This is a genomic window from Psychrobacter sp. CLB018, assembly GCF_041222815.1.
Classification (GTDB): Bacteria; Pseudomonadota; Gammaproteobacteria; order Pseudomonadales; family Moraxellaceae; genus Psychrobacter; species Psychrobacter faecalis.
In genome coordinates this window covers 2,306,859-2,364,529 of sequence record NZ_CP166085.1, presented here as the reverse complement: position 1 = coordinate 2,364,529, position 57,671 = coordinate 2,306,859, and the positions used below count along the sequence as shown (strand labels likewise).

At 43.3% G+C, this 57,671-nt stretch carries 51 protein-coding genes and 3 tRNA genes (2 of these 54 cut by a window edge); 24 read left to right on the top strand and 30 right to left on the bottom strand.

Annotation, left to right across the window (positions count from 1 at the left end; all coding sequences use genetic code 11):
* Positions 1–1,198, top strand: partial view of an argininosuccinate synthase gene (locus AB8P72_RS09985; RefSeq protein WP_068407105.1) — the 3' portion only. The gene continues 41 nt to the left of window position 1, outside the view; 1,198 of the gene's 1,239 nt are visible here — the last part of the coding sequence; its start codon lies off the left edge, out of view; the stop codon is at positions 1,196–1,198.
* Between the two features lie 132 nt (positions 1,199–1,330).
* On the opposite strand, the gene AB8P72_RS09980 is transcribed toward AB8P72_RS09985, so the two are convergent.
* Positions 1,331–2,608: a hypothetical protein gene (locus AB8P72_RS09980; protein WP_193032166.1), complete on the bottom strand. Its 1,278-nt coding sequence runs from the start codon at positions 2,606–2,608 to the stop codon at positions 1,331–1,333.
* Between the two features lie 155 nt (positions 2,609–2,763).
* Here AB8P72_RS09980 and AB8P72_RS09975 point away from each other — a divergent pair, with 155 nt between their 5' ends.
* Positions 2,764–3,303, top strand: coding sequence for a L,D-transpeptidase (locus AB8P72_RS09975; RefSeq protein WP_193032164.1), 540 nt, complete (start codon positions 2,764–2,766; stop codon positions 3,301–3,303).
* A 252-nt stretch (positions 3,304–3,555) separates the two neighbouring features.
* On the opposite strand, the gene AB8P72_RS09970 is transcribed toward AB8P72_RS09975, so the two are convergent.
* Both AB8P72_RS09970 and AB8P72_RS09965 read right to left on the bottom strand, forming a co-directional pair.
* Positions 3,556–5,250: a CYTH and CHAD domain-containing protein gene (locus AB8P72_RS09970; protein WP_198328938.1), complete on the bottom strand. Its 1,695-nt coding sequence runs from the start codon at positions 5,248–5,250 to the stop codon at positions 3,556–3,558.
* A 284-nt stretch (positions 5,251–5,534) separates the two neighbouring features.
* A complete protein-coding gene (locus tag AB8P72_RS09965; RefSeq protein WP_068407094.1) occupies positions 5,535–7,121 on the bottom strand; it encodes an isocitrate lyase in 1,587 nt (528 codons plus the stop codon).
* A gap of 746 nt (positions 7,122–7,867) precedes the next feature.
* Between AB8P72_RS09965 and AB8P72_RS09960 the strand changes: the two genes are divergently transcribed.
* Both AB8P72_RS09960 and AB8P72_RS09955 read left to right on the top strand, forming a co-directional pair.
* Positions 7,868–8,857: a LysR family transcriptional regulator gene (locus AB8P72_RS09960; protein ID WP_068407091.1), complete on the top strand. Its 990-nt coding sequence runs from the start codon at positions 7,868–7,870 to the stop codon at positions 8,855–8,857.
* Between the two features lie 372 nt (positions 8,858–9,229).
* A complete protein-coding gene (locus AB8P72_RS09955; RefSeq protein WP_068407089.1) occupies positions 9,230–10,618 on the top strand; it encodes an NAD-dependent succinate-semialdehyde dehydrogenase in 1,389 nt (462 codons plus the stop codon).
* 141 nt (positions 10,619–10,759) lie between these two features.
* On the opposite strand, the gene purN is transcribed toward AB8P72_RS09955, so the two are convergent.
* Complete coding sequence (gene purN, locus AB8P72_RS09950; RefSeq protein ID WP_305935535.1) at positions 10,760–11,437, bottom strand: phosphoribosylglycinamide formyltransferase; 678 nt, start codon at positions 11,435–11,437, stop codon at positions 10,760–10,762.
* A gap of 23 nt (positions 11,438–11,460) precedes the next feature.
* Complete coding sequence (purM, locus tag AB8P72_RS09945) at positions 11,461–12,510, bottom strand: phosphoribosylformylglycinamidine cyclo-ligase (RefSeq protein ID WP_068407086.1); 1,050 nt, start codon at positions 12,508–12,510, stop codon at positions 11,461–11,463.
* A gap of 373 nt (positions 12,511–12,883) precedes the next feature.
* Here purM and AB8P72_RS09940 point away from each other — a divergent pair, with 373 nt between their 5' ends.
* From AB8P72_RS09940 to AB8P72_RS09930, 3 genes are all read left to right on the top strand, one after another.
* Positions 12,884–13,990: an AI-2E family transporter gene (locus AB8P72_RS09940; RefSeq protein ID WP_068407083.1), complete on the top strand. Its 1,107-nt coding sequence runs from the start codon at positions 12,884–12,886 to the stop codon at positions 13,988–13,990.
* Positions 13,991–14,207: 217 nt separating this feature from the next.
* Positions 14,208–15,011: a DnaA regulatory inactivator Hda gene (hda, locus tag AB8P72_RS09935; RefSeq protein WP_068407080.1), complete on the top strand. Its 804-nt coding sequence runs from the start codon at positions 14,208–14,210 to the stop codon at positions 15,009–15,011.
* Between the two features lie 95 nt (positions 15,012–15,106).
* Positions 15,107–15,805 (top strand): DUF2057 family protein, encoded by a 699-nt coding sequence (locus tag AB8P72_RS09930; RefSeq protein ID WP_369957703.1) that lies wholly within the window; start codon positions 15,107–15,109, stop codon positions 15,803–15,805.
* A 159-nt stretch (positions 15,806–15,964) separates the two neighbouring features.
* On the opposite strand, the gene AB8P72_RS09925 is transcribed toward AB8P72_RS09930, so the two are convergent.
* Both AB8P72_RS09925 and AB8P72_RS09920 read right to left on the bottom strand, forming a co-directional pair.
* Entirely contained in the window at positions 15,965–16,453 is a 489-nt protein-coding gene (locus AB8P72_RS09925; protein ID WP_102077250.1) for a Dps family protein, read from the bottom strand.
* A 380-nt stretch (positions 16,454–16,833) separates the two neighbouring features.
* Positions 16,834–17,499 (bottom strand): YcxB family protein, encoded by a 666-nt coding sequence (locus AB8P72_RS09920; protein WP_068407072.1) that lies wholly within the window; start codon positions 17,497–17,499, stop codon positions 16,834–16,836.
* 533 nt (positions 17,500–18,032) lie between these two features.
* On the opposite strand from AB8P72_RS09920, the gene serS reads away from it, so the two are divergent.
* From serS to AB8P72_RS09895, 5 genes are all read left to right on the top strand, one after another.
* On the top strand, positions 18,033–19,319 hold the full coding sequence (serS, locus tag AB8P72_RS09915) for a serine--tRNA ligase (protein ID WP_238060778.1): 1,287 nt from the start codon (positions 18,033–18,035) through the stop codon (positions 19,317–19,319).
* Between the two features lie 279 nt (positions 19,320–19,598).
* Entirely contained in the window at positions 19,599–21,596 is a 1,998-nt protein-coding gene (tkt, locus tag AB8P72_RS09910) for a transketolase (protein WP_369957702.1), read from the top strand.
* A gap of 437 nt (positions 21,597–22,033) precedes the next feature.
* Positions 22,034–22,519, top strand: coding sequence for a winged helix-turn-helix domain-containing protein (locus AB8P72_RS09905; RefSeq protein ID WP_201541240.1), 486 nt, complete (start codon positions 22,034–22,036; stop codon positions 22,517–22,519).
* Between the two features lie 29 nt (positions 22,520–22,548).
* Positions 22,549–23,070: an IS630 family transposase gene (locus AB8P72_RS09900; RefSeq protein ID WP_369957700.1), complete on the top strand. Its 522-nt coding sequence runs from the start codon at positions 22,549–22,551 to the stop codon at positions 23,068–23,070.
* A complete protein-coding gene (locus tag AB8P72_RS09895) occupies positions 23,055–23,366 on the top strand; it encodes a hypothetical protein (protein ID WP_369957699.1) in 312 nt (103 codons plus the stop codon). Before AB8P72_RS09900 ends, AB8P72_RS09895 begins: the two co-directional genes overlap by 16 nt.
* 161 nt (positions 23,367–23,527) lie before the next feature.
* Here the strand turns inward: AB8P72_RS09895 and AB8P72_RS09890 are convergent, their stop codons facing one another.
* Complete coding sequence (locus AB8P72_RS09890) at positions 23,528–24,133, bottom strand: YceI family protein (RefSeq protein ID WP_201541243.1); 606 nt, start codon at positions 24,131–24,133, stop codon at positions 23,528–23,530.
* Positions 24,134–24,445: 312 nt separating this feature from the next.
* On the opposite strand from AB8P72_RS09890, the gene AB8P72_RS09885 reads away from it, so the two are divergent.
* Both AB8P72_RS09885 and AB8P72_RS09880 read left to right on the top strand, forming a co-directional pair.
* Positions 24,446–25,540 carry an RNA-guided endonuclease InsQ/TnpB family protein gene (locus AB8P72_RS09885; protein ID WP_369957698.1) on the top strand — a complete coding sequence of 365 codons (1,095 nt, stop codon included), beginning with the start codon at positions 24,446–24,448 and terminating at the stop codon, positions 25,538–25,540.
* Between the two features lie 30 nt (positions 25,541–25,570).
* Entirely contained in the window at positions 25,571–26,602 is a 1,032-nt protein-coding gene (locus tag AB8P72_RS09880; RefSeq protein ID WP_369957697.1) for an NERD domain-containing protein, read from the top strand.
* A 26-nt stretch (positions 26,603–26,628) separates the two neighbouring features.
* Here the strand turns inward: AB8P72_RS09880 and AB8P72_RS09875 are convergent, their stop codons facing one another.
* The 10 genes from AB8P72_RS09875 to AB8P72_RS09830 form a co-directional block, all read right to left on the bottom strand.
* Positions 26,629–27,684, bottom strand: a complete 1,056-nt coding sequence (locus AB8P72_RS09875) for a DUF4424 family protein (RefSeq protein ID WP_306495238.1) — start codon at positions 27,682–27,684, stop codon at positions 26,629–26,631.
* A complete protein-coding gene (locus AB8P72_RS09870) occupies positions 27,590–28,561 on the bottom strand; it encodes a peptide ABC transporter ATP-binding protein (protein ID WP_193031278.1) in 972 nt (323 codons plus the stop codon). The genes AB8P72_RS09875 and AB8P72_RS09870 overlap by 95 nt, the downstream gene beginning before the upstream one ends.
* Positions 28,558–29,640, bottom strand: coding sequence for an ABC transporter ATP-binding protein (locus tag AB8P72_RS09865; RefSeq protein WP_238060416.1), 1,083 nt, complete (start codon positions 29,638–29,640; stop codon positions 28,558–28,560). The genes AB8P72_RS09870 and AB8P72_RS09865 overlap by 4 nt, the downstream gene beginning before the upstream one ends.
* Positions 29,641–30,555: an ABC transporter permease gene (locus AB8P72_RS09860; protein WP_193031280.1), complete on the bottom strand. Its 915-nt coding sequence runs from the start codon at positions 30,553–30,555 to the stop codon at positions 29,641–29,643.
* 139 nt (positions 30,556–30,694) lie between these two features.
* On the bottom strand, positions 30,695–31,711 hold the full coding sequence (locus tag AB8P72_RS09855) for an ABC transporter permease (RefSeq protein ID WP_193031282.1): 1,017 nt from the start codon (positions 31,709–31,711) through the stop codon (positions 30,695–30,697).
* Between the two features lie 200 nt (positions 31,712–31,911).
* Positions 31,912–33,552 (bottom strand): ABC transporter substrate-binding protein, encoded by a 1,641-nt coding sequence (locus AB8P72_RS09850; RefSeq protein ID WP_198328892.1) that lies wholly within the window; start codon positions 33,550–33,552, stop codon positions 31,912–31,914.
* Between the two features lie 357 nt (positions 33,553–33,909).
* Entirely contained in the window at positions 33,910–35,556 is a 1,647-nt protein-coding gene (locus AB8P72_RS09845; RefSeq protein WP_193031287.1) for a GMC family oxidoreductase, read from the bottom strand.
* 216 nt (positions 35,557–35,772) lie between these two features.
* Positions 35,773–36,099 (bottom strand): DUF779 domain-containing protein, encoded by a 327-nt coding sequence (locus tag AB8P72_RS09840; protein ID WP_193031289.1) that lies wholly within the window; start codon positions 36,097–36,099, stop codon positions 35,773–35,775.
* A 184-nt stretch (positions 36,100–36,283) separates the two neighbouring features.
* Positions 36,284–37,312 carry an alcohol dehydrogenase AdhP gene (gene adhP / locus AB8P72_RS09835; RefSeq protein WP_238060835.1) on the bottom strand — a complete coding sequence of 343 codons (1,029 nt, stop codon included), beginning with the start codon at positions 37,310–37,312 and terminating at the stop codon, positions 36,284–36,286.
* A 111-nt stretch (positions 37,313–37,423) separates the two neighbouring features.
* Positions 37,424–38,950 (bottom strand): aldehyde dehydrogenase family protein, encoded by a 1,527-nt coding sequence (locus AB8P72_RS09830; RefSeq protein WP_193031291.1) that lies wholly within the window; start codon positions 38,948–38,950, stop codon positions 37,424–37,426.
* Positions 38,951–39,272: 322 nt separating this feature from the next.
* On the opposite strand from AB8P72_RS09830, the gene AB8P72_RS09825 reads away from it, so the two are divergent.
* The 3 genes from AB8P72_RS09825 to AB8P72_RS09815 all read left to right on the top strand — a co-directional run bounded on the left by AB8P72_RS09825 (position 39,273) and on the right by AB8P72_RS09815 (position 42,691).
* Entirely contained in the window at positions 39,273–41,195 is a 1,923-nt protein-coding gene (locus tag AB8P72_RS09825; protein ID WP_193031293.1) for an AAA family ATPase, read from the top strand.
* 118 nt (positions 41,196–41,313) lie between these two features.
* Positions 41,314–42,447, top strand: coding sequence for a type I glyceraldehyde-3-phosphate dehydrogenase (locus tag AB8P72_RS09820; protein ID WP_102076869.1), 1,134 nt, complete (start codon positions 41,314–41,316; stop codon positions 42,445–42,447).
* Positions 42,448–42,600: 153 nt separating this feature from the next.
* A tRNA-Ser gene (locus AB8P72_RS09815) sits at positions 42,601–42,691 on the top strand.
* A 234-nt stretch (positions 42,692–42,925) separates the two neighbouring features.
* Here the strand turns inward: AB8P72_RS09815 and AB8P72_RS09810 are convergent.
* The 3 genes from AB8P72_RS09810 to AB8P72_RS09800 form a co-directional block, all read right to left on the bottom strand.
* The gene (locus AB8P72_RS09810; RefSeq protein ID WP_226928858.1) at positions 42,926–43,681 is read right to left on the bottom strand and encodes a hypothetical protein; all 756 of its coding nucleotides are present in this window, start codon (positions 43,679–43,681) and stop codon (positions 42,926–42,928) included.
* 235 nt (positions 43,682–43,916) lie between these two features.
* Positions 43,917–44,246: a CopG family transcriptional regulator gene (locus AB8P72_RS09805; protein ID WP_068408103.1), complete on the bottom strand. Its 330-nt coding sequence runs from the start codon at positions 44,244–44,246 to the stop codon at positions 43,917–43,919.
* A gap of 207 nt (positions 44,247–44,453) precedes the next feature.
* Positions 44,454–44,529 (bottom strand) — tRNA-Asn (locus AB8P72_RS09800).
* Between the two features lie 473 nt (positions 44,530–45,002).
* On the opposite strand from AB8P72_RS09800, the gene AB8P72_RS09795 reads away from it, so the two are divergent.
* From AB8P72_RS09795 to AB8P72_RS09785, 3 genes are all read left to right on the top strand, one after another.
* Entirely contained in the window at positions 45,003–45,347 is a 345-nt protein-coding gene (locus AB8P72_RS09795) for a multidrug efflux SMR transporter (RefSeq protein ID WP_082894398.1), read from the top strand.
* 51 nt (positions 45,348–45,398) lie between these two features.
* The gene (locus AB8P72_RS09790) at positions 45,399–45,905 is read left to right on the top strand and encodes a M48 family metallopeptidase (RefSeq protein ID WP_102076867.1); all 507 of its coding nucleotides are present in this window, start codon (positions 45,399–45,401) and stop codon (positions 45,903–45,905) included.
* 85 nt (positions 45,906–45,990) lie between these two features.
* On the top strand, positions 45,991–46,935 hold the full coding sequence (locus tag AB8P72_RS09785; protein WP_102076868.1) for a DMT family transporter: 945 nt from the start codon (positions 45,991–45,993) through the stop codon (positions 46,933–46,935).
* A gap of 73 nt (positions 46,936–47,008) precedes the next feature.
* On the opposite strand, the gene AB8P72_RS09780 is transcribed toward AB8P72_RS09785, so the two are convergent.
* Positions 47,009–47,761, bottom strand: coding sequence for a type 1 glutamine amidotransferase (locus tag AB8P72_RS09780; protein WP_068408356.1), 753 nt, complete (start codon positions 47,759–47,761; stop codon positions 47,009–47,011).
* Between the two features lie 211 nt (positions 47,762–47,972).
* Between AB8P72_RS09780 and AB8P72_RS09775 the strand changes: the two genes are divergently transcribed.
* Positions 47,973–48,049 (top strand) — tRNA-Val (locus AB8P72_RS09775).
* Positions 48,050–48,409: 360 nt separating this feature from the next.
* On the opposite strand, the gene AB8P72_RS09770 is transcribed toward AB8P72_RS09775, so the two are convergent.
* On the bottom strand, positions 48,410–48,655 hold the full coding sequence (locus tag AB8P72_RS09770) for a helix-turn-helix transcriptional regulator (protein WP_102076934.1): 246 nt from the start codon (positions 48,653–48,655) through the stop codon (positions 48,410–48,412).
* Positions 48,656–48,771: 116 nt separating this feature from the next.
* On the opposite strand from AB8P72_RS09770, the gene AB8P72_RS09765 reads away from it, so the two are divergent.
* Positions 48,772–48,981 carry a hypothetical protein gene (locus tag AB8P72_RS09765; protein WP_102076933.1) on the top strand — a complete coding sequence of 70 codons (210 nt, stop codon included), beginning with the start codon at positions 48,772–48,774 and terminating at the stop codon, positions 48,979–48,981.
* Between the two features lie 65 nt (positions 48,982–49,046).
* Here AB8P72_RS09765 and AB8P72_RS09760 read toward each other — a convergent pair whose 3' ends face one another.
* From AB8P72_RS09760 to AB8P72_RS09740, 5 genes are all read right to left on the bottom strand, one after another.
* Positions 49,047–49,448 carry a DUF4172 domain-containing protein gene (locus tag AB8P72_RS09760; protein WP_238060309.1) on the bottom strand — a complete coding sequence of 134 codons (402 nt, stop codon included), beginning with the start codon at positions 49,446–49,448 and terminating at the stop codon, positions 49,047–49,049.
* A gap of 144 nt (positions 49,449–49,592) precedes the next feature.
* Positions 49,593–51,095 carry a tripartite tricarboxylate transporter permease gene (locus tag AB8P72_RS09755; RefSeq protein ID WP_238060310.1) on the bottom strand — a complete coding sequence of 501 codons (1,503 nt, stop codon included), beginning with the start codon at positions 51,093–51,095 and terminating at the stop codon, positions 49,593–49,595.
* A gap of 5 nt (positions 51,096–51,100) precedes the next feature.
* A complete protein-coding gene (locus AB8P72_RS09750; protein ID WP_068406033.1) occupies positions 51,101–51,556 on the bottom strand; it encodes a tripartite tricarboxylate transporter TctB family protein in 456 nt (151 codons plus the stop codon).
* Positions 51,557–51,673: 117 nt separating this feature from the next.
* The gene (locus tag AB8P72_RS09745; RefSeq protein WP_193031295.1) at positions 51,674–52,711 is read right to left on the bottom strand and encodes a tripartite tricarboxylate transporter substrate binding protein; all 1,038 of its coding nucleotides are present in this window, start codon (positions 52,709–52,711) and stop codon (positions 51,674–51,676) included.
* Positions 52,712–53,011: 300 nt separating this feature from the next.
* On the bottom strand, positions 53,012–54,301 hold the full coding sequence (locus tag AB8P72_RS09740) for an SLC13 family permease (protein ID WP_193031297.1): 1,290 nt from the start codon (positions 54,299–54,301) through the stop codon (positions 53,012–53,014).
* Positions 54,302–54,598: 297 nt separating this feature from the next.
* On the opposite strand from AB8P72_RS09740, the gene AB8P72_RS09735 reads away from it, so the two are divergent.
* The gene (locus AB8P72_RS09735; protein WP_238060313.1) at positions 54,599–55,324 is read left to right on the top strand and encodes a GntR family transcriptional regulator; all 726 of its coding nucleotides are present in this window, start codon (positions 54,599–54,601) and stop codon (positions 55,322–55,324) included.
* 37 nt (positions 55,325–55,361) lie between these two features.
* Here the strand turns inward: AB8P72_RS09735 and AB8P72_RS09730 are convergent, their stop codons facing one another.
* Positions 55,362–56,135, bottom strand: coding sequence for a sulfite exporter TauE/SafE family protein (locus AB8P72_RS09730; protein ID WP_238060311.1), 774 nt, complete (start codon positions 56,133–56,135; stop codon positions 55,362–55,364).
* 425 nt (positions 56,136–56,560) lie between these two features.
* Here AB8P72_RS09730 and AB8P72_RS09725 point away from each other — a divergent pair, with 425 nt between their 5' ends.
* Complete coding sequence (locus AB8P72_RS09725) at positions 56,561–57,538, top strand: glutathione S-transferase family protein (protein WP_238060312.1); 978 nt, start codon at positions 56,561–56,563, stop codon at positions 57,536–57,538.
* Between the two features lie 94 nt (positions 57,539–57,632).
* Here the strand turns inward: AB8P72_RS09725 and hemB are convergent, their stop codons facing one another.
* On the bottom strand, positions 57,633–57,671 hold the end of the coding sequence (gene hemB / locus AB8P72_RS09720; protein WP_102076928.1) for a porphobilinogen synthase. It continues 969 nt past the right edge of the window; the window shows 39 of its 1,008 coding nt (coding positions 970–1,008); its start codon lies off the right edge, out of view; it ends in the stop codon at positions 57,633–57,635.

Sequence of the window (57,671 nt, the reverse complement as noted above, 5' to 3'; positions counted from 1 at the left end):
GGCCTATTCCGGCGGTCTTGACACCTCAATCATCGCCAGATGGCTACAAGAAACCTATGATGCAGAAGTGATTACGTTCACCGCTGACATCGGTCAAGGTGAAGAAGTTGAGCCGGCGCGTGCCAAAGCTGAAGCGATGGGTATCAAGCATATCCATATCGAAGACTTACGTGAAGAGTTTGCCCGCGATTATGTGTTCCCGATGTTCCGCGCCAATGCCATTTACGAAGGCGAGTATCTGCTCGGGACTTCTATCGCGCGTCCTTTGATTGCCAAGCGTTTGGTTGAAATTGCTAAAGAGCATAACGCTGATGCTATCAGTCATGGTGCGACTGGTAAAGGTAATGACCAAGTACGTTTTGAGCTTGGTGCCGTTGCTTTATCACCTGACGTGGTCACCATTGCGCCGTGGCGTGAGTGGGATTTATCAAGCCGTGAAAGCTTGATGAAATATGCCGAAGAACATAATATCGCTATCGATTATGCCGGCAATAAGAAAAAATCTCCGTACTCAATGGATGCCAACTTACTGCATATCTCTTATGAAGGCGGCATCTTAGAAGACCCATACGCCGAAGCAGAAGACGATATGTGGCGCTGGTCAGTCAGTCCAGAAGAAGCACCTGACGAAGCGCAATATCTAGAATTAGAATACAAACAAGGTGATATCGTTGCCATCGATGGCGAAGCGCTTAAGCCTTATGAAGTAATGATTAAGCTGAATGAGATTGGCGGTAAGCACGGTATTGGCCGTTTGGATATCGTCGAAAACCGTTATGTCGGTATGAAATCACGCGGCTGCTATGAAACCCCAGCCGGTACCATTATGTTAAAAGCCCACCGCGGTATCGAATCATTAACCCTTGACCGTGAAGCGGCGCATTTAAAAGATGAGCTGATGCCACGTTACGCTAAAATTATCTATAACGGCTATTGGTTTAGCCCTGAGCGTATGATGTTACAAGCCTTGATTGACAAATCACAAGAATATGTCAACGGTACCGTACGCGTCAAATTATACAAAGGTGCGGTTAGCGTCGTCGGCCGTAAGTCAGATGATTCATTGTTTGATGAAAAAATCGCCACTTTTGAAGATGATGCCGGTGCTTATGATCAAAAAGATGCCGAAGGTTTCATCCGTTTAAATGGTCTACGTTTGGCGATTGAAGCCAGCCGTGGTCGTGATTTATCGAAGTAAGCATATCTTTTTAGATTGTTCTAAATAAAGTATGAATAAAAAAAGGCGCTAATAAGTTAGCGCCTTTTTTTTGTTTTTTCAAGGGTTGTTCGACTATTTTCGTCTACTTCAAAATTTATCTATGAATTATTCTTATTGAGCCGCTTCTTTGGTTTCTTTAGCACCATCTTCATCGTCTTCCATCATAACAATTGCCACATCTTGCTGTTGACGCTCCTTGATAAGATCTTGCTCGATGACTTCTTCTGTGGCCAATTTGATACCGTCAGATTTTTGGCTTTGATATTTGAGCGCTGCTAGCCCGCCAAGTACGCCAATAACCGCAATAATGATTAGGATAACCGGATTTTTCCAAAGCGGTATAGGCGCGTCGTATTCAATCGGCTTTTCGCTGGTGGTGGTCGGCGTATTGTCGTTATTGCCGCCAATTAGACCTAAGCTTACCAAAGGCGGTTTGGGTGCGCTGGCAGGCTCCGAGGTGATGCGTAGGCGGTTACGCTGCAAATATATTTCTGAAATTTTCGCCAGTTGCAACAGCCAACGCTGGTGTGGCAAGCTTATGGCCGACATTTCGGCAAACACCAATAAGTCATTATGTTTGCCTTGCTGAGCATTCGCAGGTGAGCGCCCAATGACCTTTAAATAATTGCCCGTCGCTAGCTGCATGTCTTGGACAGGCTCATGGTTTTCAGGTTTAAATGTCGTCAACTCGTGCCAATAAGGATCAAAAGCGGGCGGGGTATCAGCGAGCTGCGCTGTGCTTAATAAAGTGCGTTCTGTGGTGTTTTTTACTTCTGTCTTTAAGTCAGGTTGTAAAGCAGCTTCTGTAGAAGTGGTTGTTGCTTCATTTTCATTAGATTCAGCCAGTTTGGCAGACGTTGGCTTATTGGCCACAAAACGCTCGACGGATAAAAACTGCGGCTGCAAGGCGAACCATTTGTCCAGCTCCTCATTATCAAGCTGGCTATATTCTGCTAAAATCGCCAGTTCACGTAAGACAATCACGCATAAAGAGGTGAGTAGTATTTGCACTTGCGGTGATGTTGCGTCAATCTGCTCAGCAATGTAATCGCTGGCTTTAATCACGCGCGCATTCTCATGAAAAATCGCATCGGCCACCTCTTGGCGATAATATAAAGTCGCATTGATGGTCGAAAAATTCATTGAATTATATCGGCGTAGTTCTTTGACGGCGGTACGAGTAAACAGTTTTTTACTCACTGCTTGGCCATCGTTATGCTGCTGATAAGCAAGTAAGGCGCTGATAATCGCTTGCAAACTCGCATCCATCGCCAAACGCGCTTGCGGTAATGACAGCTTAGCGGCGTCTGCCAATAATGACACCATCGGCTTGGTATCTTGATAGAGAAAATCATACATCGACACACGTGTCGGTGAAATAGTCGTCATAATCTGCTAGCATCAAAAAGTGTGCCCCTATATTACGGTGCCAAAAGCCTTGATACAATCCCTTAATAATAGAAAAACGCAAACATTTTGCTCGCCATTTATTCTCAACGCAGTCGATAATAACTACTGTAGATTTATGAGCACTGGAAAACCTTATGACAAATAATGAAGAATTTAAAGAAAATTTTAACGAAAAATCTGATGTGCGACTGGTTATTAACATTGCTCAGCAAACGTTAACGCTATATAAGCACAATAAACAAATGACTCAATATACGGTATCGACCGCTAAAAACGGCATTGGCAGCCAGCAAGATAGCGGCTGCACACCCCTTGGTAAGCACGTTATCGCGGCAAAAATCGGCGGCAGTGAACCCATGAACGCGGTGTTTGTGGGACGCAAACCGACAGGCGAGGTCTATAGTGCAGAGCTTGGTAAACTGCATCCTGAACGCGATTGGATATTAAGCCGTATTTTATGGCTGAGCGGTCTTGAAGAGGGACTGAATAAAGGCAGCAATGCTCACGGCGGCTGCGATACCTATCAGCGTTATATTTATATTCACGGCACACCAGACAGCGAACCAATGGGCGTACCGCTCTCGCACGGCTGTATACGGATGCGCAATGAAGATATTTTGGAGTTATATGAGCAAGTTATCGAGGGTGTAGCCGTGACCATTGTTGCTCATTGATATTTACTTCAAAATATCGCGTTTAAAAAAAACAGCGTACTTGTTAGTAGCTGTCTTTTTTTTGAATTATGTAAAAGTCAAATATAAATAACATATGATGACCCCACTCTCAACTTATTTTTCTAAGGTATTGGTTTACTTATTTTTTAAAATTTCAGTTAAAACAATTAGAATTTTAAATTCTATAAAAATCAAAAGCCTACGATAAGTTGAGATTGGCGTTATGATGTTAAAAAACTAGTCTCAGTATTATTACCAAAACTTATCTGCAGATTTAAGCTTAGCTAAGCGCTTTTTGGTCTTTTTCTGTGCATCTATTAAAGAGGCGTTTAACCAGCCTGCGCCGTACAAGGCATCGGAGTCTGTGCTCGCTTTATATTGATAGCACTGCTGATAATAATTGGTATCAAGTTGTTGCCTAAGCGCTTGCTGTGCTTTTACGAGACGCTTTAGGAAGCGCTTACTTTTCTTTTCAGACTTTTTAGTGCTAAGCTTTTTATTTTTGAGATTTTCATTGTCAATTAGAGGCGCTGCAAATTCACTAACATAGCGCATTTTTTCAAGCTGACGGTACAGTTTATACTGGGCTTGTTTTTCGTCCTTGGCTGGCAAGTCTATATCCTGCGCCTGCAGACTTTGCGGCTCTCTACTTTCTAAATTAACGCCTTTTAAGTTAACGCCTTCTAAACTCGCACTATCTAAATCTGTGCTATCCGCTTTAGCATTCATAGCTTCATCGAGTTTCCTCTCAGCTTTCAGCAATTTTTTATCGCGTTTGTCCAATATTTTTCTAAGCTTATGAGCGGCGCGTTTATCTGCCTGTGGTTCAAGGTTGGGGTCACTCATGGTAAAGGCTATTAGCTCAAGCAACGTCAGTTGCAAATCATTGGCACGTACCGCATCGATAGGAGTGATTTTCGCCGCTTCAATTTCTGCCGACCAATCAACACTTGGTGCCTCATGCGCTTGTAAATAGGGCTCGATATGACTGGCAAGATAAGCAAACTTGCGATAATCAGCCAGTAAAGTCGCCGTTTGTTTAAGGATGATTGCCCAATCAGGATTGAGCTCATCAGAGAAGCCTTTAAATAGCTTAAGCGCGGTAAGTAAGCGCTGAATGCCGTTATGCAATTGTAAAACATGCTCATTGTCCGTACTGCCTGCGACAATGGCGCTACTATTGGGTAATATTTGCAATAGGCAATTATGTACGACTGCCCGTATAAATGCCGGCCTGCTGCTGTCTTTATCGTCAGTTAGATCGCTAAGATTGGCGCTAACCGCTCGGCTATGTTGTTGCCCCGTAATTAACAAACCTCCGCGCTCGGCTTTGGTCACTGTCGACAAGCAGAGTTTATGGCGCTGGCACCAGTTTTTGGCAGTCGTAAATAAAAAATCTACATCGCCTGATATCAGCTCAAACTCGATTTCTTGAATGCTATCGCGCTGAGTATCATCGTTACCGTGAATAATTGCTCCGCAGTCGTATGCCATTTCAATCTGATTGCTGCTGTCCTTATCACTATTATCTGTGAGCAATCGCGTTATACGCTTGACATCGGTAACATATAATCGGGTGAGCGTTTTAGCCAGTTTCGTTAATTTAAATGGTTCTAGAGCAGAGGCAATGGGAGAGTCTTGATAAATGTTCAAATCAGGCATAAGGGTATTGGTGTCCAACATGGCTTGGACTTGTTTGTTATCTAGTACCGCATTGTGCTCTAAACGCGCTGCAATACCGTCGCCACCTGCTTTGATGGTCTGCACCCACGCATCGCCTTCCTGACGAATACGTAAGCCAATACCCGCTTTAGCGAGCTGCTGATCGGGAGTGTCATAATAATGCGCGGCCAGCTGCGTGAGCTGTGAGGATTTAATATTCGCTTGGCGCATCAAACCTTTTAGTCGCGACTCTGGTACCAAAAACTTTAGCTCAATCTCTTGCATGATGGCTCCCGATTATAGTTATGAATGATTGGTAATACCTGTTAAGTAATTACCATCGTATGAAAGCTATCGAACAATGACAAGTAAAAGTTTTACTTTGGCTAATTAGCGGATACTAAATAGCTGTTAAAAAAATTTAATGGCTATTAATTAAATCGTTTTTTAATAACGTTATCGTTTGTATACAGGGAAATTTTCTAAAGTCCATAAAAAAACCGCCCTACTAAGTAGGACGGCTTTTTTATATCGGCTACTTATAAAATGTACTTATAAGTAATCGGACATTAGAACTGGTTCATGGTGTTTTTGCCACCACCAGCTTTAAGGGCGTTTTCACCTGAGAAGATTTCTTTGTGATCATCGCCAAGGTCAGAACCCGCCATTGCTTGGTGTTTAACACAAGCGATGCCTTCACGGATTTCTTTACGTTGGACGCCAGCTGCATAAGCAAGCATACCTTCTTCACCGAAGTAGCCTTTAGCAAGTTCATGAACGCTAAGTGCAGTTGTGTGGTAAGTCGGTAGCGTGATTAGGTGATGGAAGACACCCGCTTCGCGTGATGCGTCACGTTGGAAGTTCTTCGCAGCGATGTCAGCAGCTTCATCAAGCTCAGTACCGTCGTAATCAGCACTCATCAAGTTGTCTTTGTTGTAGCTTGATACGTCTTTGCCTTCTTCTTCCCACTGAGCGATAACTTGCTTACGGAAGTTTAGCGTCCAGTTGAACGATGGGCTGTTGTTGTATACAAGCTTCGCTTTTGGCTGCTCTTCTTTAATACGGTCAACCATCATTTTGATGTGTTCTACGTCTGGAGTAGGTGTTTCGATCCATAGTAGATCAGCACCGTTTTCTAGAGCGGTTACACAGTCAAGTACGACGCGGTCGATGTTGGTTTCTTCGCGGAACTGATATAGACCGTTAGCTAGACGCTTAGGACGAACCAATTTGCCGTTGTGCTTAAGAAGGCTGTCATTTTCTTTTGCTTCTTCGATGGTTACTTCTTCCATTTCTAGGAAGTCGATATATTGAGAAGCAAGGTCGCCTGGCTCATTTGATACTGGGATTTTTTGCGTGAGTGATGCGCCCTCACTATCAGTACGAGCAACGATAACACCGTCTTCAACGCCCAATTCTAGGAATGCATAACGAATCGCATTGATTTTTGCGATGTAGTCTTCATGCGGTACGGTTACTTTACCCGCTTGGTGACCACACTGTTTTGCGTCAGATACTTGGTTTTCAACTTGGATAGCACAAGCACCCGCTTCGATCATTTGCTTAGTTAGCAAGTAAGTCGCTTCTTCGTTACCGAAACCTGCATCGATATCAGCAATGATTGGCACAACATGCGAATCGAAGTTTTCGATTTTTTCTAGGATAGCTGAAGTGTCTTGACCCGCTTCTTCTGCAGCGTTTAGCTCACGGAAGTAGTCGTTTAGTACTTTAGCATCAGCTTGACGTAAGAAGGTGTAGATTTCTTCGATTAGTTTAGGCACAGACGTTTTTTCGTGCATAGATTGGTCAGGTAGTGGACCAAACTCAGAACGCAGGGCAGCAACCATCCAACCTGATAGGTAGATGTACGTTTTAGCGGTAGTACCAAAGTATTTTTTCTTAGCATACATGGTTTGCTGAGCAACAAAACCATGCCATGCACCTAGAGATTGCGTGTACTGAGACGTATCATTGTCATAATCTTCCATGTCTTGACGCATGATTTTTGCAGTATACTTGGCGATATCTAAACCAGTTTTGAAACGGTTTTGCATCATCATACGTGCGGCATCAGTCTCGCTGATATTCTGCCAGTTACCGTGCTTTTGCTTTAGTTCACGTACTAGATCAATCGCTGATTTATATGCAGTTGACATCTATAGTCTCCTTGGTGGGGTGGGGATTAAAGGGGATGTAAATTACTTAAGTAAAAATATGCAGATAAGTGTTGCCGATAAAATAATGATTCTTGGATAGAACTACACTGGCAAAAGTAAAGTTTGGGATATAAACCTTTTGCCTGAGCAATCTTTACTAAACTATAAGAAAATGATTATAAAAGCAAATAAAACCTGTCTTATTGGTCAGCTTTTATTTTTTATATTTAATTGATGCTGTTTTAGTTAAGATGTGCTTGCCAGTTAAACCACTTATTACCCTAAAGCGTACATAGCATCAATTCAACCTTAAAAACTGCCGCGAGCAAAACGCCAAATTTATAAAAAAACGGCTTGCATAATAGGGCTTACGTAATAAGTTTTCTGTCCATCTTTTAGTATAAAAATGCGATAAAATAGCAGGCATCATTGATTCGTTAAAAGCCGTGCTGATGGCATAAGATTTGAAAATGACTTATCAGCGCTTGCTAAGCACTATAGCTAGGTTACCCTGATTTATCTAGTTTATGATTATTATCTTGGGTATTTCATTTGGTTATAGTATAGATATAACAATGGCTTGAGCAGGGTAAACTGGGGTATAATAAGCGTATATTAAAATTATTTAGATAGAAAAACGCTTGATTTCAGCAGTCGCAAAACAATTTTGTAAAATAATAGAATGGAAGATGCCGCGCTTTTTTAAGCTTGTGGTGGCATTTATTCTACGGTAAAGAGAAATAGATATGAATTTGCAGCGGGTTGATTTGAATTTGTTGGTACATTTAGATGTACTACTGCGTGAAAAAAATGTCACACGTGCAGCTGAGCAGCTCGGCATTACCCAGCCGGCGATGAGTAATATTTTGCGGCGCCTACGTAAGTTGTTTAATGACCCGTTATTGGTGCGCTCATCGGAAGGTATGACGCCGACCGAGCGCGCGCTTGAGCTGCAGCCACGTATTCGTGAGATATTAGCAGATTTGACGCAAGTGCTTGAGCCGCGTACTGAGTTTCGTCCTTATAGTACCTCGCGGGTTTTTCGTATCATGACCTCAGATTATGCTGAGGCGACTTTGGTGCCAAAACTGGTCAAAGCGCTACGTTCTGAAGCGCCAAATGTGATTTTGGATTTCTTGACGCCATCTGACGTATCTTATCGCGATATGGAGCAAGGGCGCGTAGATTTAGCGATTAACCGTTTTAATGAGATTCCGCAAAGTTTCCACCAAGTATTGGTTTGGCGCGATACATTTAGCTGTTTGTTATCCGCTGAAGGGCCGTATGCCAATCGTTTTAACTTAAAAAACTATCTAAAAGCGCAGCATGTTTGGGTGTCCAAAACAGGTATGGGCGTTGGCTTTGGGGTTAATCCAGAAAAATCGGGCGGGCTTGGTTCTATCGATCAGGCATTGCAACGTCTAGGACAAAAGCGTCAAATCAGCGTCTTTACCCGTCACTATCAAATGCCAGCGATGCTTGCCGCCAATAAAGACTTGATTGCGACTTTGCCGACGCGGGTGGCGAGAATGCAGGCCAATAATGACAGCATCATTATGGAAGAGCCACCGTTCTTTATTCCTGAGTTTGAGCTGACGATGGCGTGGTCACCACTGTTACAGCATCACCCAGCGCATCGTTGGTTACGTCAACTAATTATGCATGTAGCACGGCAAGTAGTCGCCGAAGAAGAGAATCCGCCGCCAGAAATTCCCGTTATTAACCATTTGTTTTAGCAAAACTTTTAAAAAACCAGCACATGTATCATGGGCTGGTTTTTTTATTGCCTCCATTTTTATATCAAGGTTTTTAAATTAAGAAGCTCTTTGAATCAAAAGGTTCTTTAAATTTAATTTCTTAAAATAAAGTCAGTTTTTATAATGGCGTCACACTATTAACATCTTACGCACACTTCTTCATAACTTGTAAAACTACCGCTGGTGCATTTTGTTATGCTAAATGGACATTAAGAAAAAAGACAACTAAAACGAGCATTGTTAAGTGATTCGATAATATCGACACACTTAATGATAGAGTATTTCCTAGTCATCATGGCACGTTTAATAAGTATCCATTACATAATAAGCAAATAAATAAGGACAATTATCATGGCAGATATTACCACTGTGAACCCAGCAACAGGTAAAGACATTAAAAATTACACTTATATGAGCGATGATGAAGTGAACAAAATCATCGATGCCTCGCACGCAGCGTTTTCAAAATGGCGTTTGGTTAGTGCCGATGAGCGCGCCAAAGTCATTAACTCGATTGGCGAGACGCTAATGAAGTATAAGGACGAGCTTGCGAAGCTAATGACTGAAGAGCGTGGTAAGACCTTAGAGGCAAGCTTAGCTGAAGTAGATTTATGTAAAGCGATTTGTGATTTTACCGCGGGTGAAGGCGTTGCTGCTCTAGCTGACGACGAACGCGATATCGAAGGCATTAAAAAAGGTCTAATCAGCTATGACCCTATCGGTATTATTTATGGTATCCAGCCGTGGAACTTCCCAGCCTACCAAGTATTCCGCTATACCATTGCTAACTTGATGGCCGGTAACAGTATCCTGCTTAAGCACGCATCCAACGTGACTGGCTCAGGTCAATTGATTGAAAAAATCATGCAAGAATCTGACTTACCAGAAGGCTTATTCCGTGCCTTGATTATCGATCATGATCAATCTGAAAAAGTGATCCAGCACGAAAAAGTACGCGGTGTTACCTTAACGGGTAGTGATGTCGCTGGCCGAGTAGTGGCGCAGCAAGCGGCCAAAGTACTGAAAAAGACGGTCATGGAACTTGGCTCGAATGATGCCTTTATTGTGTTAGAGGATGCCGACTTAGATCTAGCAGCAGCAACTTGCGCCCATGCACGTTTATATAATAATGGCGAAACCTGTATTGCCGCCAAACGTTTTGTCGTCGTCGATAGCGTGTATGATAAATTCCGAGATTTGGTGATCGAAAAATTCAACAGCTATAAAGTTGGCGATCCAATGGAAAAGTCAACTGACGTAGGTCCGATGTCGAGTAGCAAACAGCGCGATACCTTGCACAAGCAAGTGCAAGAAAGCGTAGATAAAGGCGCGACCATTACGATCGGCGGTGAAGTACCTGATAAGCCAGGCGCATTTTACCCACCAACGATTTTAGAGAACATCAAACCAGATCAACCTGCTTATAAAGATGAGTTATTTGGTCCCGTTGCCGCGCTTATTCGTGCCAAAGACCAAGACGATGCTTTCCGTATTGCCAATGATAGTCGCTATGGTCTCGGCGGTGCTATATTCTCAAAAGATGAAGAGAAAGCGATCAATTTAGCGCAGCAGCATTTCGATACGGGGATGGTTTATATCAATGGCTATAATTTGGTCAATCCAGGTCTGCCATTTGGTGGCGTGAAGGATTCAGGCTATGGCCGTGAACATGGTGGCTTTGGTATCAAAGAATTTGTCAATATTAAAGCAGTACATGTGGTTAATAAAAAACCAGCTTAATGATTGAACTGCTTTAGATTTATCATTTGAAATGCCTCGTTATTAAGTAACGAGGTGTTTTTTTGCTATATATTATCTTTGAATTAAGCATAAAAAAGCAGAACCCGTTATGGATTCTGCTTTTTAGTTTATTAAAAAAGCTTAATAATCTAACCATAGCTTTAACGGTAAAGCCGGTAGATAAGATGATTTAGTATCCTCAGGCGGATGATCTAAGTCAATAATGCCCTTAGCAATCAGTAATAGGGTCCACGGTAAGAGTTGATGCTCACCTTTTTGTACGCGTGCTTGCAGGCTATCCGCAGTGTCTTTGTAATTGACTTCAAGCAGCGCTTGGGTCAACACCGCACCGGCATCAAGCTCTGCAGTTACTACATGAATACTACAGCCGTGATGGCGTTCACCTGCTTGTATCGCGCGCTGATGGGTATCTAGGCCCTTATAAGCAGGCAGCAGAGCAGGGTGCAGGTTAATCATTGGCGCAGGCGCATTATCGATAAATGAGCCGCTTAACACGCGCATAAATCCTGCAAGCACAATCACATCAGGCTGCCAAGTGGTTAATTGAGCATTAGCATGGGTTTCAAAGGTTTTGATACCCATGCGTTTGCCGCTAGCAACGTGAGATAAGACGGCGACTGGAATAGCAGCGTCATTGGCACGTGTAATGGCATAAGCATCTTCACGGTTGCTAATGACGCCAACAATTTCAATCGGTAGCGCGCCAGCTTGCGTGGCATTGATTAATACTTGTAGGTTGCTACCGCTACCCGATACCAAAACAGCGACGCGTAACGGCTTAGCGGGTTGCTTTGCCATGCTTTTTAAATTGTCGTCTGGCATTAACGGTACACCACGGCGTCCGCTTCACGGCTAACCATTTCACCCAATTTCCAAGCTTTTTCGCCTGCATCATTTAAGGTCTTGATGGCCGTCTCAGCTTTGTCTTTAGGTACAACGATGACAAAACCGACGCCGCAGTTAAAGGTACGGTACATCTCGCTTTGCTCAATATTGCCTTGGGTTTGTAGCCACGTAAATAGCTCTGAGAACTGCCAGCTGCTCGTATCAATACTAGCGGCTAAATTATCTGGTAGTACACGCGGCAGGTTATCGGTTAAGCCGCCACCAGTGATATGCGACATCGCATGTAAGGCTGAGCTACCAAGGCTATCTTGCAAGGCTTTAATGGCTTTAACATAAATACGTGTCGGTGCCATCAGTGTATCCTGAATAGGCTGACCATCTAATTGCTCATCGCTTGTCGTGACATCAACGCCGCTGACTTCGATGACTTTACGTACCAATGAGTAGCCATTAGAATGCGCGCCGCTTGAAGCAAGGGCAATCAATACATCGCCCTCGCCGACGTTTTCACCAGTGATGACTTCCGCTTCTTCGACTACGCCGACGCAGAAACCTGCTAGGTCATAATCATCGTCTTGATACATGCCCGGCATCTCAGCGGTTTCGCCGCCGATAAGCGCGCAATTTGATAATTTACAGCCTTCGCCAATGCCCGTCACAACAGTTGCCGCGACATCGACATCAAGCTTACCAGTCGCATAGTAATCCAAGAAGAATAATGGCTCAGCACCGCAAACCAATAAATCATTGACGCACATGGCAACTAAATCGATACCGATGGTGTCATGACGGTTTAATTGCAAGGCCAATTTGAGCTTGGTACCGACACCGTCAGTGCCCGAAACCAACAACGGTGAGGTATAACCAGTCGGAATACGACAAAGCGCCCCAAAACCGCCAAGTCCGCCCACAACCTCAGGACGAGAGGTGGCTTTTGCCACTGATTTAATACGTTGCACCAACGCATCGCCGGCATCAATATCAACGCCAGCATCTTTGTAGCTTAAAGAAGGCTTGTTACTCATGGTCATCTCACAAATTTATAAGGAATGAAGGTCTGTCAGTAGAAAAGCGGATCGGTCGTGTTAATTTTGCAGATAGTGCGCGCATTATACCCAAAAATGACCCTTAGCCGCAAAGCAACTTGCCAATATTTGGCGGATATTTGCAGAAGAGAGCTAATAAAGCTGTCTTAGGTGCAATAAAAAATTAAGAAACAAAAAATGACTGATTTTTTGTTCGACTCTGCGATAATAGAACGCCAAAGTCGTTGGCAAAACCTACGACGATGACGCTGCTAATGACCATGACAAATATAAAGTTGCTGAAGACATATTTCAGTGAATAAATCATCAGATGCCAGTATTTTACATTGACTTAATCGTAGGGTTACCCTTAATGATAAACCAACCAATAGATCCCTTTTTTCGGCGCTTATTTATCGTCGTTGCGATTGTTATAGCGGTATTTTTATTGTATTTGATGATGCCGGTCATCGTGCCGTTTGTCGTGGCTTTTGTGTTGGCGTATTTGTTTAATCCGCTGGTCAAGCGTTTATCAAAATATATCAAGCGCTGGATGGCGATTATTATTGTTTATTCGACGATTACGCTTGGTATGGTGCTGCTGCTTTGGTGGTTAATACCGACTTTATGGCATCAACTGCAAGCGGCGTGGGAATATCTGCCCAAAGTATTAAATTGGTATAACCAAGTCGTGCGTGAGTGGTTTATCAATAACAGCCGTATTCGTCTGCCAGAATTAGAATCCAAAGGCTTTTCTGATACCTTGGTTGATTATATGCAGACCAATTATAAGTTCGCTGATGCCAGCAGCATGATGAGCCAAATTTTGGCCTCTAGTATGAATTTTATTAACAACGCTGGCTTGATTGTACTGGTGCCGATTTTAACCTTTTATTTCCTATTTAATTGGGATCAACGTCTGCATACTTGGAAGATGGCAATTCCGGCGCCTTATTGTAAAAAGGTGATTGCCATTGCTAAAGAATGCGATCAAGCCTTGATGGCATTTATTAAAGGTCAGTTATTGGTCATGGTATTATTGGGCGTCATTTATGCCGTACAGCTCCAGCTTATCGGGCTTGAGCTTGGTTTGATTATTGGTATGGTGGCTGGTATCGCAAGCTTCGTGCCGTATTTGGGCTTTGGTATCGGTTTTATCGCCGCGATTATCGCCTCTTTATTCCAATTTGGTCTGGATTGGACTTATCTAGCCTTAGTAGTTGGTGCGTTTTTGGTCGGACAAGCGGCAGAGGGTTATATTTTACAACCGTTATTGTTGGGCGACAAAATCGGTTTATCGCCGTTATGGGTTATATTTGCCGTATTGGCAGGGGCGAGTTTACTTGGCTTCGTCGGTATGCTGATTGCGCTACCGGTATCCGCTGTCCTCAACGTCTTATTCCGTCATTTGTACGCCTATTATCGATCCACTGACTTTTATAAAGGCCGTAAACAATTGGCGTTATTTGAAGAAAAATAAATCGCCCAGACATTCTATGAATAATGATAGATTGGGCTTAATGGGTAAAAGACTTGTCAGTCATTTTGCAAATATGTTATATATAGGCGCAGTATTAACGGTATTTACCGTTATTAGGTTGGCTTTGCTAAATGTGAAAGTTAGCAAAGCCAGTTTACAGAATATTAGTCGTTTAGCCTTTTTAGTGATTGCGCTACGCAAACCGAGTTGATGATTCATGGCAGAAGCACAGCTAAGTCTCAATCTGGACATTAAGCATGATGCGAGTCTCAGCGACTTTGCCGGTCCAGGTTGGATGTCTATTATCGATGCAGTGCGGCAGCTACATGTCGGCCTGATAGGTCAGCTGTACCTATTTGGCAGCCCAGAGACGGGCAAGTCGCACTTATTATCCGCCATCTGTGAGTCGTTTATCGAGATGGACAAATCCGCGATTTGTCTGTCATTAAATGAGCTGATTCATACCGATGTCAATGTTCTATCTTCTTTAGAAAATTTTTCCTTGATTGCGATTGATGATTTAGAAGTGCTTGAGCAAAGCAGCCAATGGCAAGAAGCCTTATTTCACCTAATTAATCGTAGCCGAGAAGGACAACGGCAGCTGATTTTTGCCTCCAACAAACCTGCGACCGAATTACCGTTTCAGTTAACAGATCTCCTCACCCGTTTGGCGCAGTCACCAAGCTTTAAAGTGCCAACCGGTCATGATTTGGCAGACCGTCAAGCTTTGCTACAATCTATCTTACGCCGCCGCGGTTGGCAGTTTGATGAGCGTATTATCAATCATTTACTCACCGAAGGGCCGCATCGTATCGGCGCTATGATGGACGTCCTAAATTACATTCAGCCGATGTTTTCTAACCTTGGTCGTAGTAATATATCCAAAGCGGTCATTAGCGATGCGCTGCGCACGATTGATGAGCAGACGCTCGCCGCCGAGCTTGCTGATATCGCCCAAGAAACGCAAGGTGACAATGAGGTCGCTAATCAAGATCAACATACCATGCCGCTCGACTTTTAACCTTTCGTTTTTTGACCTTTAGCTTTTAATAATTAGTTTTTAATGTTCATAGACACGCCCTTTATACCGCTACTTTACTATCCTTGGAATAACTTATGAAACCAAACGCTTCTTTGCTAAAAAAACTGACTGTTGGCTCCTTATTAATTGTTGCAGGCTCAGTATCTATGTTATCGCACGCGGCAGTGACTCTGCTTGTTGATGACCATATCAAAGTGACCGCTATCAATGGGCAAGAAATCCAGCAAAGCCCGTTTCAGCCGCTGACGAAGTCGTTTACCTTAGAGCCTGGTCAGCATGCGATTACCGCTAAATATGATCGTTTATATAACTTGCGCCGTGATGAGCACGATTATTTGCGCTCGGGTAATGTGAGTGTGACGGCTGAATTAAAAGATAATCAGACCTATCGTCTCGTTATGCCAAATCAGCCAGAAAAATATGAAGCAGCAAGAGAGTATGCCAAGCGTCCAACCCTAGCGGTGCAACAGAATAATACGGTAGTTGCCAGTCAGCAAGCTTTGGAAGGCAGCCAAGGTGGTTTGCTATCAGGTTTGGGTAAAACATTGGGTGGTGTATTTGGCGGCGCAAATGATGCTGAGCTACAAAACCAACGTGCCATTGCTGCGTTAGGTCAACCTACTGCCAGCACTGTCAATACAGGTGCTGTGACCACAGTTCAGCAAACGACAAGCGCTGCTGCCTCTACCAGTACTTTAGATCAGTTTATGCAACTTTGGTTACAAGCAACGCCAGCAGAGCGTGAAAAAATACGCCAGTGGATTGAGAAGTAGAATAGGTTCAACTATTGAAAGAGCTTAACGTTTATCGATTTTTAGCAAAGCGAACACAAAAAAAGCACCTAAATTAGGTGCTTTTTCCTTACTTACTATCTATTCAGTTAATAAACGAATTGAGTGATAAATGGTTTTATGTATTTATCTGTTTAGCCGTTATTTAGCCAAAAAAGCGTTATACATCCAAACCAGCTTTTCTTGTTGTTGTACATACTCATCAACTAAATCGGCTGTACCTTGGTCTTCAGCTCGTTCTGCCAATGCTGACACTTCGCGTTGCTCTTCAATCAGCGCTTGTAGGCCAGTCACCACACCTTGCACACAAGCATTACCGTCTTTAACGTTTTTATCTTCTTGAATGTTGGTATGTTGACTAAAGTCGCTATAAGCATGCAGTGGCGTGCCACCCAAGGTTAAGATACGCTCAGCGATTTCATCAATTTCTACTTGCAAATTGGTATATAGCTCTTCGAACTGTGGGTGCAAGGTGAAGAAATGCTCACCTTTTACGTTCCAGTGATAACCACGTACGTTGATATAAAACATATGATAGCTTGATAATAAGTCGTTTAACTTATCAATCACTTCGCTCATATCTGCTTTTTCTAGACCGATTTGGTTGGTTGCATTATTAGTATTACTCATAATATTATCCTTATAGTTTGAGTGTTGATTTAAGAGATTGGTTGTTTTTATAAACTTAGACTTAATCATCTAAGGCAAATGTAGAAGTCTAAGAGTGTAGCAAGTCATATCCTGCATTGCTATGCTCGTTATATATCTTCTACAGGTTTTTAGGTATCTATACCTTGTCTGTTTATGCTTATTATAATAGCAAAGATACTATGATAAGTTAAATTCAATTAATCTAAGTCTGTGATTGATTTGATAGAATTATAAAGTCACAATATCCACGCTATTCATACTATTTTATAAAGCCAACACCTATACAAGTTTAATGCTGAATTATAAAAAACGACTAACCACAGCACTCTAAAAGCCACTTCTTAATTTAAAAGTCACTTTTATAGTTTTGCAGGTGGCTGTAAGTTTTCAGGGTTTAAGCCTTTAACGGCAATGACTTCTTGTAGGTGCTGACGTACGGTATCGATTGGGAATTTTTGCGCTTGTAAACGCTTAGGAATGATTTGGCTGCCCTGTTGACCTTTTAGCTCAAACATCATGAAGATGTAGTCATCGGTTTCATCCCAGCTTTTGACGGCGCTCCAAGGAATAACCGCTTGCTGAGTGCTACCAGCACGCATCTGCATACCGCGCATCTGATTGCTATTAAACATATCAGGCTGATTGACTGGCATTGCCATGACTAAACCATGCTTTTGCACGCCCAATTTCATCTGACGCATCTCATCAGGCATTTCTTGGTCAGCAACTTGTTTTTCAAACTCTTTTTTGACATACCATTTAAAGCCAAGGGTACGTACCAATAGATAAATGACCACCGCCGCTAGCATAAGCCAAAAGATAATGGTCGAATAACCAGTTAAAAAAACCAAGCCCGCGATGGCTAATATGACGACGACTGCCATAATAATCCACTCTTTCATCTTAATACTCGACAGACCAAACGACGGGCTGGCACTGGCAAATAGCTCATATTGGGCTTGATGAAATTCGGCCTCGGTTAGGTTTAAGGCGACAGGTTGAAGCGTGTAGGGGTACAGGGCCATAAAGGTTTCTCAGATACGTATTTTAAAAGCGTGGGATGAAAAGCGCCAAAGCGAGGCTGCGATGCCATACTTAGCGATGCTTGGCGGAAAGTAGAATAAAGATATGCGCTTATCTTACCGAAAACTGCTCTTAAATGAAACATATAAGCGGGTCTGTCGACCAATAGCTCGGTTATTTTTCAGATAGCATCCTTATTTATACTAAGGTCAATGAGAGAACTTGATGTATAAGAGCATGGCGTGACTTTTATTATTTGTTATTTAACCCATAAAGCTTGTGCAAAGAAAGTGCTAGACTGTGGCAAAATATAGCCAAAACATGGTCAAATCTGCTCGGTATTGGTATGATAGTGACTATTATTTATTATTCAGATTGACGTGGCCTTATGGCAAAGCTTTATAGTGGTTTTATAAGGCTTTGCGCGCTATTTTTTGTTTTATCTCATTTATGGCTAGTGATATCTAAGCACTATACTTGGCTACTATTTTCCCTTTTTATTTCTTACTCACTTTTGGCGCTACAGGCAACTATTATGATTGACCCAAAACTCTTACGCGGTGATTTAACGGATTTACAACAGCAGCTGGCCACGCGTGGTTATGCGCTTGATATGGCGTTTTGGCAAAGTATCGAAAACGAACGTAAGTCTTTGCAAGTCAAAACCGAAGAGCTGCAATCGCGTCGTAATGCCGGTGCTAAGCAAGTGGGTGCGCTAAAAAAATCGGGCGCAGATGCCAGCGAACTGTTGGCTGAGATGCAAAGTGTCAGCGGTGAGATTAAGACAGCTGAAGATGAGCTGCGTACCTTGCAAGAGCGTATTAGCCAAGCGGCCATGCAAATCCCAAATATCCCAGCCGCCGATGTGCCAGTCGGGACATCAGAAGATGATAACGTCGAAGTGCGCAAATGGGGAACGCCGCGCGCGTTTGATTTTGAGATTCAAGACCATACTCATATCGGTGAGACGCTAGGTATGCTTGATTTCGAAGCCGCTGCAAAGCTGACTGGTAGCCGTTTTAACGTCTTAAAAGGTCAGCTTGCGCAACTGCATCGTGCCTTGATTCAGTTTATGCTCAATACCCATACCATCAAGTACGGCTATACTGAAACCTACGTGCCTTATATTGTGAACGCTGAGAGTTTAAAAGGTACGGGTCAATTGCCGAAGTTTGAAGATGATTTGTTTAAATTGACCAATCATACCAATAACGAAGGTACAGATTTTTATCTGATTCCAACGGCCGAAGTGCCCATGACTAACTTGGTACGCGGTGAGCGTTTGGATATCAAAGAGCTGCCGTTAAAATTTACCGCCCATACGCCATGTTTCCGTAGTGAAGCGGGCTCGCATGGTCGCGATACCCGTGGTCTAATCCGTCAGCATCAGTTTGAAAAAGTTGAGATGGTCAATATCGCTACCGCTGAGCAATCAGATGACTTACTTGAGGCGATGACGGCACAAGCTGAGTACATTTTGCAGCAGTTGAATCTGCCGTACCGTGTGGTCAAACTATGTACTGGCGATATGGGCTTTGCCGCTCAAAAAACTTATGACATCGAAGTGTGGTTGCCAAGCCAAGATACTTATCGTGAAATCTCAAGCTGCTCAAACTGTGGCGACTTCCAAGCTCGCCGTATGGGCACGCGCGTTAAAGATGGCAAGCAAACCAGCCTAGCGCATACGCTAAATGGTTCAGGTTTGGCAGTCGGTCGTACGTTATTGGCAGTGATGGAAAATCATCAAGATGCTGATGGTAGTATCACCATTCCTGAAGTATTGCGTCCGTTCATGGGCGGAGTTGAAACCATTTTAGCTTAATGATTTAGTTTTTTATCTAAACTGCGGGTTGGTTGCTGACTCGCGGTTTTTTCATACGTATTGGTTTAATAAAACTGATACGAATGATTGTTAAATACAAACGCTTCTGTCAGCGCATTTTTAGATTGCCAGATGGCAAATATGTTAATATTGCATGTGATTTTATAGTCTATCTTTTGATGACATCCATTGTATTTTTGTCGTATTTCTGATGGATTGCCCTCTGAGTAACCCTTTCTCTTATGCTCCATACTTTTCATTCGAATATTAGGACACTCTATGCCGACCCCAATTAATGAACGCAAACTTGCCAATGCCATCCGTGTACTGTCGTTCGACGCGGTTCAAAAAGCCAATTCTGGACACCCAGGCGCGCCGATGGGCATGGCTGATATTGCCGAAGTATTGTGGCGCAAATTTTTAAAGCACAATCCTGCTGACCCGCAATGGCACAACCGCGATCGCTTTGTACTATCAAACGGTCATGGCTCGATGCTCATTTATTCCTTGCTGCATTTATCAGGCTATGATGTCAGCATTGATGATTTAAAAGGCTTTCGTCAGCTGCATTCAAAAACTCCAGGCCATCCTGAACTTGGCTATACGCCAGGGATTGAAACCACAACGGGTCCACTAGGTCAGGGTATTGCCAATGCCGTTGGTTTTGCGATTGCAGAGAAGACACTAGCGGCGCAGTTCAACCGTGACGGCCATAACATCGTTGACCATCATACTTATGCGTTCTTAGGCGATGGCTGCTTGATGGAAGGTATCAGCCATGAAGTTTGCTCATTGGCTGGCACGTTAGGTTTGGGCAAATTGGTCTTTTTCTATGATGATAATGGCATCTCAATCGATGGCGATGTCGAAGGCTGGTTCACTGATGATACGCAAGCGCGCTTTGAGGCCTATGGCTGGCAGGTCATCAAAGTCGATGGTCACGATACCGATGAGATTACCAAAGCCACTGAGCAAGCCATTGCTGAGACCGCTAAGCCAAGCTTAATTATTTGTAAAACGACGATTGGTGCGGGTAGCCCGAACAAGCAAGGCTTAGCAGCTAGTCATGGTGCGCCGCTTGGTGATGATGAAATCGTCTTGACCCGTGACGCTTTAGCATGGACTCATGCGCCGTTTGAATTAGATGACGAAATCTATGAAGCATGGGATGCTAAAGCTAAAGGCGACGTACAGCAAAAGAACTGGGATGCGGACTTTGAAGCCTATAAAAAAGCCTATCCAGGATTGGCAAGCGAGCTACTACGCCGCTTAAACGGTGAATTGCCAGCGGATTTTGAAAGCCAAGCACAAGCCTATATTCAGCAAACGCAAGAGCAGGGCGGTGATGTTGCCAGTCGTAAAGCCAGTCAAAATGCGATCAATACCTTACAGCCGTTACTACCAGAATTGTTGGGCGGTTCAGCGGATCTGGCAGGTTCAAACCTTACGCTATTTAAAGGTGCGAAAGGCATCGAAAAAGACGCTGACGGCAACTATATCTATTATGGCGTGCGCGAGTTTGGTATGACCGCGATTGCCAATGGTATCGCGTTGCATGGCGGCTTTATCCCTTATGTGGCGACCTTCCTGATGTTTATGGAATACGCGCGTAATGCGGTACGTATGGGCGCACTCATGAAGCAGCGTGTGATTCATGTTTACACTCATGACTCTATCGGCCTGGGTGAAGATGGCCCGACGCATCAGCCAGTTGAGCAATTGACTAGCTTACGTACCACGCCAAATCTACGCACATGGCGTCCGTGTGATGCGACCGAATCGGCCAGCGCTTGGGTTGAAGCAATTAAGTCCGAAAACAATCCATCAGCATTGATCTTTAGCCGTCAAAGCTTGCCACATCAAGCACGTGATGCTGAGCAAGTCGCTAACATCGCTAAAGGTGGCTATGTGTTAGCGAAAGAGCAAGGCGAGTTACAAGCAATTATCATCGCGACAGGTTCAGAAGTTGGCTTAGCTATGCAAGCGCACGAGACGTTAAGTGCAAATGGCGTTGGCGTGCGTGTGGTCTCTATGCCATGTGCCGAGATTTTCGTAGAGCAAGAGACGAGCTACCGTGAAGCGGTATTGCCAGCTAACATCCGTGCTCGCGTTGCAGTGGAGGCCGCGCATGTCGATTACTGGTATAAGTTTGTCGGTCTAGATGGCAAAGTTATCGGAATGACGACTTATGGTGAATCAGCGCCTGCTGATGAGCTCTATAAAGAGTTCGGTATTACCACTGAAGCGGTGGTTGATGCAGTAAATAGTTTGGTGTAATAAACCTAACTTAGTTAGCGTTTAAACAAGAAAGAGCTACTGGAGAAATCTGGTGGCTCTTTTTTTTTGTGATTAACTTTTGGTTTTGAAATATTATAAAAAGCCCTGTAAATAGATTGCTGGGTAGGTTAGTGTCGAAACATAATGCACCATGAGTCGTTAAATGGTAACGCAAAGTTCGACCAGCCGCTCTATAACCAAGCTTAATGTGTTGTTTTATAGTTGACCGTTGTTAGTGTTATATCTGGTTCGCTAATTTAAAGGGAGCTTAAGAGCATGTAGCCGTTTTGTACTGGCACGTTGATTAGACATGAGGATTGACTTACCATCAAGTATCTAAATGTTTTGAAAAATACGACTAAGGAGAGCCGTTATGTCGAATAAATCTGCTAAAAATGATATTATACCAAACCCAAAATATATAGTATAATCCACTTATGACTATACCAATACATAACCTAGAAGACCATGACTTTGGCAAACACTCAAAGACTGAGCGCAATCCCAGAGCCCGACTACGCCTGCTCATCTTATACCAATATAGTATAGGCAAAGCCACTAACGATATTGCCAAAGACCTCTGCATACATCCTGAAACTGCCAGACGGACATTGAAGCGATATTATGAACGAGGACTTGAGAGTCTCTACGATCGTCATCGTCGAGGTCGTCACAGCAAATTGGCAGAAGCAGACATAGCCGCTTTTAAAGCCATGATAGTCTCTGAACAAGAAAAGCGCGCTGGCGGTCGTCTAACAGGCAAAGACATTCAGCAATTGGCTAAAGAACACTACAACGCTCACTACACCGTTAACGGTATCTACGAGCTACTCAAGCGTATTGATATGAGTTGGATAAGTGCTCGTAGTCAGCATCCAAAAGCCGACATACAAGCTCAAGACGCTTTTAAAAAAACTTTATAGCACAGGTTAAGGCGTCACTGCCTACTGATGTGAGCTTAGATCAAGTGGACACCTGGTTTCAAGATGAAACTCGAATAGGACAACAAGGCTCATTGACCAGAGTTTGGCACTATCGCGGTGGGCGACCTCGACTGATCAAACAGCAACAGTTTCATTCCGCTTATCTGTTTGGTGCCTTTTGTCCAGCGACAAAGAAGGCTATCGGCTTAGTACTGCCTTCAGTGAATAAACATACTATGTTATTGCATATGCAAGAGATTAGTAAAGCCGTACCAAAAGGACGTCATGCGGTGGTGGTGATGGACGGCGCATTATGGCATCAACCAAGCTTGAATCAGGCTAATGTCACTACGCTTAAACTACCGCCTTATTCACCTGAGCTCAATCCCTCTGAGAGAGTATGGCAGTACCTTAAGCAAAATGAGCTATCTAATCGTTGTTATGACAGTTATGAGGCTATTGTCGATGCCACTTGCTTGGCTTGGAATAATTTGCTTAAACAGCCACAAAGAATTCGGTCGTTAACTGCTCGTGCTTGGGCACAACTTTAATTGTTGGGTTTGGTATTACGTTAAGTAAAAAGGTCAAAAAAAAGCTAAGCAAGCTGAATTTACAGCGTCAAAAAGAGCAAGATAAAATAGACAAGGTGCGTCAAAAAGAGCTGGATAAAGTAGACAAGCAGCGTCAAAAAGAACAGGATAAAATTGATAAAAAGATTCAGGCAATGATAGACGATATCAACCAAAAGGCGATAAAAAAGCAAGAAAAAATAGATACTAAAATTCAGAAAAGAAGAAATAAAATAGATAAGACTGGTATAGCACAAGAGCAAATATGGCAGTACTAAAAACGTTAGAAAATATATTTTTAATATTTAATCGATTTTCGAGTCATTTTTAGGTCGTAATATTTTTAAATAATTAAGCGTTTCTGTAAAGAGCGTCTTGAAAATCTATAATGTTATCTACCCAACTTAGAAGCTTCTAAGTTGGGTTTTTTGTCACTTAATTAATTAGCAGCAATCAGCTTTCCTGATATCTCAAGCGGAATGATATTGCTAATCATTTTTGGGAACGCCGTCACCCCGTAATTAAAGCGATCTACCATACCTGTTGCGCGAAAGTTTAACGTCGGTTGAGAGGTGACAGGGTCAATTTCGACATCCGATAAAGTCACTCTTACCGTTAACGGTCTGGTTTGACCTAAAGCGGTAAAGTCGCCCGTGACATTGGCTTCTTTAGGCGTAATCATCTTGATTTTTTTTGAGACAAACGTCATCGTCGGATATTGCTGTGTGTTTAGCAGCTCCTTACGTCGTAAAAAAGAGTCACGTAACCTGCGCTCGGTATCGATGCTATTGGTATGCACGGTAAAATTAATGGTCGTACTCTCAGGCTTTTTGACGTCATAATTGATCGCGCCATTTACCTTACGAAACTTGCCGTCAGTGGTCGCCTTGCCTAAGTACTTGACCTCAAAATCAGCGCTGGTCTTAGGCACATCTAGCTTCCACTTTTGTGGCATCGTATTAGCGGCGACTCCCATTATAGGCAAAGATAGTAATAAAGAGGTGCCAAGCGTAATTTTTAGCAAAGAGGCGGCGCGAGTATTCATACGTATGATCCAAAGGGTAGTAATAAAGTCGTCAGTATTGAACATGCTTTTAGAGCATAACTGAGCGTTATAACTGAAATATTAATGCAATAGCCTACTACAATTGTGCTGTTTCAATGTATTATTAAAGTTATGAGCGATTTAGAAGTAAGTCTTATACTGGCTTATCGCTTAAAATAACCAATTTGACTTTTTATCAAAAAGCGCCGTAAAACCATGTCCCTTCTAGGGCGTGGATATCAGGCGTCAACTAGTGTCGCTCAGCCTTAAAACAGACTTGTCAACCAAACTCATTAAGACCATAATCACTCTATGAAAACGCTCAAGTTACGCATCAAAGACAAACACGCCAATCAGCTAAATAAACTGGCTGGTGCGGTTAATTTTGTGTGGAACTATGTGAATGACTTGAGTTTTAAGCATCTTCAACGCACCAATCATTTCTTTTCAGCTTATGATATTGCGGCTTATGTAAAAGGTAGTGGCGAGTTTTTGAATTTGCACAGTCAAACCTTACAAGCCATCACCGAAACCCATGCTAAATCTCGCAAGCAATTCAAAAAAGCCAAACTAAACTGGCGAACCAATAACCCAAAATCTAAGCGTAAATCACTTGGTTGGATTCCTTTTAAAAAAGCAGCAATCAAATACTTAGGTGTCAAAAAAGCAGGTAAAAAAGCTCTTAAATCCACCATTCAATTTAGCCTGGCTAAAGGCAAGAAGCTGACCATCGACGTGTGGGATAGCTATAATCTAGCACTCTACACCATCAACACCTGTGAGCTTGTACAAAACAGTCGCGGCCACTGGTATGCCTGTATCACCATTAAAGAGTACCCAAAAATTGAGTGCGGTACAGGCGAAACTGGTATTGATTTAGGTTGCAGGGACTCAGCAACGACAAGTAATGGTGAGGTACTAAAAACCAAAGTCACCCAGCAATACGCTAAAAAACTAGGCATTGCTCAGCGGGCTAAAAACAAACAAAGAGTTAAGGCGATTCACGCCAAGATTAAAAATACACGCCAAGACTTGATTCATAAATTTACCACCAACCTTACCAAGACTAATAAAATAATCATCATTGGCAAACTTCAATCAAAATCATTCACTAGGGGCAAACTCGCCAAGTCCGTCTATGATGCAGGTTGGTTTGAGATAAAGCGACAACTGGACTACAAATGCGCGAACGCAGGTTGCCACTATATCGAAGTAAATGAAGCGTACACCACCCAAACCTGCTCGTGTTGCGGCTCACGCCAAAATAGTCCGAAAGGTAGGACGGGTCTTGGAATAAGAGAATGGCTTTGCGAGTGCGGTGTCACTCATGACCGCGATATTAATGCGGCAAAAAACATTCTCGCGCTCGGGCTTGAGCGTCTAGTAGTAGGAATCCCCTCACTTTAGGGAGGGGAGGAAGTCAAATAGTAGAAAACCATGTCTTTGATGTCCAGCTTTAAAGGTATCGTCGGCGAGATCGTCATCAATGTAGCTATGTGGCTAAAACTTGATAAAGATATTTATCATCGCCTAAACAATATCACTCTGCCATTAGCAGATGGTGGTAGTACCCAAATTGACCATGTTATCGTCTCTAGGTATGGCATCTTTGTCATCGAAACCAAAAACTATAAAGGCTGGATTTTTGGTAATGAGAAGCAAAGACAGTGGACGCAAGTCATTATGGGTCGCAAGTATAAATTTCAAAATCCATTGCGGCAAAATTATTTGCATATAAAAACGCTGTCTGATTTATTAGAACTGGAGATGAGTTATTTCCATTCGATGATTGCCTTTATCGGCGAGTGTGAGCTTAAAACTCGCGATGAACTACCTGAGCATGTATTGACGAGCGGCATGGCATCTTATATTAAGAAAAAACAAGATAAAATGCTTACCGATGAAGAGGTTAAAGCCATCGTTGAGCAAATTGAAAGCAATCGATTTAGCAAGTCTTGGCGTACTAACAGAGCGCATAAAGCCTATTTAAAAGAAAAGCATAGTCCGTCAAATAAGCAACCTAGTGATAAACCAAATGTTCAGTCAGTTACTACATCAGCGAATCAACCTGCGTCTGAGTTAATAGTAAAACAACCTCTTAAAAGAACCACTCTTCAAAGCAGAGAGGTACTGCGATGGTCTGGGCAAACGGAATTTGAAGCGGTCGATGTACCGATTGTCTCTTCTAGCAATATGCTGCCTATCTCTCAACTAAATAATGATGATAATGTCTTTATTACCCCATTTGAGGTTTTGGAGTCAGAGCCGAAGATTGAGAAAGCTTCTACTAGGGAGGCTTCTATTATCGAGTCAGTTGAAGCGTCAATCGTTTCTGATAATACTCCCGCTTGTCCGAAGTGTAATGGTGAGATGGTCAAGCGCGTTGCAAAAAAAGGCCAGCAGCAAGGTCAGACCTTTTTTGGTTGCAGTCAATTTCCTAAGTGTCGCGGTGTGGTGAATATTAATTAGGTGATAGTTATCCTAAAAACTAATGGCTACTTCATAATAAAAGCGACGTCAAAATCATGGGTTGGCACAAAATTACTTTCTTTTATTTCAAACGTCGTTGGTCCAATCTTTTTGATTTTACCTTTACCTTTCCAACAGAAGGAGACCAGTTCGTTAAGGTCGCGTTTGACGGTCAGTTTGAAATGAGTAATCGGTTTGGCCCAGTTTGCTCCCGTCGTTAGGATATAGCTTAAGGCATGATAGGGCCGTCCGTTATTATTAAATCCTCGCTGAGTTGATTTATCTACACAAAAATTTGAAAATTCTTCCTCGCCTAAAGATACTGATCCACCTACTAACGGTTTATACGTGTGTTTGACCTGGGTGATCGTATTGGCTTTGAACTTTTGCTCCCAACTATAAATCACCTGTGAATCCCAAGGGATATAGAGACTTTCTCTATCACTGATAAACTTATCGAGTGCCTTGCTATTACAGTCCAAAAGCCGTTGATTGATATCGTCGGTATCAAACCGATAGCTCCAAGGTGACATCATTTCAGCGTCACTAATACCACAAGCCTTGAAAATATTGGTGGTATCAATAGGGGTTTCTGCATAGTTCCGCTCACCATTTTTGATCATGAGCGGGTACATAAAAGTGCGGACATGCTGCTCAGGAATGATAGGCTTGCCATTGGCCCAAATTTTAAAGTTATCATAAGTAGCACTAGTATTAGCGTAATCTGAGTCTGTAAAGCTAGGTACAGCTGGCATAGGAAAAAGAACCGTCTCGGTAATGTCTTTATTGCTTAGATTTTTAAATTCATAATTGACGCGGACTTCATCTTTTGAGATGTATAAATCTTCACTATGCATGCTGATATGTTTATTTTTAATATACTCAACCCCACCTGCACCGACATAGCCGGTAGAGTCATTGGCTTGGGCAGCAGTCATCGCGATCAGCACCGCACAAGCTAATGTACCGCTAAACACAAAATGCCGCTTATCCATAAATCTCTTCCAAACGTATACACGCAACCAAGCGACCATCCCATTCGCGCAGTTGCGGCTCGACTTCACTGCATTTTGGTTTGGCATAAGGGCAGCGTTTATGTAGGGCGCAACCACTTGGGGGATTAAGCGGACTTGGCAGCTCACCTTGTAGCGTTAAATCATTCTTGTGACCATTGACAGTTGGCGCCGCCGCCAGTAAAGCGATGGTATAAGGATGCTTTGGCGCGTTATAAATGGCTTCTTTTGGCCCATGTTCGACGGCTTGACCTAAATACATGACCATCACATCGTCGGCGACATGGCGGACTACGGATAAGTTGTGTGAAATAAAAACATACGCCGTATGGTACTCGTCCTGCAAATCCATAAATAGATTCAATACTTGCGCTTGAATCGATACATCGAGCGCTGAGGTCGGTTCATCAGCAACGACGATTTTTGGATTGAGCATCATGGCGCGGGCGAGGGCAATTCGTTGGCGCTGACCACCCGAAAACATATGCGGAAAACGGCCAGCATGTTCAGGACGTAGACCGACGTTTCTCATCATCTCGTTTATTTTTTCGCGCTTTTCTTCCTTTGACAGTTTGGTATGGATATCTAATGGCTCGGTTAATTGATAACCGATCGTATGACGCGGGTTGAGACTGCCATAAGGGTTTTGGAACACCATCTGAATCTCGGTGCGCAAATCTTTTAACGCTTTTCTGCTATAGCCAGTGGTCGCTTCACCATTGATAGACAGCTCACCATCAGTCGGCTCTTCAATTAGGGTCAATTGGCGGGCAAGTGTCGATTTGCCACAGCCTGACTCACCAACGACCGCAAGTGTTTTGCCCGCTTGAAGCTCAAACGAGATACCATTTAACGCTTTAACATATGCTTTTGGTTTGCCCAAACCTTGCGATACTGGGTAATGCTTGTGTAAATTGTCTGCTTTTAAGACCACTTTATCACTCATACTTGGGACTCCAAAGTAGCAGGGTGCGGGGTAGAAATGCGAGTAGGTAAGCTTGGTAGTTCGGCGTGAATACAGCGCACTTTGCCAGTAGGCGTCTCTAAAATAGGCGGCGGCACTTCGCAAGCGGGTTCTTTATACGGACAACGAGGCGAGAGCAAACAGCCACTTGGTCGGTCATATTGGCTTGGTACCACACCCGGTAAGCTATTAAGCCTATCTTGGCCGATAGCCAACTCGGGAATCGCTTGTAGCAAGGCATCGGTATAAGGGTGAGCAGGATGCTGGAAAATCTCCGGCACTGTACTGGTTTCAACCACTTGTCCGGCATACATAACGGCGACATCACGTGAATTTTGCGCGACTAAACCCAAGTCATGGGTGATCAGCACCATGGCCATCTGTTTTTCGCGTTGTAAGCGACCAAGCAAGTCCATAATTTGCGCTTGTACCGTGACGTCAAGCGCCGTGGTGGGTTCATCGGCGATAAGCAGTTTCGGCTCGCAGGCAATGGCCATGGCAATCATAATACGCTGACTCATACCGCCTGATAATTGATGCGGATAAACTTTCAGTCGGTTTTTAGCATCGGGCATCTCAACCAACTCGAGCAGCTCTAATATGCGTGTACGAACCGCCGAACCACGCAGCCCAAGGTGTTTACGCAGTACTTCACCCAATTGCATCTCAACGGTAAAGCTCGGATTTAAGCAGGACATGGCATTTTGAAAAATCATGGAGATATCTTTGCCAATGATGCCGCGTTTTTCTTTGGCGGACATACTCAGCATGTCTTTATTGTTAAATATCACCCGCTGTGCGCGAACGGTTGCAGAAGGCGGCAATAAGCCCATAAGTGCCATCATAGTGACTGACTTTCCTGAACCGGATTCCCCAACGACAGCGAGAACCTCGCCTTGGGTGATTTTCAACGATACATCATCGACGGCGCGAAAAGCGCGCGCGCCTTGACCAAAGGTGACTGAAAGGTTTTCAATATCCAATAAGAGTGGCGCTTCTTTTTTTAATGAACCAGTCATCGAAGTTTCAGTAGTGACGGTTGTATTTAACGTATCAGTCATTTAGGTCACCTGCTTTAATTTTGGATCTAGCGCATCGCGTAGGCCATCACCCGTCAAGTTGATTGACAGGGCAGCTAGGAAAATAGCGACGCCGGGCCAAATGGCAAGCCAAACATTACTTTGAATATATTGCCGCGCTGTCCCGAGCATCGCACCCCATTCAGCATCTGGTGGTTGCACGCCAAAGCCTAAGAAACCAATCGCGCCAGCTTCTAAAATGGCAGAGGAAAAAATCATTGTTGCCTGGACGATAAGTGGTGCCATACAATTGGGTAAAATGGTGATAAATAATAGGCGTAGCACGCCAGCACCCATCACTTGTGAAGCGATAAAATACTCACGCTGTAGCTCGACCATCGCCGTTGCCCGCGTTAAGCGAATAAACGGCGGCGTACAAACCAGTGCAATGGTAATAATGGTATTGGTCATAGAAGGGCCTAAAATAGCCGCAATAATAATCGCCAATAGTAAGCTTGGATAAGACATCAAAATATCATTGACCAGCATCACCGCTTTGCCCCAAACCTTTGGCCAAAACGCCGCGCTCAGTCCTAAAGAAATCCCGACCAACATCGCAAGGGTTGTGGCACTTAGTCCAATAAATAAGGAATAGCGTGCGCCATACATTACCCGCGATAACGTATCGCGGCCGGCATCATCAGTACCCAGCCAAAACATCGCATCGCCGCCACTTAAAAAGGCGGGCGGTAATTGCTCTTGACCGGTAAACAACTCATAAGGGTCATGCGGCGCGAGGGCTGGCGCAAGTATGGCGATAATGACCATCAAGGCTAAGACAATAAAGCCTAGTACCGCACCTTTATTTCGGCAAAATGTCGACAAGAATAACTGCAAAGATGACGGCGGTGCGGCGCCTATCAGATTGAGATCAGAAGGAAGAACAGAAGGCTTCATGAGTAGTTCCTATAGTGGCCAGCGCTAAGAGCATGTAGAACCTCATTTCTTGAAAAGTTGAGGATTTGCTAAAAATTGCTCTAAATCATGCAAGCGCGTATCACCACTATTTATAATATGGGTATTTATCATTATCAAATTAAGAGGTATGTCGAATACGCGGATTGATCAAACCATATAAAATATCAATAAATAAACTGACTAAAATCAAGGCGGTGGCGACCAATAAAATACCATTTTGCACAATAGGGTAATCACGGGTAAAAAAGCCATCAAGTAGCCAATTACCAACGCCCGGCCAACTAAAGATGGTCTCAGTGATAATCGCGCCAGCGAGCAAGGTCGCCATCTGTAAGCCAATCACAGTGACTACGGTAATTAAGGCGTTGCGCATCACGTGTACCAATATCACGCGGCGCGGCGATAAACCTTTGGCGCGTGCTGTGCGCACATAGTCTTCATCCAATACCTCTAGCATCGCCGAGCGTGTCATGCGCGCAATCATCGCCAGTGGTATGGTCGATAAGGCAATAGAAGGCAAAATAAAATGTTTTACCACGTCCCAAAATGCGCCAGGCTCACCGGATGTTAAAGAGCCCAATAACCAAGAGCCGTAGAGTGGGTGAACATCTAAAAACTGCGCGACAGAAATGACACCGGCGACCGGCAAAAGGTTTAAATAATGGGCAAATATACCGGTTAGGATAGGCCCTAATAAATAGATAGGCATCGAGTAGCCAGCCAGCGCTCCTGACATTAAGGTGTAATCAATCCATGTGCCACGGCGCAGCGCTGCAAAAATACCTAAACTGACACCGACGACACTCGCAATGATAATCGCACATACTGCAAGCTCCAGCGTTGGGACAAAATGGGCAAAGAAATCTTGTAATACGGGGGCGCGGGTACGAAAAGACGCTCCAAAGTCACCGGTCAATATACCGGTTAAATAATCCCAATATTGGACGATGAGGGGTTTATCCAATCCAAGTCTTTCTAGGGCGCGCGCATGTAGCTCTGGATCGACCATACGTTCACCCATCATAATCTCGACAGCATCTCCAGGTACGAGACGAATCAGAGTAAAAGTGGATAGCGTTAAGCCAATATAGACAGGAATTAAAATCGCAATTCGACGCAGAATATAAAGTAGCATGGGCTGCTCAATAGTTGTGGTTCAAAAGTGATAAATCGAAGAGTAAAGCATTAGCAGTGATAAAAGCGTCCGTGAAAAAATGTTTAACAAGACGCTTGATTCATAGAAATTCGGCTGGAACAAACAAAACGTCTGACCAGCCGAATATGAAATATGAATTAAATAACCGTGCCTGTCATACCGGACTTTATTGGCTGATGCTATTCAACTTTCACACCATCGAAGCGTATGGCACCAAGCGGACTGATTTTATAATCAACAACGTTTGGTGCGGTGAATACGGTCACGACCGAATGCGCCATTGTCGTCCAAGGCAGTTGCTCTTTAAATATCTGCTGAGCTTTTACATAATCATCGACACGCTCATCTTGATTGGTAATCTGACGGGCACTGGTCACTAAATTATCAAAATCTTTATTACACCAGCGCGAGTAGTTATTACCACCGACCGCGTCACAAGATAATAGCGAACCAAGCCAGTTATCAGGATCACCATTGTCACCGGTCCAGCCTGCCAAAATGACATCAGGCTCACCTTTAGCGGCGCGTTTTAAGTACTCACCCCATTCATAAGTGACAAGCTTGGTATTCACACCAATCTTCGCCCAATCTGCTTGTAGCATTTCAGCCATGAGTTTGGCATTTGGGTTATAAGGGCGCTGAACCGGCATATACCATAGGTTGATAGAAAGGTTATCCGCACCTGCTTCTTTGATAAGGGCTTTGGCTTTTTCGACATCATAAGGCGCATCTTTGATCGATTTATCGTAACCCCACTGCGTTGGCGGCATAGGATTGGTGGCTTTAACCCCTTCACTTTGGTAGACCGCGTTGATAATAGCGTCTTTATTAATCGCCATATCTAACGCTTGGCGAACTTTAAGGTCGCTAAGTTTCGGTTTTTCAACGTTGTAGCCGACATAGCCGACGTTAAAACCAGGTTGATCGAGAACCGTGGCTTTGCCGGATTTTTTGACAGATTCAATTTCGGCAGGTTTTGGATAAGCAGACACATGACATTCACCAGCCTGCACCTTTTGCGCGCGCACGGCCGAATCTTTGGTGATGACGAATACTAAATTGTCGATATGAATGTCATCTTTGTTCCAATAGTCTGGGTTTTTGGTATAGCGAATCTGTGCGTCTTTTTGGTAGGACGTAAAGACGAAAGGACCGGTACCAACTGGTTTGGTATTAATATCAGCTGCGTTACCAGCAGCCATTAATTGGTCAGCGTATTCAGCAGAATCAATGTAAGCAAAGGCCATCGCTAGGTTTTGTAAAAATGGCGCGTTGGTTTCGCTTAGGGTGACTTTGACGGTATTGTCGTCAACTTTTTCAATATTAGAAATAAGATCAGGCAATCCCATGCCGACCGAATACGGGAATTCGGCAGGGTAGGCTTTATTAAATTCAAATTCTGGATTGGTGAGACGTTCTAGGGTAAAGACAACATCGTCAGCATTAAAATCGCGGGTCGGGGTAAAGTAATCGGTTTTACCGAATTTGACGCCTTTACGTAGATTGAAGGTGTAAGTTTTGCCATCTTCGCTGATATCCCAACTTTCAGCCAGCGCAGGCTGAATCTCGGTGCCGTCTCTTTTAAATTCTACTAAAGCGTTGTAAATAGGGTAGGCGCTGGCGTCGAAATCCGTACCTGCCGTATATTGAGCTGGGTCGAAACCAGCAGGGCTACCTTCTGAGCAATAAAGCAAGGTTTTTGCGCCTTTGGCGTCTGAGCTAGCAGCAGAGTCGTCGGTGGTTTTGTTGTCGCCGCTACAAGCACTGATACCCAAGATAACGGTCGCTAACAGGGTCAGTTTGAAGAGTGATTTTTGCATTCTTACATCCTATGTAATGATAAGTAGTCGCCAATATATCTATAGGTTCATAAGTGAATCCTATAATCAGCGAGCTGCTAATTCCCTTTAAAGTGTTTATAAATAAAGTATTTATACTATGCAAAACAAAAATAAGTCAGAGATTTTTAACTCAAATTGCAGGCTGCGATAAATAACAATATAAATAAGTGGTTTAAATATACTACCTTACACAGTTGTAACGCAAGGTATCAATATATTTAATTTGATAGAAAATGTCCCGTTTTAATATCCGTATTTTTGAATGTAAGCGCTATCTTCAATAGAAAAGTTTATGAGATAAAAGCGCCTACCGTAAAACATTTTACTTATTTTTTTCTATGATGCGATTTGCTCAGCGTGATGATGTTTTGCTTTAATTAAATCTGCCATTTTTTCGGCAATCATAATGGTTGGCGCATTGGTATTAGCGCTTATCAAGGTCGGCATCACAGACGCATCAATAACCCGCAATCCATTGACGCCGCGCACTTTTAGTTCTAAGTCGACCACAGACTTATCGTCTGAACCCATACGGCACGTGCCGACTGGATGATAGATGGTGTCTGATTTATTACGGATATAGCCAAGCATGCCGTCTTTTTCGATATAAGGGGCAGGGTAGTCTTCGGTGATATATTTGGCGATGGGTGCCTCTTGCATGATGGCGCGCGTACGCTCAGCGCCTGCGACCATATACTCTACGTCTTTAGGATGGGAGAGGAAGTTGGGATCAATCAATACGCACTCTGAGGGGTCAGCTGACGCAAGCCTAACCGTACCGCGACTTTCAGGGCGCAAGTAGCAGGCGTGACAAGAGATGGCAAAGCCGCGTCTAAGATCCCGACCGTGTTCAATCACGCGAGATATGACAAAATGCAGCTGGGTATTTGGCCATTCTTTTGGGGCGTCTCCAACGCTAAAAAACGCGCCTGCTTCGGCGTAGTTGGTAGATAGCAGCCCAGTACCATCTTTTCTCCACTGGCGAATGCTTTTGGTCAAGGTTGAGAGCGTTGCCATACCAATACCGATCACATCGGTAGTATTGACCTCGTAATCAAATACCACGTCTAAATGGTCTTGTAGATTACCGCCAACCTCGGGCGCATCGACCAATACATCGATACCGTGCGCCTGCAAGTGCTCGGCAGGACCAATACCAGATAGCATCAAAACTTTCGGCGAACCAAAAGCGCCACCTGACAAAATAATTTCCTGACGTGCCATCACCATATGCTCGACGCCGTCTTTTTCATAAGCGACGCCAACGGCTTGTTTGTCTTCAAAGATGACACGGTTGGCTTGGGCGTGGGTGATAACGGTTAAATTTGGCCGACTTTTTTGTACGGGGTGTAAATAGGCGGCGGCCGCAGAGCAGCGTTGACCTTGTTTTTCACCATGAAAATGGGTGACTTGATATAGTCCTGCGCCGTCTTGTTTTTTACCATTAAAGTCTTGATTGTGCTCCAAGCCATTAGCGACAGCCGCTTCTACAAATGCTTTTGAGATTTCACGCGGGCTTAATAAATTACTGACGTGCAAAGGGCCGCTATCGCCATGCAGTTCATCCGCGCCGTGGACATTGTTTTCAGCTTTAATAAAGTAAGGTAGCACATCGTCAAAACCCCAACCTTCGCAGCCTTGCTCAACCCAGCGCTCATAATCAAGCGCGCTGCCGCGAGTATAGATCATTGCATTAATGGCGGATGAGCCGCCCAAGCATTGACCGCGCGGTTGAAAGCCGCGTCGATTATTAAGATGGGTTTGCGGAGTAGTATGAAAGCACCAATTGTTTGATTTTAGCGGTTTGCCTGGTACTAAAAGGATTAAACCTGCCGGTACGCGAATCGCAAGGTCTTTGCCTTCACCGCCGTACTCTAATAAACACACACTGATATCGGGATCTTCTGTCAGACGGCTGGCAAGGACGCAGCCTGCAGAACCGCCGCCCACGATGACGTAGTCAAATTTTGGATCAACTTCCATGTTATCTTCCTTTTAGCATCCATGCTTATTAAGACGAGCTCGTTACAACCAGCTGATTAAAATGGCTTCTCCTTACAGTATCTATTATTTTGCTAAAATAATGCAATAAAAATGACTAGGGCGTGTTATTCACCTATACGCTTTGGAAGAAAAGTGCTGGAACTTTTACGCTAAGAGTAGAGTTATTGATAATAATCGCTGCTTCATATAGCTGCTTTATACGTCACATATCTCAGAGCGCACAATAAAGCGTTTGCCTTCGGGGATTTCTAGTGAAAAACTTGCCCCGCGTCCATTGACCACATCAATGGTCAAATCGGTATGTTGCCAAAGCTTGTACTGCGCTTTACCCATATAAAAAGGGCAGCCAGCCAGCTCACCGACGAGTACGTCTTGACCACCAACTTTGAACTCACCCAGCGGATAACACATCGGTGAGCTGCCATCGCAGCAGCCGCCAGATTGATGGAACATCAGGTCACCGTGTTTGGACTTTAATAGCTCAATTAACGCAACGCAGGCTTCTGTCGCTTCAAGTTTCATAACGTGCTCCTTATTTTTAAACTTTTACCCAAACTAATCGGTAAAATATAAAAGGTCGTATCATCTTCACTCACATCATTCATAGCATGTGGCTGAAAACGATACGACCTGTTATTTGTGACCAAACGTCGTAATTATCGAGATAATTTCTAAAAAATAAAAATGTCTCACATAATTGACATGTCTACATAGAGTAATCAATGACGATGCGACCCTCAATCTTACCATCACGCATACGATCAAGAATGTCATTGATGTTTTCAAGTGGCTCAGCGGCAACAGTCGCTTTTACTTGACCTGCCGCTGCCATGTCGAGTGATTCTTGTAAGTCGAGACGGGTACCAACGATTGAGCCACGAATGGTAATACCGTTTAGAACGGTATCAAAGATAGAGACAGGGAAGTCGCCCGTTGGTAGACCATTACAGACCAAAGTACCACCGCGTCGTAACATGCCTAAGGCTTGGTCAAATGCTTTAGACGATACTGCTGTCACGAGCGCACCATGAGCACCGCCGATTTCTGTTTGTAGATATTCGGCAGGGTCGGTGTTTTTTGCGTTGACCGTGACTTTTGCGCCCAGTCTTTTAGCAAAATCGAGCTTTTCATCATCTATATCAACAGCAGCAACGTTCAGTCCCATAGCAATAGCGTACTGTACCGCCATGTGACCAAGTCCGCCGATTCCTGAAATAACGACCCAATCACCTGGTTTGGTGTCAGTCATTTTCAGACCTTTATAAACAGTGACTCCTGCACATAAAACTGGTGCAATCTCAACAGAGGCAACGTTCTCAGGGATAATGCCGACATAGTTTGCATCTGCTAGGACGTATTCTGCAAAACTACCATTTACTGAGTAGCCAGAGTTCTTTTGACTTAGGCACAAGGTTTCCCAGCCACCTAAACAATGGGTACAGTGACCACAGGCAGAGTAGAGCCAAGGCACACCAACTCTATCGCCCTCTTTGACATGATGAACGTTGTCACCCACAGCAGTGATAAGACCTACGCCTTCGTGTCCCGGGATAAATGGTGGGCTTGGTTTTACAGGCCAATCACCTTCGACAGCGTGAAGGTCAGTATGACAAACACCTGAAGCCTGCATTTTAACCACAATCTGACCAGCACCTGGGGTCGGAATATCTACTTCTTCAATCTGTAAGGGTTGTCCGAATTCATGTAAAACGGCCGCTTTCATCTTATTAGTCACGTTACTTTCTCCTTATTACTGCCTTTTAAGTCGATATGCTCAGAGAGCACCAACTAGGCACTTTATAATTATTTATAAAGTGCCTTTAAAAAACTGAATTGAAAGACTGATTTAAAAGAAGCCCATCGCTTTAGGACTATAGGATACCAGCATGTTTTTGGTTTGCTGATAGTGATCGAGCATCATCAGATGGTTTTCGCGGCCGATACCCGATTGCTTGTAGCCACCAAATGCAGAATGCGAAGGATAGATGTGGTAGCAGTTGGTCCACACGCGACCTGCTTGGATGCCACGTCCGAAGCGATAGGCTTTGTGTACACTGCGTGTCCAGACTCCAGCACCAAGACCATATAAGGTATCATTGGCAATGCTCATGGCCTCTTCGTCGTCTTTAAATTTCGTGACGGCAAGTACTGGTCCAAAGATTTCCTCTTGGAACACGCGCATATCATTGGTGCCTTCAAAGATGGTCGGTTTCACATAATAACCGTCGCCAAGCTCGCCATCGTGTTTGGCTTGCTCGCCGCCAACCAAGACTTTCGCGCCTTCTTTTTTACCGATATCCAGATAAGATAAGATTTTTTCTAACTGGTCTGAGCTGGCTTGTGCACCAATCATGGTGTCAGTGTCTAATGGATTGCCCATTTTGATGGCTTCAACACGCTCGACACAGCGTTTGATAAATTCATCATAAATACTCTCATGTACCAGCGCACGCGACGGACAGGTACAAACCTCACCTTGGTTTAAGGCAAACATGACCAAACCTTCAACGGCTTTATCCAAGAAATCATCGTCTTCATCCATGATATCGGCAAAGAAAATGTTTGGACTTTTACCACCAAGCTCAAGCGTCACGGGAATGATATTTTCACTGGCATACTGCATGATAAGGCGACCAGTGGTGGTCTCGCCAGTAAAGGCCACTTTGTTGATGCGCGGGTTCGAGGCCAGTGGTTTACCGGCTTCAACGCCAAAACCATTGACGATATTAAGCACGCCTTTTGGTAAGATATCAGCAATCCCGATCGTCTCTAGCATAAATAGGATAGAGGCAGGCGTTTGCTCTGCAGGCTTGAGTACTATACAGTTACCAGCAGCAAGCGCAGGGGCTAGCTTCCATACTGCCATGAGGATCGGAAAGTTCCATGGGATAATTTGGCCGACGACACCAAGTGGCTCATGGAAGTGATAAGCAACCGTGTCATCATCAATTTGACTGATGCCGCCTTCTTGTGCACGAATGGCACTGGCAAAATAGCGAAAGTGATCGACAGCTAATGGAATGTCTGCTGCTAGGGTTTCACGTACAGGCTTGCCATTTTCATAGCATTCAGCAATGGCGATGGCTTCTAAATTGGCTTCCATCTTATCTGCAATTTTGAGCAGTAGATTGGCACGTTCAGCGACACTGGTTTTGCCCCAAGCGTCTTTGGCAGCATGAGCAGCGTCTAAGGCTTTTTCAATATCCGCTTCTTTTGAACGGGCGACTTGGCAGATGACTTTACCGTCAATGGGGCTGGTGTTGTCAAAGTATTCTCCATCGGCTGGTGCGACCCACTCACCATTGATAAAGTTGTCATATTTTTCGCGGAATTGGACGGGGCTGTTTTCTGTATTGGGATAGGCGTGTAGCATTAACGACTCCTTGTTGTATTAATTTATAAAGCAAATAAACGTTCAAGCCTTTGATATATGATCTTTTGAGGTCATATCTATAAAGTCAATTGCACGGTTTTGCTGGATCTTCCTGATCAGGTTGTCAGTCTATCCTACTGAACTTTTATACATAAGGATAGTTACTTTTACTAAAGCAAATCAGGTTGTTTCATAAATTTAGGTTATGCATAAGTATCTGCTTAAATTGGTTCGAAAACTTGGTACAGCTGTTATAATTGCTACCATTATGATGCTACGACGGTAGTTTCCTTTTTCTTATGTTATTGGTTGGTTTGGATATATGCGTCAATCTTCTGCTCTTGATATCTTAAAAACAGGTCAAAATGTGTTTTTGACTGGCTCAGCAGGTTCAGGTAAAACTTATACTCTCAACCAGTACATCAATTACTTACGCGCGCGCCGTGTGCCAGTTGCTGTGACTGCTAGTACGGGTATCGCGGCGACACACATGAACGGCACGACTATCCATAGTTGGTCAGGTATAGGCATCAAAGACGAGTTGTCTGATCGTGATTTGACCAATTTATCGCGTAAGCAGTTTTTAGCAGACAGATTAAAAGACACGGCGGTATTGATCATCGATGAGATTTCCATGCTGCATGCCAAGCAGCTTAACCTAGTCAACCAAGTGCTCAAGCATGTGCGAAAAAACGATGCTGCATTTGGTGGTATACAAGTGGTGGTTGCAGGGGACTTTTTTCAGTTACCACCGATTGGAAGTAAGGGTGAGAGTAACCGAGAAAAGTTTGCCTTTATGAGTGAAGCGTGGCTCGATGCCAAATTTCATATTTGCTATCTATCTGAGCAACATCGACAAGTGAGCGAAGCAGCAAATGGCGGGCTTGATTTAGACGATATTCTCAATCAAATTCGCCGTCAAGAAGTGAGCTTTGAAGCCATTGCTGCTTTAGAAGCCACCTTTGATCAAAACGTCGATATCAAGCGTACCCGTCTTTATACCCATAATCTCAACGTTAATAAAATCAATGATAAAGAGCTGGCCGCCTTAGATGGGGATATGATGCGTTTTGAGGCCACCTCGACTGGCGATAGTAAATTGGTTGAGACCCTCAAAAAAACGGTACGCACTCAAGACGATTTGGTATTAAAGGTCGGTGCTAAGGTGATGTTTATCAAAAACAACAGCGAGCTTGGTGTCTCTAACGGCACGATGGGTGAGCTGATTGGTTTTGCTGCGGTAAAAATTGACGATAGTAAAGATACGAGCGATGATTTGATTGAAGATACTGCGCAAGATGCTATTGCTAAGAATACGAAAAACAAAGCCAAAAAAGATAAAGAAAGTAAGGAAAAACCAAAAGATGAAAAACCAACCACGCAAAAAATGCCTGTAGTTCGACTAAACTCAGGTCGTGAAGTCATCGCTGAGCCTGAAGAATGGATCATCGAAGACGAAACCGGCGACGTGCTGGCAAGCTACTTACAAGTGCCGCTGTGTTTGGCTTGGGCCATTACTATTCATAAATCGCAAGGCATGACCCTTGAGGCGGCCGAGATTGATTTATCGCGCACTTTTGAGCTTGGGCAAGGTTATGTGGCATTGTCACGCTTAAAGTCGCTGGCAGGTTTGCAATTGCTCGGTATGAATGACATGAGCTTGCAGCTTGACCCGCTGGCACGCGGCGCCGATAAACGCTTTTTGGCACTGTCAGAGGAAGCGGATGCCAATTATGCCATGCTTGATGAAGAAAGTATGAGGCAGGCGCATGAGAAATTTATTCTAAAATCAGGCGGCACGCTTAGCAAGTCGGTGATTGAAGCGTATGCCAATTTGCAGAAAAAACGCCGCGAGCAACAGCAAGCGCAGATAGATAAAAAACAGAAACTTGGTAATCAAGTTTCTGATAAATCGGACAGCACCTTGCTGGCGACGCGAATTTTATTAGAAGAGAGCTTATCGATTGCCGAGATTTCGCAGGCGCGGCAGCTGTCGCAATCGACCATTATGCGCCATATTGCAGAATTAAAATCGCAAGATCCAAGTTTGGCGTGTGATCATCTGCGCCCAGACGATGAAGTGATGACGGCGGTTGGCAACGCTTATGTGGCCATTAAGGTCGCCAATAACCCTAATGACTTTAACGATGATGGCAGTGTTAAGCTGCGTCCAATTTTTGAGCATCTAAAACAAGCGGTCGATTACAATACCATTCGTTTGGCATTAATTTTTATTACGCCGTAGCATCCAATCGGTGAGAAAAAATCTCTAAAGATAGACCGTCATTATGCTGATAATATTCAATGTAGCGCGCCACTCTTTTTATATCTCTTTATAGCGATACCCTTTTATGTCTGACGTTATACCTGATTTTTCTAGCGCAACTTACCAATTGAACGCCGAACCTAGAGTGGCGCTTACGCATGCGACAGGCGAGCATACGCAGCCCTTGAGGATTGCTATCAATGGCTTTGGCCGTATTGGACGTAATGTACTGCGTGCCTTGTTAGAGCGCTTTGAGGTGTTGGGGCGCGCTATCCATGTAGTGGCGATTAATGATTTGGCATCGGCTGATATCTTATTGCATTTGTTAAAATTCGATAGTACTCATGGTCGCTTAAGCCGACTTGGCGTCAGTGCAGAGGTTTTAGACGATAAAAACAATACTCAGCTGTGTTTGACTAAGAATAATCTGACCTACTGCATCAAAATGCTCTCAGAAGCTGACCCAAAAAACCTACCATGGCGCACGCTTGGTATCGATGTAGTGCTAGAGTGTACGGGGCATTTTCGCTCTTATGAGCAGGCGCAGCTACATATAGCAGCGGGTGCACAGCAAGTCATTATTGGTGCTGCGCCCTTTGATAATGTCGATGCTTGTATTGTCATGGGCGTCAATACCGCTGAGCTCACACGCAAGCTGCCGATTATCTCGAGCGTTTCTTGTACCACGCAGGCCTTAGTACCGCTGATTGATACGCTTGATAAGGCATTTGGCGTTAGGTCGGCTATGATGACCGAGATTCATGCTGTGACTGCTGACCAGACAGTGCTCGATCAAGCGCACCGAGACCCAAGACGCGCACGCGCCTCTGGTTATAATATTATTCCGACCACCTCAAGTAGTATTGCTGCGACAGAACGGGTATTGCCTGCGATGGTAGGGAAGATAAACGGTCACTCGATACGCGTACCGACCATTGATGTGGCGGCGATTGATGTGACGTTTGTCTTTGATACGCCGGATGTCAGCGTCGATGCGATACGAGAAAAGTTAAGAGCTGCTAGCCTTGGTGATTTGATAAATATCATGGCGTATACTGATGAGCCGCTCGTTTCCAGTGACTTTATCCATCAGCCAGAATCGCTGATTATCGATGGGCAGCAATTGATGCAAGTGGGCGAGCAATATAAAGTGTTTGCCTGGTACGACAATGAATGGGGCTATGCCAACAGGCTGCTTGATATGTGCTTGCACCTCGCTTTAAGTAAATAACCTGGTTTGCAGTAAATGTTTTAAAAAAAGCACGGGGTAAAAAATTTTGGCGCACGCTAAGTCATTGATTTAAAACTGGCTGTAAATTAATTTCATTTTTTTAATATGAAGCGCTTGCATTATACGATGATATCTATATAATGATGCACCAATGGAGACGTGGCAGAGCGGTTGAATGCACCGGTCTTGAAAACCGGCAAGGGTTCATAGCCCTTCGAGAGTTCGAATCTCTCCGTCTCCGCCAAATTCGAAAAAGCCCCAATCAGTTATTGATTGGGGCTTTTTTATGTTTGCATAAATGCGGTTTTAACTTAGCGGGCACTCTATAGTTGGTTTATTTTAAACCCGATACCGTGCCGAGCGACTGGGATGAATTTTCCGCAGCCTCTGCACTAGCGCAAGCAAGGAAAATTTATACCAGTCGCACATAGTTATGCCCCTATCGATTTTGTTTTGAATGGACTATATGAACTCTCTATTATTTCGCCAGCGTTTGCTCAAACTCTACTTCTTGCCCATCCATTAATACCAGTGTGCCTTCGCTAATCTCAATGTGTATGTCCGTATGATTTTTAATCGCGCGCATGACATTGATATCTTCAATACTGCTTTCGATGATGATTTTGCCAGACTGTTCAGGTTCGATTGGTGGCTGGAACTGGGTCAACGGTACATTAAAGCTTTTACTTTTGGTCAAATTGGCCTCTTGCATGGTGAGCTTACCCTTAAAGCTTTTAATCGCTACCTTACCGTGGTTTGACAGCATAAACTGTAGTTTTACTTGGTTTAGACTATCGCTATCGCTGGTTTTTACGGGGAGTAAAGCGACAGGGTAATTTTGTGCTTTGGCAGTGTGCACTTGCGGACTGGTGACAATCGGGCTTTTTTTGCCAGTAGGATTGTTTGGATGCAAGCGCTCATATTCACGCTGCTGGATAAGGGCTTGCTTGATGGTGATACGTGGCATCGCTCCGGACTCATACGCGCCGCTGAGCTTCATACGTAGCATATAACGGCTCAAGAGCTGTCTGTCAGCCTCAGGCAACCGCTCAAACGTATCGCCAAGCTTCTTTTGCCATTGGTCAGAGTTGGTTGGTATGGTCTGCCTGCTTGGATCTGCTGGCGGCTGTGTGCAGCCATTGATAACTGGCAACATCGCTACAGTAAATGCCAATAACATGGCCTTTTTTATATAGCGTGCACGGCCTGCGTGTTTATATAAACCAATCATCATATGCCTCCTTTTCAACCCATATAGATACTAATAACTTTTATACCAATATAGCGCCTATCAATATAGCGCTTATGATAATTTTGTATGTTTGTTTATCGCTAATGGGTATTCGATGTTATTAAGCGTATTAAGAAGGGCATGTTTTATGTAGCAAGTTCAAATTAAATAGCAAAAAAAAGACCAAGCGCCGTTAAGCAAACTTAGTCTTTTTTTTGTATGTATGATAAGCCAAGTGCTACTCTTTATCTTGCAGCTCAGACAGCGGGTGAGTGGTGGTATTATTATGCGTGACCACAATCGCCTCATCAATGATACGTTGGCTGACCCCGCGCTTACGTAGGCTTTCAATAAACACTTCATCATGCGCCAAGGTATAATCTTGATGGTCGCGATCCAGCCCTTGACGAATGTATAGACGAATCAAGCCTTGGATACGTTTAAAGCCCAGCTCTGCTGAGGTAGACTCTAATAACCTAATCATTTCTTCAGACAAGCGAATACTGATCGGACGCGTGATTTTTTGTGGATGATCAGAGAATTTATTTTTTATACGAACAGGTATCATAATAAACCATTACTTTTAGTGAGTAGGAATAAAACACTCAGACAAAAACGAACTTGGTCACAGCTCTTCTTACCATACAATAAAAATCGCTAAAAGAACACCGTCGCCGTATGAATATTGTATTGGTGAATAAGGTAAGCTATTAAGGATTAAATAGCGACCATAAAAAAACCTCCATCAAATAGTTGATGAAGGTCTTTTAGAATATGGCTCTCCAACCTGGGCTCGAACCAGGGACACACGGATTAACAGTCCGTTGCTCTACCAACTGAGCTATTGGAGAATAAGTTGTGATAACGGTTAATTAAACAAGTTTTACAAAGCCTTTGGTAGGTGCGATTGCTTATCTTGTTTGCGTTATGTGGGGCACATTTTAGCCAAGTAGTTCTGGGCTGTCAACCTTATTAGGCGATAAATAATAAATATAATTATAAATAGGATAAAATTGTGGGTGTTTCTTGTTAAAGCGGCGACTTTATTGACGGTGACGATGGTTGCTGCTGCTAAAATATGTATAAAAATTAATTTTTCTTAATATTATTATAACTTACTTTATTCCTTAGTTTGGTAAGACTATCTATTTGAAACTAAAGAAAAACCTTATATTGCTTTAACCCTTAAAATCTCTATTTCACGCACCCATATAAACCTATAAAATAGTCAGCCCAGATTTTTTATCATTTTTGCTTTGATTTGAAGCTTTTTAACTCCTTATTTTTTTTAAAACATATTCTAACCGATATAGGTGCCCTAAATATGAGTCCAACCATGATTGCTTACGGTTACCTTGCCATCGCTATTGTCTGCGAAGTCATTGGCACTACCTTTTTGGTCAAGTCAGAGCAGTTTACGCGTTTTGTGCCCACGCTGATTATGGCGGTGCTTTATGCGATTTCGTTCTACTTATTGACCCAAACCATAAAAACCATCCCTATTGGTATAGCTTATGCGTTATGGGGCGGGCTTGGTATCGTATTGACTTCACTGGTAGGACTGTTCTTTTTTAAGCAAACGCTCGATACAGCAGCGATCATCGGCATTGCGATGATTGTTGGTGGGGTAGTGGTGATGAATTTATTGTCTAATTCGGTGGCACATTAAGTAAACAAGCATTATTAATCGTTAAACATTGAAACGTCAAGGATAAATACATTGACCACATTAAAGTATATCGCGCATTACTCTGAGCAAATTCAAAGCCAAGCGGCGACGCTGATTAGTACGGGCAGGCTGGGTGAGTATTTGGATAAAAACTATCCAAACCGTCATCAAATACAAAGCGATAAAGCGCTATATCAATATAGTAATGAAATCAAAAATCAGTATATGCGTAAGAGTAGCCCGCTGTCGCAGGTGTCTTATAACAGTAAACTTGCAGTGCTCAATCAAGCACTTGGTATTCATACCTATCAATCGCGCGTGCAAGGCAGTAAGCTAAAATCACATAATAGCATCACGGTAGCCAGCCTATTTAAAGAAGCGCCGCCCGAGTTTTTGCGTATGATCGTGGTGCATGAGTTGGCGCATTTTAAGGAGCAAGAGCATAACAAGGCCTTTTATCAACTTTGCTGTCATATGGAGCCAAACTATCATCAATATGAGCTTGATACTCGTTTATGGTTGCATTGGCGCGAGCGCTCATCTATCGTGATGAAATAAAAGCTAATAATAATGCTAAGTCAATAAAATAGTAATAGCGCTAATGACGATGAATAAAGCCGCTGTTTTAACACTAAGGTAGTCTATGAGTCAGTCAGCGCCGCAATCTATAGCTAAAGATAAAAAAGCATGGCTCATTCCTGTGCTGTGTCTCATCGCGGGTGGCGGATTGATCGGTATTTCTACCAATCTAGCCAAATTAGCAGGTGAGGTCGGTCTGACGCCGCTGGCATTTCTGTTTTGGTCTATCACAGGTGCGGCGTTTATTTTATTTAGTTATGCGTTGTTACGCCACGAGCTGCCGCCGTTAAGCAAACCAACCTTGAGCTATTATTTGGTTGCGGCGTTGGTGAGTGTGGCAGGCTCCAATCTCATTTTCTTCTCCGCTATTCCGCATGTCGGCGCCAGTTTTGTCGCCTTGATTATTTCTCTGCCGCCACTATTGACGTATCTTGCCGCTATCATCCTAAGAATAGAGCGCTTTACCAAGCTGCGCGCGCTTGGCGTGGTCGCGGCACTTGCCGGCGCAGGGGTGCTCGCCGTCCGTAAATTCGCTGCGCCCGATGCCAGTGTTTTTTGGATTGGGCTAGCGCTTTGTGGTCCGGTGTTATTGGCGATTGGTAATATTTATCGCACCTTATATTGGCCTGATAATCTCTCTCCGAGCGCGCTGGCACCGGGTATGCTGATAGCCGCATCCGTGCTACTTGGCTTGTTTAGTATTTTACCTAATTATTCTCTTGCCGTTCCGCTAGCTGAGATGTTGCCGTTAGGGTTGATTGCCGTGCAGGCTTTCGTTTTTGCTGGACAGTTTTTATTGTTATTCTTACTACAAAAAACCGGCGGCCCCGTACTACTCAGTTTATTAGGCTCAGTTGGGGCGGTGGTTGGTGTGCCGGTTGCTATTTTTTTACAAGGCGAGCGTCCGCCTGAAGGGTTGTTTTTGGGCGCATCATTGATAGCGCTTGGCGTCGTGTTGGTTACCTATGGTGGGGTAAAAATGGCGGCATCAAACCAGCAGACTCAATAAAGGGTGGGCTTGCGGCTAAAAGGGGTAAAAAGCAGCTAAACCGTTAAGTTTTCTTAGGATTGAAAGATTAGGTTTAAATGTCCGCCGTCGTTACCATACGATTGAGCATGGCTGCTAAGCGCGCGTTGTTATCGGCAATATATTTATCGCCAAGCGTTATGATTTCAGTAGGTGATTGTACGGTTTTAGGATAGTTAATTAGCCCTTTTTGAATGGCATTGTCGCCATTTGCTACCATTTTAACGATGCTTTCTTTGGTGACTTCAAAATGACACTGCCAAGCCATAACCCAAGTACCAAGCGCTTTTTGCTGCGGCGTTTGATAAAGAAAGCCTTGATTGGGCCACGCTGCTGATGTTGCTAACGGAATCGCTCCTTGTGGATATTCAAACCCATCGCCATGCCAATGAAAGACCGTAAACGGCTGCTTTGGTAAGTCCTGTAGTAAAGGGTGAGACTGAGCGTCTTTAGTCAACTGAATAGGTAGCCAGCCGATTTCTTTTACGCCTGCCGGCTCTACGCTCGCCCCCAAGCAGTGCGCAATAAGCTGCGCCCCCAAACAGACACCTATCACTGTTTTTCCGCTATCCATACTTTGTTTAATCAGACGTTTTTCTTCAATTAGCCAAGAATGGTTGTCCTCATCGTGGACACTCATCGGCCCGCCCATCACGATTAACCAGTCAAAACTGTCAAGCGCTGGCAAGGTGTCTTTATTATAAGAACGCGTGTAGGTAATAGTGTGCTGATGATGAACTGCCCAATGCTTAATAAAGCTGAGGTCTTCGTAATCTGTGTGAAATAAAGCATGAATACGTAAGGTCATCTGATGATCTCGATTAAGAAGTTGTATTTTTATAATATTGAGAGTCTATAAGCTATGAGCTGTCTTAGATAGTGAAAACTATTTAGAGCACTCTAATTCTCTTAAGTGTTTCATTATAAAGCGTAAAATTAGCTATTCTTATAATAACCTAATATTGTGATAGAAAAGGCTTGCAAAGTTTTAAAAACTTGCTAAAATGCATGTCCTAAATAGGCGTATAGCTCAGTTGGTTAGAGCGCTACCTTGACATGGTAGAGGTCGCTAGTTCGAATCTAGTTACGCCTACCAGATTCGAAAGCCCCAATCATAAAGATTGGGGCTTTTTTTATGCCCGTTTTATAAGGGCTGTAGCGCAAATCGAAATTATACATTAGTTAAAAACTCTGTTTTTCTATTCGCAAGTAAACTCTATTAAAAATCCTGTGTGCCTAAAATGTGCCCAAGGCGTGCCTAACGTATTTTTGGCTCGTTAAATAATGGAGCTTTTTGACCTCAACCTTAAATACTATCAATGTTTGTAGTTTACATGTTTTGAAAGTCTATATTAGCGAAAGCCCGAATCATCACGTGATTTGGGTTTTTTAATGTCTAACACATATGATAAATCGTATCTAAATCTGCAGTTAACTATACAGCCTAAGCTTATGATTAATTTTTCTTAGAGTCTAGCGCTTGTACATTCTCCGCATCGGAGCTAGCAACATATTCAAAGATATCTCCAACCTCAACTTCTAAGAACTCACACAGCTTATCAATGGTATCAAAATCAATTCTTGATGATTGGTCGTTATATATTTTATGTAACGTCGTTTTGCTGATTCCTGTAGAGCGTACGGCATCCGCTACCTTTAATCTTCTTTCGGCTAACAAAGTCGGTAAATGATTAACTATCACATTAAAACTCCAATCTTAGTTGTAAAAAGTACTTACATAGTTATAAAAATATGTTAAATTACAACTATGATGTTCAAAAGTACCATTATGATTAAACTTTATATAAGGAATGTATTATGTCACACACTTACCTGACAACCCAAGAGCTTTCTGAGCGTATCAAATACAATCCGCGCACGATCCGTAGTGAGCTTAAGGATAGCGTACTTATTGAGGGCATTCATTACATACGTCCTTTTGGTGGTCGCAAGATTTTATACGTTTGGGAAGAAATTGAAAAAGACATGCGCACTGGTATCACTGGTAGCATCAATGAGCTATGCTGAAGAAACCGTAGAGCTAAACTTGGTAAACTAGGCGTATTAGTCGGAGCTTACCAGGAACAAGAAAACTACCTTCCAGAGCCGAATTTAACGATGAAGCTGTCAAGAAGGTTGCGGGAGGGTATAACTAGGACTCGCTCTCGGTCATAGCCTTCTGGGAACTGCGCTCGATGCCAACCGAGCAAATCTTCTAACAATAACGGCTTTTGATAGTGGAATGTTGCATCTAACATCATCTCAACCACTGCATCAATTTCTCGTGAGGCCGCAGGCATATTATGGTTATCAACCCCTAAATGCCGAGCAACAGAGGATCTTACTTGATCTGTTTTTAAAACCTCGCCTGCGATTTCAGATGTTTTAACGATTTCAAGAGTAACGGCGTCTAACTGAGCTTCAACATTTAAATCAAATCCTAGCGTCAGCAATCCTCCAAGAAGCTGACCCTGACGCAATCGCACTTGGCTCACCAGCGGCAACAGCTTTTTATCTGACCATTGCCAATTTATCCAATTTTAATGAGAAGGTAGGCGCTAATTTTCATAAAAAAATGGTGATCATACTTAAAGTATAACCACCACAGCAGAGTGTTTCAAAAACAGAATCGCTAAAAACTAAACAGCAGGCTTAAATTTTCTGCGATAGATACTGCGCAACACTGGCATAAACACCATCAAAATAGCCAATAACCATAACACCATAGTGATAGGGCTGCCCCACAGAATACTTAGCTCACCTTGAGAAATAGATAGCGCGCGTCTTAAATTGGATTCCATCAGCTCGCCCAAAACATAACCTAAAATAAGCGCTGATAATGGAAAGTTTAACTTACGTAAGAAATAACCGAACACCCCAAGTGCGACCATAAAGACCAAATCAAAAGTCGTACTATGGATTGAGTATACGCCAACAAAGCTGACCGCAGCAATTGCTGGTATTAAGATATAATTTGGCACATTTAGCAATTTTGCAAATAAGCCAACCAATGGAATATTCATTACCAGCAAAATAACGTTACAGATAAATAAAGAGGCAATCAGACCCCAAACGATATCAGGCTGCTCGGTAAATAACTGCGGGCCCGGAGTGATGTTGTACAAAGTTAGCGCACCCATCATAACCGCTGTAGTACCTGAACCTGGCACACCTAAAGTCAGCATAGGCACAAACGAGCCACAAGCTGAGGCATTATTCGCTGCCTCTGGCGATGCAACACCGCGCAGATCACCGTCACCAAACGTACCTTTGTCACCAGCGATTTTGCGTTCACTGGCATAAGTCATGGCACTCGCAATAGTAGCCCCTGCACCCGGTAAAATACCAACAACAAAGCCCATTAAACCACTACGTAACATCGCGCCTAAGGTAAACATAAACTCTTTAAGGTTTAATAAACTACGCTTACCTTGCTCAATTACCTTGTGTCCAGTAGTAGTTTTTTCGAGTAAGATTAAGATTTCACTGACACTGAAAAAACCAATCACAATAGTGGTGAATTGAATACCATCAGATAGGTTGACCGAATCAAAAGTAAAGCGGTAAATCCCTGTAACCGCATCGACACCAACCGTCGCTAAACCAAGACCGATTAGAGCGGCAATACCAGTTTTAATGGGTTGATCACCGACCAAACCGCTGAGACAGGTAATAGCAAATACCATCAATACAAAATATTCGGCGGGCCCAAATGAGATGGCCCACTTGGCTAATAACGGGGCAAATAAAACCACACCGATCGTGGCAATCGTCGCACCAACGAAGGAGCTGACGGCGGATAAAGAAAGTGCAATACCGGCCTTGCCTTGTTTGGCTAATGGATAACCATCTAATGTCGTCATAATAGCGCCAGCATCACCTGGCACGTTAATGAGAATGGCGGAGATACGACCACCATATTCACAACCAAGATAGACGGCGGCAAGTAAGATGAGCGCACTTTCTGGTGGTAATCCTAAAGCAAAGGCGAAAGGCAGTAATATCGCCACACCGTTAATAGGACCAAGTCCAGGCAACATACCGACAACGGTACCCAAAAAAGCACCGATAAGTGCAATCAGTAAGTTCTCTGGGGTAGATGCAATAGCGAAACCGTGCATTAAAAATTCAAAAGTATCCATACTGGCTATCCTATTATCCCTGATAATAATCCAAGTGGTAATTTGACATCCAAAAGTATGTCAAATAAGACGTATAAGCCAATACTGATTAACACTGAAAAGATAAAGCTTTTAAGCGGGTTGCCAGCAAATAGTAAACCTACGGCAAAGGACATCAGAATGGTGGCAACAATAAAGCCCAGTACCTCAAAAATCAAACCATAGACGAGTAACGCAAGCGCACAGAGTACTAAGTTTCTAATAATTGGTTTGGTAAGCCCTAATTCTATCGGCTTGGTAAAGCTTGCTGGACGAAAAGCAACAACTAGCGCGCCAAATGCCAGCAATGAAAAGATTAAAATCGGGTAAGGGCGAGGGCCGATGGGATCATAGGCAATAGGAGCGACATAGCCAATGGCTAGGTATATTAAAAATAAGCTCACCAGTGCCATTAGCCCAGAAAACAGACGTTCCATAGTCATAATAGGACTCCTAGAATGTTAGGGCAAAAAGGCTGGCATCTCTATTTTCTGCCAGCCTTTTAAGAATACGATCAAACTTTAGTATTCAATCAATAACGTGATTGAACACCAAGCTCACTATTTGGCTTCAGCCTCAACAAGACCGTATTCAGCAGACAACTCACGAAGCTCACCCGTACGCTTATAAACATACTCTTGTAGCTCTTCACCGGTCATAGAGAATGGCAATAATTCTTGCTGTTCACGTAGCTCAGCAAACTTTGGATCAGCAAGCATCTTATCAAAGGCATTCTTCCACCAGTTATAAGCACTTGGGCTCACATCTGGACCCATGTAATATCCACGTACGACCGGCCACGTGACATCATAGCCTTGCTCTTTAGCAGTAGGAATATCGCTCATAGTGCCACCTAACCTTTCATCGGCAAATACGGCTAGGACGCGCAATTTACCAGCAGTGGTTTGCGGCATAAGCTCGGCAATGCCCGCACTAACGGCGGTGATGTGATTACCCATAACCGCTGTGATTGCTTCACCGCCGCCTTCCATTGCAACATAGGTCATGTCGTTAGGGTTGACGCCAACGGCTTTGGCCAATATGGCAGTTTGCATCCAATCTTGACCGCCGACACTACCGCCCGCGCCGAAGCTGACTGATTTTGGATTTGTTTTTAGAACCTTAACCAAATCATCTAAAGTTTTGATGTCTGAATCCGCATTGACGGCGACAGCGCCATAATCTGTGCCGACACCGGCTAGCCATTTCACATCTTTTTCAGTGAATTTACCAAATTTACCTTGCGATAAATTAAGAATAGAGCCGGTTGAGAAGGCAATAATGGCATCACCGTTATCACGATCATTGGCAACGATTTTGTTATAAGCAACCGCACCAACCCCGCCTGGCATATAAGTCACACGCATAGGGTCTTTTAAGATGCCAGTGTCTTTCAAACCCGCTTGAGCAAGCTTACAAGTCAAGTCAAAGCCGCCGCCTGGCTTGGCAGGTGCGATACATTCAGGACGTGAAGGAGCAGTCAGCTCACTTGAGCCATCTGTCGCTGCTGCATCTGTACTGGCCGTTTCATTAGCGTTATTACAGGCAGTCAAAGATAGAATAGATAGGCCAAGAGCCAGATAGGAAAGTTTTTTCACACGACACTCCTTGTGTGTATATTTATACTAAAGTTTCAATAGAATTCTGATCGGCGCAACCCGTTATTAAGGTTTGAAGCTACGATCAGACTAACGAAGTTACTGTACTTCATCAAAATATGTTTTTTTGTCACTGTATAAAAGTAACAGAATATTTTGTAAATGACAAGAAACATATGTATGTCTGTATGAATTTTATTATACTATAGAGACGCATAAGGGTATTGACTATTATTCCTATGCTTAGCTTTCAGTTATAAATAACAAACACTTTTATAGCTTTCTCTTATTTATAAGGGATTAAAAGATAAGTTGGATCACTAAGATTGCTATTATCCCAACACAAATGTCTAAGGGCACAGCTTTGAATAACAGAGCAGTAAAGAGCTTATTTTTTTCTATAACGACTTGAGAGGCGCCTAACATGAGACTACCACCTGATGAAAAAGGTGACAGTGATGAGCTTTGCGCGCCCACAACAATACAGGTAAAGAGTAATAAAGGACTTATGCCAGAAGCAACGGCTAGGGGTAACACTATAGGAAATAAAGTAGGGGCGACGACGCCAAGTGTACTGGCAAATACGGACATGATTGCGCTGATAACGAAGACTAGCGTCGGTATCAACCAGATAGGGACGTTGGTACTGAGCCATTCGGTTAGCTCGTAAATAACTCCTACCTCTACACCGAGGCGAATCAACATACCGACACCGCAAATCATAATAAGCGTATTCCAAGGTATGAGTGCTATCACCGCTCTTTCGTCGCCTAACTTTAAAAATAGGCTGATTAAAGCAAAAATAACCGCGATAAAACCAATATCGATCCGAGCGTTCAAAAACTCAATCGCTGATATTTGCGGCATGAGCAGATTTAAAATGGGCACGATAAGCACAGTCGCCATCATGATAAAAATCAGCATAATAGATTGTTTTTGCTTACTATCAAAAGGCTCTGGCACTGTCGTTTGAATCGAGATTTTGCTATTTTTGGCATTGAACACGCTATAGCCACCCAAGAGAATTACAGGTATGACAAAAGTAGCAGCGAAAACCCCTAAAACATACGTAAAGCTATTGTCGTTTGCCACACCTGCGCCGCGCATCAGCTCCCTAAAGATAACGCCGCTTTGTGAGGTAATAAAGTTAGCACCGGCGAGCGCGCCATAATTGACAGATAAGGTGGCAATGACGATATTTAAATTGGTGCGTTTAGACAAAAGCAAAATCATCGGTGCCATTGTCGCTAAAACGGTGTAATAGCCTGCGCCTAAGCCTGCGACAACTGTAGCAACAAAAAATATAATCAATGGCAAAAATGCTGGAAAATGACGACACCTATAGATTAAATGATTCGATAATTTCTCTAACGCACCGTTTGCGAGAGGGAAGTTATAAAAAAGCGTCACAGCAAAAATAACAAAGAAGATTTTTAGCGGCCATAGCTCAATAATCTCATAAGCCTTTAGACCCATACCGAAACAACCAATCAGATACGAAAACGCAATAGCAAACAAGCCGATATTGATTTTGGTGGTATAGCCTAAAATAATGCATATTACGATGGCTGCGAGAATATAAAGTGTCACAACTGCCCCTTGATTTTAACGGTATGAATTCTATAAAAAGCCATAGCAGCTTTTATAGAGTAAAAAGCAGTACGCTAATATTGAAAAATAACTTTATAAACGATAAGTCAAATAAGCCTTAGCAGCGCCTCTAATTAAGTAGAATGATAGCAAAAAAACTCATATGAATTAGATAAGGTTGATAATAACAAGCGGATCAAAAATACCTATTAAAACGATTAGAATAGTCTTACTTTTACGGCAATAATGTCGCTTAAAAAAATCGAGTTATTAAAAATTTTCCATGACGGTGAAACAATGATAGACAATTTCAAAAACTTTAAAATGCCACGATATGAGCAGGTAAGATGGCACATACAAACCTTACTGACAGAGAGCAAGTGGGATGAAAACACACCTTTACCTAGCGAGCAAGAGTTTGCTGATAAATATCAGGTATCGGTAGGCACCGTGCGTAAAGCGGTTGAAAAACTGGTGGAGGAAGGGGTTTTAATAAAACAGCAGGGCAGAGGGACGTTTTTAAAGCGTCCAGATTTTAATAGCTCATTATTAAGATTTTTTAAATTTCGTGATAAAGAATCTGGTTATGTCACGCCAACAGGAATAATTAAAAAAATCTCAGTGATAGACGCGATTGATGATATTAACCAAAAATTAGATATAGATGAACATGAAGCGCTCATTTATATAGAGCGGGTTCGTATCGTCGAAGACAAAGTCTTACTGAGTGAAAAGATATGGCTTCCTAAAAGCTGTTACGAAGCCTTTACCAACTTGGCGCCTGAAGATTTTGAGAATCTTCTTTATCCTTTTTATTATACAAAATGTGGACAGTTTGTGTCGTCTGCCGTCGAGACTCTATTTTTTATAACCAATCATATAGACCCTTATTTAGGCAATAATAAACAAGAAAGTTTGGTTAAAGTATGCCGTATTGCCAAAAATTTAGAGGGTGACCCTATCGAGTATAGAGAGTCATATGGACTGGCAGGGAAATTTAGTTATGAAATCAATATCATTTAATCATTATGATAGACCGTCAATAAAACCAAATGACTTATTAAAACAGCACATTGACGTTTCTTATTATCATTATCAGCCCACTAATAACCATGAGTATGAGTAGCATTATTCTAAACTGACTAATCGTCATTCCCGCTAAAAAATGCTTACCAATGATATTGCCGACGACCGCGCCTAACCCTAGTACCAGTCCATATAGCCAAAGTCTGGCAGGGAATACGCCAAAGAAAGCGTAGCCGCCGATTTGCATGATACCCACAAAAAAGGAGTTGGCAGTTTTAGTAGCAATCAGGTTTTCTTTTTCTAGCCCAGCATTCATATAAAAAGGGTTGAGTATAGGGCCGAGACCACCGACCAAAGTACTCATAAAAGCAATGACAAAACCCAAAGGTATAAAGCCGAATTTTGGCATATCAAAGGTTTTATCGACTTTACCGAACCTATATTGGAAGATGGTCGATACCAAAAATACGCCAACCAATAACTGAATCCACCCTGCATCCAAGCGGCTAAATACCAAGGCGGCAAGCCATACCCCTACAATGGCACTAGGAACATAGTATCTGGTCAAGGACCAATCGATGTCATGCCAAAATAGATAGAGCCGTGAGGCATTGCTAATAAGCGTGGCCAAATTGATCACGGGAGGCGTAACGGCCGTTCCTATCATTGAAGAGGTGACAGGTATCAATAGCATGGCCCCGCCGCCGCCAGACACCGTAGAGATGATAAAAGCGACCATGCCAGCGACAAACAAGCCTGCCAAGTGCCAATTCGGGATGGTGTGCAATAGCTCTAAAACACTGGTCACTATAAAATCCTATTCCATCAAATTCTAAAGTATCTTAAATGACTGATAGTATGAGTAGTCGAGATGTTTAAACTAGTAATCTGCTTTATTACAGCCCCTAAAATGCAAACTGCGGCAATACCCCGTAAAACTAATAATAGCTCAGTTCAAAATAACTGGTATTTAATGCTGTTTGAAAGAGACTTACATTATCTTAATCTTTGATAAAGTATGGTGGCACCAACGCTTGCTCATTGTTGTTCCGCCAGACCTGCTAGCCATTAAGCTTTGTTTGAGAGACGAACAAAGCTTTAGGGCTAGGCAACATAGAAATGTTACTATAACTCTTAAAACTAATAACGATGACAGTTATTTAATGCTGATTGTTTGCTAGCAGTCGTTTTTAGTATCCATTCATTTAAAACTAAAATAAATAGGAGCAAAACATGGGCTTATTGGTCGATGGTCAATGGCAAGATAAGTGGTATGACACCGAGGCGAGCGGTGGACGCTTCGTACGCAAAGATGCTGGTTTTAGAAACTGGGTAACAGCGGACGGTAGCGCAGGCCCAACCGGCGTGGGTGGCTTTAAGGCCGAAGCCAATCGCTATCATTTATATGTGTCGCTTGCTTGTCCGTGGGCGCACCGCACCACGATTTATCGCAAGCTCAAAGGCTTGGAAGATATGATTTCGCTGTCTGTCGTGCATCCCTTTATGGGCGATAAAGGTTGGACGTTTGCAGAAGGTGCTGGCGTGATTGCCGATCCGATTGTCAATGCCAGCTATTTGTATGAGGTGTATGTAGCGGCTAAGCCCAACTATACTGGACGCGTCACAGTGCCAATATTATGGGATAAAAAAACCAATACCATCGTTAGTAATGAATCGTCTGAGATTATTCGGATGTTAAATTCTGCTTTCGATGAAGTAGGGGCGACGGACGTTAATTTTTTACCAAAAGCGTTGCTTGCAGAAATCGATACGATTAATGAATTCGTGTATTCAGCGGTCAATAACGGCGTGTATAAAGCAGGGTTTGCCACGACCGAAGCTGCCTATAAAGAAGCAGTAGTGATGCTATTTGACGCGCTTGATACGCTAGAGGTGCGCTTAGCTGACCAACGTTACTTGCTCGGTGATACGATTACTGAAGCCGATTGGCGTTTATTCACCACGCTAGTACGGTTTGATGCAGTATATGTTGGGCATTTTAAATGTAATATCCGCCGTATTGTTGATTATCCCAACCTTTGGGGCTATCTGCGTGATTTATATCAGGTGCCCGGTATCGCCGAGACGGTCAGTATCGAGCATATCAAGGCGCATTATTATACCAGTCACGCCAACATCAATCCCACGCGTATTATCCCCGTCGGTCCGCTGCTTGACTTTAACGAACCTCATGACCGTACGCATTTCTAGCTTTTATTGAGCTTTTTAAATTAAGCTAAGAAAAAACCGCGCCAGCTTCTATAGAAGCTGGCGCGGTTCTTTGTATAAAGCGATTTAATTTATATTAAGCGTTATTCAACTGACGAGCCGCTTCTAGGGCGAA

Excerpts from the sequence above, each read along its gene's own strand:
- tkt (WP_369957702.1), top strand. The coding sequence starts at position 19,599 with ATGCCGACCCCAATTAATGAACGCAAACTTGCCAATGCCATCCGTGTA.
- AB8P72_RS09810 (WP_226928858.1), bottom strand. The coding sequence starts at position 43,681 with ATGATGATTGGTTTATATAAACACGCAGGCCGTGCACGCTATATAAAA.
- AB8P72_RS09765 (WP_102076933.1), top strand. The coding sequence starts at position 48,772 with ATGTCACACACTTACCTGACAACCCAAGAGCTTTCTGAGCGTATCAAA.
- AB8P72_RS09855 (WP_193031282.1), bottom strand. The coding sequence starts at position 31,711 with ATGCTACTTTATATTCTGCGTCGAATTGCGATTTTAATTCCTGTCTAT.
- AB8P72_RS09755 (WP_238060310.1), bottom strand. The coding sequence starts at position 51,095 with ATGGATACTTTTGAATTTTTAATGCACGGTTTCGCTATTGCATCTACC.
- AB8P72_RS09980 (WP_193032166.1), bottom strand. The coding sequence starts at position 2,608 with ATGACGACTATTTCACCGACACGTGTGTCGATGTATGATTTTCTCTAT.
- AB8P72_RS09860 (WP_193031280.1), bottom strand. The coding sequence starts at position 30,555 with ATGAAGCCTTCTGTTCTTCCTTCTGATCTCAATCTGATAGGCGCCGCA.
- AB8P72_RS09870 (WP_193031278.1), bottom strand. The coding sequence starts at position 28,561 with ATGAGTGATAAAGTGGTCTTAAAAGCAGACAATTTACACAAGCATTAC.
- AB8P72_RS09965 (WP_068407094.1), bottom strand. The coding sequence starts at position 7,121 with ATGTCAACTGCATATAAATCAGCGATTGATCTAGTACGTGAACTAAAG.
- AB8P72_RS09850 (WP_198328892.1), bottom strand. The coding sequence starts at position 33,552 with ATGCAAAAATCACTCTTCAAACTGACCCTGTTAGCGACCGTTATCTTG.
- AB8P72_RS09920 (WP_068407072.1), bottom strand. The coding sequence starts at position 17,499 with ATGGCCCTGTACCCCTACACGCTTCAACCTGTCGCCTTAAACCTAACC.
- AB8P72_RS09845 (WP_193031287.1), bottom strand. The coding sequence starts at position 35,556 with ATGGAAGTTGATCCAAAATTTGACTACGTCATCGTGGGCGGCGGTTCT.
- AB8P72_RS09885 (WP_369957698.1), top strand. The coding sequence starts at position 24,446 with ATGAAAACGCTCAAGTTACGCATCAAAGACAAACACGCCAATCAGCTA.
- purM (WP_068407086.1), bottom strand. The coding sequence starts at position 12,510 with ATGAGTAACAAGCCTTCTTTAAGCTACAAAGATGCTGGCGTTGATATT.
- AB8P72_RS09925 (WP_102077250.1), bottom strand. The coding sequence starts at position 16,453 with ATGAGTAATACTAATAATGCAACCAACCAAATCGGTCTAGAAAAAGCA.
- AB8P72_RS09955 (WP_068407089.1), top strand. The coding sequence starts at position 9,230 with ATGGCAGATATTACCACTGTGAACCCAGCAACAGGTAAAGACATTAAA.
- AB8P72_RS09890 (WP_201541243.1), bottom strand. The coding sequence starts at position 24,133 with ATGAATACTCGCGCCGCCTCTTTGCTAAAAATTACGCTTGGCACCTCT.
- AB8P72_RS09750 (WP_068406033.1), bottom strand. The coding sequence starts at position 51,556 with ATGACTATGGAACGTCTGTTTTCTGGGCTAATGGCACTGGTGAGCTTA.
- serS (WP_238060778.1), top strand. The coding sequence starts at position 18,033 with ATGATTGACCCAAAACTCTTACGCGGTGATTTAACGGATTTACAACAG.
- AB8P72_RS09830 (WP_193031291.1), bottom strand. The coding sequence starts at position 38,950 with ATGCTACACGCCTATCCCAATACAGAAAACAGCCCCGTCCAATTCCGC.
- AB8P72_RS09795 (WP_082894398.1), top strand. The coding sequence starts at position 45,003 with ATGAGTCCAACCATGATTGCTTACGGTTACCTTGCCATCGCTATTGTC.
- AB8P72_RS09840 (WP_193031289.1), bottom strand. The coding sequence starts at position 36,099 with ATGAAACTTGAAGCGACAGAAGCCTGCGTTGCGTTAATTGAGCTATTA.
- AB8P72_RS09880 (WP_369957697.1), top strand. The coding sequence starts at position 25,571 with ATGTCTTTGATGTCCAGCTTTAAAGGTATCGTCGGCGAGATCGTCATC.
- AB8P72_RS09940 (WP_068407083.1), top strand. The coding sequence starts at position 12,884 with ATGATAAACCAACCAATAGATCCCTTTTTTCGGCGCTTATTTATCGTC.
- AB8P72_RS09930 (WP_369957703.1), top strand. The coding sequence starts at position 15,107 with ATGAAACCAAACGCTTCTTTGCTAAAAAAACTGACTGTTGGCTCCTTA.
- AB8P72_RS09785 (WP_102076868.1), top strand. The coding sequence starts at position 45,991 with ATGAGTCAGTCAGCGCCGCAATCTATAGCTAAAGATAAAAAAGCATGG.
- AB8P72_RS09805 (WP_068408103.1), bottom strand. The coding sequence starts at position 44,246 with ATGATACCTGTTCGTATAAAAAATAAATTCTCTGATCATCCACAAAAA.
- AB8P72_RS09865 (WP_238060416.1), bottom strand. The coding sequence starts at position 29,640 with ATGACTGATACGTTAAATACAACCGTCACTACTGAAACTTCGATGACT.
- AB8P72_RS09975 (WP_193032164.1), top strand. The coding sequence starts at position 2,764 with ATGACAAATAATGAAGAATTTAAAGAAAATTTTAACGAAAAATCTGAT.
- purN (WP_305935535.1), bottom strand. The coding sequence starts at position 11,437 with ATGGCAAAGCAACCCGCTAAGCCGTTACGCGTCGCTGTTTTGGTATCG.
- AB8P72_RS09825 (WP_193031293.1), top strand. The coding sequence starts at position 39,273 with ATGCGTCAATCTTCTGCTCTTGATATCTTAAAAACAGGTCAAAATGTG.
- AB8P72_RS09725 (WP_238060312.1), top strand. The coding sequence starts at position 56,561 with ATGGGCTTATTGGTCGATGGTCAATGGCAAGATAAGTGGTATGACACC.
- AB8P72_RS09905 (WP_201541240.1), top strand. The coding sequence starts at position 22,034 with ATGACTATACCAATACATAACCTAGAAGACCATGACTTTGGCAAACAC.
- AB8P72_RS09960 (WP_068407091.1), top strand. The coding sequence starts at position 7,868 with ATGAATTTGCAGCGGGTTGATTTGAATTTGTTGGTACATTTAGATGTA.
- AB8P72_RS09875 (WP_306495238.1), bottom strand. The coding sequence starts at position 27,684 with ATGCCAAACCAAAATGCAGTGAAGTCGAGCCGCAACTGCGCGAATGGG.
- AB8P72_RS09970 (WP_198328938.1), bottom strand. The coding sequence starts at position 5,250 with ATGCAAGAGATTGAGCTAAAGTTTTTGGTACCAGAGTCGCGACTAAAA.
- AB8P72_RS09780 (WP_068408356.1), bottom strand. The coding sequence starts at position 47,761 with ATGACCTTACGTATTCATGCTTTATTTCACACAGATTACGAAGACCTC.
- hda (WP_068407080.1), top strand. The coding sequence starts at position 14,208 with ATGGCAGAAGCACAGCTAAGTCTCAATCTGGACATTAAGCATGATGCG.
- AB8P72_RS09735 (WP_238060313.1), top strand. The coding sequence starts at position 54,599 with ATGATAGACAATTTCAAAAACTTTAAAATGCCACGATATGAGCAGGTA.